The sequence below is a fragment of the Sphingomonas sp. OTU376 genome, assembly GCF_038440415.1.
Lineage (GTDB): Bacteria > Pseudomonadota > Alphaproteobacteria > Sphingomonadales > Sphingomonadaceae > Sphingomonas > Sphingomonas kyeonggiensis_A.
Map to the genome: position 1 here is coordinate 1 of NZ_JASATQ010000029.1, position 53,551 is coordinate 53,551.

The window sequence follows — 53,551 nt, forward strand, 5'->3', positions numbered from 1 at the left end:
CTCTGCTGGCGCCTCCGGCCGTTCAGCCTGAGCCCCCCGCGATCGGGGGCCTTCCTTCCGCGCCTCGGTCTGCATTTCGGTCCAACGAGCCACCTCACCTGGCCTGGCAAAATCGCCAGCATCGCCCTTCAGCCAGAAACCGAACCATGCGAGGTTCCGCCGGTAAATTGCCAGCCGGTGCGCCGGTTGCCACTTCATGTGGTGCTCATTGGGAAATACCACCACCTCGACCGGTTTCCGCTTCTCACGCAGGGAGGTGTAGGTCTCCAGCGTGACGAGATATTCATCGTCCGCGGATTGCATTAGCAAGGGAACCTTGAAGGTCTCGGCGTTGCGCGCGATCGAGTATTTGTCCCAGAAACCCGGCGGGTCGGCTGTGTAATCGGGATAAAAGACCTGCTTGAGGTCCTCGCGTCCGTAATTGCCCATCAGCGGAAACAGGGTCTTGGGATCCTCGCAACAGGCCGAAAGCGAGGCGGCTGCGAAAAGATCACTGTTTACCAGCGCGAACTGTGCCGACGAAGTGCCGTCGCTCATGCCGGTGATCCCTACGCGGCTGCGATCGACAATCCCCCGTTTGGCCAGCAGGTCGATCCCGGTCGCATAGGACGACATCACACTCTTGCGATCCGCCCAATTCTCGTAATTGAGTCGATTCCGTTCGGCCTGACTGAGTGGTGAGACCGATGCGCTGACGAACCGCGCCCGTTCGATGCTGAGAACCGCGAAACCCCGTGCCGCGAAGGCAAAGATAGGGAACTCATCATTCGTCCCGCCCCGCAGGAAACCGCGAGAATGGTATTGAACGATAATCAGCGGGAGCGGTGCGGAGCCCGGGTGCCAGGAAGGCGGTAGAACCAGATCGCCATGGATCTCGGTGCCGAGATTGTTGCGCCACTCGAGCCGCTCGACCTTTCCTATCTTCAGATTCGAGAAGTCCGGATTGGGGTCGAAGATCCTTTCGATCCGTCCGCTCTCGGCGTCGAGGCTGACGATTTGCCTGGGGTGCGCCGACTCTTCATAAACGCAGATCAGCTTGCGCCCTGCGGGCAGACAGCCGCCCAGCCAGTCGCGCGTCACCGAAATACGCGCCGGCGCCGTTGCGCCATGCCGCCAGTTATAGAGGGCGATCTGACTCTCGTTCCAGCCTTCGCGCCGGAAGAACCAGAGGTCGCGACCATCGGCACTCCACCAGATCCCGTTGAAATTGCCGCGGCACATGGGGAGGGTGCAGGCGCGCGATGGCTCACCATGACGGCTTGTCCAGAGGTCCTGCTGGAGATTCCCCGGCGTCGTCGTCAGCCAGGCGACCGAAGCGCCGGAACGGGCTGTGCGCGACACGTTCGCCGGGGCAGAGGCAGTCGAGGCGAGGTCGAAGAGCTGGCGTTCCGCGGACTGCGCGGGCCGCACTTCGCCTCCCGGGCCTACCACTTCGAAGGTTGCCGCCTTGGTATCACGTGGCCAGGGGTGATTGCTGGCGACAGGCGACCAGCGGTCGTCATACAAATATCCCGTCAGACCTTCGCGCGCGATGTTGCGCCGTTGTTCTTCAAGGTCGGGCTTCGTCTTTATCACGATATCCCGGCCGTTCGGCGCCCAGCGAAAGTCTTCTACGTCGACGCCGGCATTCGATACGCGCCAGGAATGCGACCCATCCGCGCTCGCCAGCCACACCTGGACCGGGCCGCCATCCTGCTTCAGGAAGGCGATGGTCCTCCCATCCGGCGACCATCGTGGCGTGATCAGCTTCGACGAGCCGGCGTAGTAATCCGCCAGCGGGCCTCGCGAGAAACGCGACCGTATGAGATTGCCGCCCCTGTCGACTATGAGCGGTTTACGGGACGCGCCGACAAGCGGAACGACGACCATCGACAAGCAATAGCCATTGTCGTCGGGGTCGGCCTGGCGCAGCTGGAAGGCGATCCGCTGGCCATCGGGCGATAGTCCGATCGGGCTATCGGCGAGCAGAAAGCTCAAGCTGACGGGGCCGATGTCGCGGAGCCGTACCAGGTCGTCCGGGTCCAAGTCGCGCGCCGCCATTTTCCCTGGTGGACTGTCCGGCAGGTCGCTTTGACAGCGAGCCGCAGCCTCGGTTGACAGGAAAATGGCGATGATGCTCGTGACTGCGCGGGCGCCGCGAGAGTGAACGGCCCTTACCATTGCTTGCGCACCGTCAGGCTGAGATAGCGACCGATCGGATTTGCGTTGGTGGAATCATAGACGGGTTCGGTCGCCGTTCCCTGGCGAATGCGACCGGGGGCCGTATTGAGGATGTTGTTCGCCGCCAGGCCCAATTCGAGCCCGTCGAGATACGAACCGGGGACTGCGAATTTGTAGGTGATTGCGGCGTCCCAGGTCGTGAATGAAGGGACTGAGCGTTCCGGAGAAATCCGACGATCACGATTGGCTGCGGAGTAATTTACATAGGTGCTCGCCGCGAGCCTGGTATTTTCCCATTGCAAGCCGCCGCGCGCGCGCCACGAGGCGGGGTTGTAGATCAATCCGGCGAGCTGGACGCTGGGTTGGCCGGCGAGCAGACTCTGGCGGGTATCGAGATAGGCGAAGTTCCCGGCAAGCTGGACGTCGCCATCGCCCAGTCGGAAGCCGTACCGGGCGTTCATATCGATGCCCTGGATATGCTGGCTGGAGGAGTTTCGATACCGATTGTCGACAATCGCCACGACCCGCGCGGGATCATAGGGGCCGCCGGAAAGAATGGTGAGACCGCCGGGCGCATTGGCCAGTGCCGCGGCGATCTGCGTACTCGCCGGGGTCAGGGTGATGACGGGGGCGTAATAGGGATTCGAGAAAAGGCCCAAGCTCGAGGTGATCGGGGTGATCACCCGGTCACGGTAACGGACGCGGTAATAGCTGAGCTGGAACTGGGCGTCGGGAAGGAACGCCGGTCGCACGGTTGTCGCGATCGTCAGGTTCTCGGCGCGTTCGGGGCGTAGGGACTCGGAATTGCCGCCCGAAAGGAGAAGCACCGTCGAGCCTGCGGGGAACTGGGTCGCGCCATAGGCCGCGATCGACCGCAGGGCGACGCTTTTGCTCAGATATTGTTGGTAGAAGGTGGGGGCCTTGAACGAGCGCCCCCAGGACAGGGTGAATTCCAGGCCATCGACGGGAGCGTAGAGGAACCCTGCCTTGGGTGTGACGATTTCGCCGAAATCGGCATAGCTTTCATACCGGATTGCCGCCGTCACCACGAGCTTGCGGACGAGCGGGACATTATTATCCGCGGCGACGAGCGGAGCGTTCAGTTCGGCATAGCCGAACCAGCTGTCCTGCCCCTTGGTAAACGCGAAGCTGGTCTGCTGTGCTGTCGCGGTGATGCTGCGCGAGAGGGCGTCGAGGACGTTCGATCGATACCCTCCGCCTGCCGCGAGCTTGAGCGGGCCGCCGGGCAGGGAGAACAATGTTCCGCTCAGGCCTGTCTCGACCGTCTTCAACGTGTTGACATAATCAACTGGAATCGAGGTGGTGACTGCATTGTTGGAGAAGACCTTGGTGAAGAGATGCGCTGCGCTCTTCGCGTAGGTGCCCATGAGATAGCCCGCCCAGCCGGGTGCCAGGTCGGCCCTCAGAGTAGGGGAGAGCGAGAACGTCTCCACGTCGAACGCCGAAAGAGCGCCGCTCCGCAGATAGTTCGCCGCGGGCGAGAACGGGGTCTGGATGCGCGATTTCCGACGATTGTAGGTTCCATCCATCTCGAGCCGTAGCCCGGCGCCAAGCTCCTGATGGCCGGATGCCAGCGCGCTATATTGCTTGAGCCAGGGCACGAGGGTCTGTTCCGCCTGCATGGCGGATGCATAGTCACGGTCTCCGGCGAGGATCTCGGTTTGGCGGCTGAAATCCACCGCCGCCATGATCCCGCCAGATCTCCACGCGCTTCCCATCACTGCGCCAGTGCGAAGCTGCTGGTTTCCGCCATCCATCGACCCACCCACATTCGCATAGGATTGCAGGCCATCGAAACTTCGCTTCAGGATGACGTTCGCAACCCCGGCAACAGCGTCTGATCCGTAGATGGCGGAAGCCCCATCGGTCACCACTTCGATACGTTCGACCGCGCTTAGAGGAATCGATGCAATGTCGACGCCCTGGAAAACGCCGTCATAGGGCATGCGGTGGCCGTTCAGCAGGGTCAGGGTAGCGTCGGGGCCGAGACCGCGGAGGTTGAAGGTCGATGAGGATGTGGTGTTCTGGTTGGCGGCGCCCTGGTTGCCGCCGCCGGCAACCGTCGGGTTCTGGCCGCCGGCGAAGTTCTCGGGGATTGTCCTCAGCACATCGCTCAGGTTGGTGAAGCCGGCATTCTTCAACTCGCGCTGGGTGAGCGTGATTACCGGCGACGTCGGGCTGCCTCCGCCGATGCGGGAGCCGGTGACCTCGATGTTGGGCTCGGCGGTCTTGCCTTCGCCGACTTGGCCGGGCGCCGTGTCTCGCCCCCGCACGGTGATCCCGGAAGCGTCGATATCTGCGCGAAGATCGGTGCCTGCGAGCAGGGCATGTACGGCTTCATCGACCGTGTATTTGCCTTTGAGAGAGGGCGACCGCTTGCCTGCGACGGCCGCCGCGTCGAAAAGGATTTCCTTGCCGGTCTGGCGGCTCAGGGACCGAAGGGCGTCGCCAAGATCCTGTTCCGCGATGCTGTATTCATGCCGCGTCACGTTCTGGGCGTGTGCCGGTGCGGCAACCATCACCGCCACAACGCTCACGCCCGCGAGCAAACAAGCTTCGATCATTCGTCCAGCCATGCAAGCCATCCCTGTCCTGGCGCTCATTTTCGAGCGCTTATGGAAGGGATGGACGCAGTGGCTGCACGACTACGGGGTCGGGACCCGAATAAATTCTGACTGGCTCACTTCCGGGTCAGGATGATCTCATGAGATGCCTGCTCGACCCGCAGATCGAAAACCGCCGCGATACGATTGGCGAGGCTGGCCGTGTCCCCGATCCGGAACCTCCCCGATACACGCAGTGCGCCGAGCTCGGGTTCAGCCAGCTTTATCGTAATCGCAGCGATCCGATTGGCCTCCCTGACCACCTCCGTTAACGGCGCCGCATCATAGTCCTTCAGGCCTTGCGCCCGCGAGGCTTCCGCGGCGGGAGGCAAGTCGGACACTATGGCTGCCGTGCTCTCGCCTTGCACCTCGATCGATTGGCCCGCTGACAAGGATCTTCGAACAGGGGCCCGACCGGGCTTGGCTGGAAAAGCCACTTCGATGCGGCCCTCGATGAGCCGGACCTTCACCTTGGCACCCGCGCCAATGGCAACGTCGAACACCGTGCCATGTGCGGTAACGCGCGTCTCCAATGCCGCCACGACGAAAGGGCGCTGGCCCTTCGCCACTTCGAACCGTGCTCGACCGCGCCGGAGCGTCAACAGCCGCTCAGCCTCGCCCAGCTGCACGGACAGGAGCGAATCCGGCCCGAGCGTCACTGTGGAACCGTCCGCCAGCTGCTCCACACGGCCTTGGCCTGGGAGGGTCCGCAGCATTTGCGCCGTCGGCGCCCGAGGCGCCGCTATTCGCGAAGTATCGGACTCATGCTGGCCGGTGTTCGACCTGAGGCTCAACAGACCGACCGGTACGGCACAGGCCAGCGCGATCGCGCCGACCAACAAGCCGCGGCGCGCCGACGTGCTTCCTGGAGAGCTTCGATCGTGGTCCGGCAAGGTTTCCTCGGCCAGGAACTTGCCGAAACTGAATATCTCTGCGGCGTGATTATAGGCCGCCCGGTGAAGGGCACCGCGTGCCAGCCATGCTTCGAAATCGGGTCGATGCCCGGCCGCCTCGGGGCCGCGCATCCGCGCGAACCACAAGGTTGCCTCGTCAAGGAGCTGGTTCGATCCAGCCTGTTCTGGCGGTAGCTCGTTCATTCGCGTTCAAGCTCCCTGGCAATCCTGCCGATCGCCTCGGACAGATGCCACTCGACGGTGCGCGTGCTGATCTCGAGTTGCGCGGCGATGTCCTTCACGCTCACTTCTTGCGCCCGGTGTAGGAGGAAGACTTGCCGCGTCCTAGGCGGAAGCAGGTCCACAATGGCACGGTAGCGCTGCTGCATCTGCATCACCTCCAAGCGGTCGCCTTGATCCGCACGAACAGGCAGGGCCTCTTCGTCGACATCGACCAGCTGCGGCTTGACGCGGAGGCGTCGCTTCCTATCGATAAGGAAGTTGCGCAAGATGCGCTTGAGATACGCTTCCGGGTTGTCCAGTTCACGAAGTGATCGCCCGCCGGCAAGCTTTGTGAAAACGTCCTGGACCATATCGTCACAATCTTCGGCACCCTTGAACCGCGAGCGGAGGTATCGCGAGATTCGTGGGGCCTGTTCACGATAGATTACCTCGAGGCGAAGGCGATCCTCTTCTGAATCGCGGGGGCCGATACGATCGAGCATCGGCTTACCGGCACGCTGATTGTGGCGCGGCAAGGCGCGCACTGCTTTGCTGAAGACATGAGTTCACGGGCGGCGCATCCAGAGATGCCGGTCAAGTGCCGATGCTCGCGTAGAACCCCGTTGGTTCCGCGCCCGTTATGCCAGGCTGGTAATTCAATAGCGCCGGTGCCGGCTAGCCCGCGCGTCAACATCATGGATGACTTTCGGCCGAGCTGCAAGCAGGTGGCTGACAGCCCGCAAAGTGAATGCGGAGTTCAGCCCTTGTTTTGGGGCTGTTGCTCGCCACTGTCCGATAAAATTCCTGATGCCTTGATAGCTGGGGGTCGATCATCCCGGCGAGAACATCAAAATTGCGGCGCCGCGGACCGGTCTCTTGCCATGATATCGGGGCGAATTCGGCCAATCTGCGGTTCTGGGCCGAGTATCTCTCATTGCAACCCGGCAGTGCCGCTGTCGACACCACCGGGCGGCGTCCGGAGCAAACTATTTCGACGGCGTTTCGATCTTTACGTCCGCGTCGATCTTCTTGGTTCCGCCGTTCAACAAATTGGTGCCGAACAGTACGTAGAGAACCGCCAGGATCGCGACCACGCCCACGATCACCAACACCGCGGTCCCGCCACCGCCACCGTCTTTCACGACCGTCACTTTCTCGTCCGCCATCGCAACCTCCTCTGTTCCTGTCCTGCGAAACGGTCCACACGAGAGACCTGTTCCAAGGGTTGGGCCCGTGAAAAGGGGCCGAGGGAATGAACCCGACAGGCTGGCGCCGCGCGTCATGCTAGCCGCGGAACACCTGCCTTTGTCAGCGGTTCATCTGGCAAAACTCAAAGACTGGAAGTCCATGAACCGAATTGATTCGAGCGAAGCACGCCTCGCAACCCTCTCCGATGCAGAGTTCAAGGACAGGTTGGCCGGGGCGATCACGCATCTTCGGGCTTTCGGGCGAAGCCTCAGCGGAAATCGCGATATAGCCGACGATCTCGTGCAGGAGACCATGCTCAAGGCGTGGGCCGCAAGAGGTCGCTTTGAGGCTGGCACAAACTTCAAGGCGTGGACCACGACGATCCTTCGGAATGTTTACTTCAGTCAGACGCGGCGCAATCGCTTCGCGGGCGAGTGGAGCGACTTGGTCGCGGACCGCGTCCTCGCCGCTCCGGCGAGTCAGGATAAGTCGGTCGAGCTGCGTGACCTCATGCGGGCCCTCCAGCAAATCTCTCCCGATCAGCGCGAAGCCCTCATCCTGGTGGTTGCTGCCGGGATGGCCTACGAAGAGGTGGCAGAAATCACGGGCGTCGCCGTGGGTACGGTCAAGAGCCGCGTATCGCGAGCGCGTCTTGCGCTCGAGGAGCTTATCAACGGCGGTGTCCTCCAGACCAAGCGTCAGGACTTCGGGAGTGCAGAGGCGGCCGTAACCAGCTTGTTCGCCTATCTGGATACGGTCCAGGCGCGCTACGGGCGCCAAGCCGACCGCGACGAAGCTGGGATGCTCCAAATCGCGGCCTGATCCAAGGCGCCGGCGGGCTCAGGACGAGAGAGGTGCCGGGCAGAATCTGCCAATGGAACTCTCTCAGGCGATTTGCTCCTTAAATCGCAACAAGTGACGGCCGTCTGTTTCCCCGCGGCGTTGTTCGGAGCAGAGGCGGTGGCGCGGCGTTGTGCGGTAACGGACAGTCAGGCAGCGCAGCTACGGGTAGTGTGCGAGGCTGCTCTGCAGCTTCTTCAACCCGCCGGCTCGGCGCGCTTGGCTCACATCACCTGAGACGAGACGGTCGATGCGTTCGACGAGGCCAAATCTGTGATGGACATCAATCTGATCCGGAACTGAATGGGACCGGGTTACCAACGATTCGAGCGAGCAGTTGTCGACCAGCGCTGCAATTGTGAGCTCCAGAGGATCGAACGCCTTTGGCGAGCGTCTATCCACAAGGGGCCCGTAAGTCGTTGCCCGGAGAGCATAACCATGAAGGTGCAGAAATTCGCCGCGTCTGACGCCTCGTTCGAACGATCGCCCGGCCAGACCGCCGATGTGTTCGCGGGCAATCTTGTCGACCAGCGGCACGGCGGCCCCGTCACCGTCGGATATGGCCGCTACGGCCCGAATCAGTCGATCGACGAGGAGATCGCGGTTGATGACATCATGATCGTGCTGGAGGGGCGCGTGTCGGTGACAAGTGACGGCCATACGGTGAGCGCCGGGCCCGGCGAGATCATCTACATGCCCAAGGGTAATGTTGTGACCATCAAGTCGCATGGCGAGGGTGCCTTGACCGCCTATGTGACCTATCCCCACTGGCAGGAGCCGGGTGACGGCGGCAATGCGGACTGGTCAGCGGCGGGCTGAGACCTTTGAGGCCGGCGCAAGTCCCACGGATGGCTTGTTCCCAGCCATAGCATAGGCTCAGCTTGACCGGCCCGGGTCTGTCATCGGTTCCATTTCCCTCGGGTCGGGATTGCGCGTGACGGGAAGGGAGCTGGTCTGGCGCTCGATACGCCTGTGGACCACTGCTTCGGTGCCCGGAATCCATAGCGCGTGAAGCGCTTCGCTGTTGGCTGCGTCCGCATGCGTACGCCGCTCATTGTGGCGAACATAGTCTAGCCAAGTCGCGAAATCGAACCGTTCCACCCATAATGTCGCATCCGACAGGTCGCGGGTCAGCGCCCAGTCGCGAGCGCCATCGCGCCGGCGGATGCGGCGGCGTTCGTGCATGACCGTCAGGAAGGCCGCGATGTCCCGCTCGGCGATGCGATGCTCGACCGTGATGACAATCGGGCCGCTGCGCGCTTCGATCTGCACTTCGGTGTGCGGCTCGACCCAGACGTCGCGCGGGGTGAGATTCAGCTGACTGATTGCGGGAAGCTTGAAGACGAGACCGGCGACGATGCTGAGCAATTGCACCAGCGCGGCGGCGAGGAGCGCATTGCGCACCCCATGCCCGCTGGCGATCGAGCCGAAAAGCCAACTGCCTGCTGCCATTCCACCGAATGCGGCCATCTGGTACAGCGCAATGGCACGAGCGACCACCCAGCGAGGCGAGGCCATCTGCACGCTCACATTGAAGGTCGAGAGCGCCAGCACCCAGCCGGCGCCGGCCGCTGCGAGTCCGAAAAGCGCGATCGGCAGGATGCCGGTCGCGGTAACGGCGGCGCCCGCGGCGAGTCCCGCCGAGGCCACTCGCACGATCCCTTCGGTAGAGAGGCGTTCCCGAAGCTGACGGCCGAGCACGGCGCCGCCCACCGCTCCCAGCCCGAAGGCGCCGAGCAGCAGGCCGTAGATCAGGGGGCCGCCCCGGATGAGATCGCGCGCTACCAGTGGCATCAGCGCCTGGAGGGCGCTTGCCGACAGGCCGAACAAGGCGGCACGGGCCAGCACCACGCGGATATGGGGAGATAGCCGGACGTAGCGGACGCCGGCGGCCATGGCGAGGCCGAGCCGCTCGCGCGGCAATTTGCGCCGCGGCAGGTCGGGCTGCCATCTTTTGAGGACGAAGATCAGGCCGATATAGCTTACCGCATTGGCGAGGAAGGCCGTGGCGGCGCCGGCGGTTGCAACGATCACGCCTCCGATGGCGGGACCCAGGCTGCGCGCGATGTTGAAGCCCATCGAGTTGTAGGCGACGGCGCTCGAAAGGAGCGGGCGGGGTACCATATCGCCGACCGATGCCTGCCAGGCAGGCCCGTTGATCGCCGTGCCGCAGCCGATCAGGAAGGTGAAGACGAGCAGCAGCCAGGGCGTGACCAGCCCGAGCCAGGTTCCGATCGCGAGAAGCGCCGAGACCAACAGCATGAAGCTCTGGGCGGCAAGCAAGACCCGCCTTCGGTCGAGATTGTCGGCGACCGCCCCGGCCCACAGCGAGAGGAGCATGATCGGGAGGCTGGTCGAGGCCTGGACCAGCGCGATCATCTGCGGGGATGCACCCAGGCTGGTCATCATCCAGGATGCGCCGACCGCCTGGATCAGGCCGCCGAAATTGGAGCAAAGGCTCGCGATCCAGATTGCGCGGAACAGTGGCAGGCGGAAGGGGGAGGTTGGCTCGGCACTCATAGCTTGGAAATGCCCGACGGTGGCCGGCCGATCCAGTGCAACGCCCCGAATGGGAGGGAAGCTGCCGGGAAGGATTGGTTCGAGCGCAGGTTCCCCGTGGCTTAGTTGCCTTCTGCCAACGGCAGCGTGAAGGAAAGGAGCGCGCCGCCCTCTGGATGATTTTCGGCACGCAGAGCGCCGCCATGGGCTTCTATAATCGTCCTGGAGATAGAAAGGCCGAGGCCAAGGCCATTTTCCTTCGAGGTGAGAAAAGGCTGAGACAAGCGTTGCAGCAGTCCGGGGGCAAAGCCCGGACCATGGTCGCGGACCCCGACGCGAACCATTTCCTCCTCAAGGGTGACAGATATGGTCGGCGGTCCAGCGTCCACCCCTTTCTGCGCCTCGCACGCATTTCGGACCAGATTCAGGATAACCTGCTGAATCTGCACGGCGTCGCAGTATACCTCGATGTCGACCTCGGGCTGCACCCGGGCAATTGAGTCATCGCAGATCCGCAGTATCCGGACGGTCTCCAGCGCTTCTTCCAGCAGCACATCGATCGCCACCACATTGCGCTCGCTGGATCCGCGCGCGACCAGTGAACGCATCCTCTGGATGATGTCGCCGGCGCGCTTGATCTGCGCCCCGGCATCGGCGAGGCGTTCGGCGATCGGTACTCCCATCGCATCGGGCAGGCGGTCTGCCAGGAACCTGCCCGTGCTCAGATAATTGCTTGCCGCCGCCAGGGGCTGCGTAAGCTCGTGGGACAAGGTTGCGGTCAAGGAATTCATCGCACCCACGCGCGCGAAATGGGCCAGTTCGGCCTGGAGCGAATCGTGCCGCCGTGCCTCGGTGACATCCTGTGTGGTGCCGTGGAAGCCGATCACCGAACCGTCTGAACCCAGCGTAGGGACACCGGAGACCCGGTATATGCGGTCGCCGGCTTTCGGAAGACGGACCTCGAGTTCCCAGGAGATTGGCCGCCGATCGCGGATCAGCCGATCGCGGGCCTCCTTGTTGGCCCTGATCGAGTTCTCGCTGAGAATCGTCGCGATTTCCTTGCCCATCGGGCCAAGCGCTGGATCGCGCTCGTACATTTCGTACAGGTTGGGGGACCAAGTCACGGTCTCGTCGCCCGTGCGATACGACCAGTCTCCCATGCGCGCGATGCGCTGCGCCTCCTCAAGCCTTTCCCGCGCGGCTGCTGCGTCAAGAGCCCGCTTTTCGCGCGCGCTCACCCCTCGCATCAATAGCGAGGCGAGAAGAATGATGGCCGCGGATAGCGCAATACCACCGGCCGCATGGAGTCGCGCCCGCGCGCGCGCATCGCGAAGTGCTTCGTCCTCCAGGATGCTGTAGCTGACGAACAAGGGCTGCCCAGGGATGCGCCGGTGGCTGACCAGCCGCATCTGCCCGTCAAGGGCACCCGGCCCAGCGAAGCGGCCGCTCTCGGCCTCGCGCTGCTTGCGGAACACGACGCCCTTGCTCACGTCCTGGCCCGATGTCGTGACGCCGCCGATTGTCCTCGAGCGAATGATCCCGTCGAGCCCGACTACCCAGGCAGATTCGGAGGGCTTAACAGCCGCGGCGCCGAAAATCTCCGTCAGTTTGGCCGGATCGATTGCCACAATCGTGGTGCGATCGGACGCGCGTACGCCTTCGAAGTGCTTTGACAATAGAAGAATGTTGCGGTGAAGCCTTGGAGAGAACACCGGCGGGCTCACGATCAGCCCTGGTGCTGTAGCCCCCTTGCCGAGTCTCGCTCTGATAAGCGTCGCGGCCTCGCTTTGGCCCTCGATGCTGCGCTCCGTGGTGGCAATGAGGTGCCCGGTTGCATCCGCGACGTGGATCGCCAGGAAGTCTCCATCGGTGGCAACCGGGTCGGCGAGGATGCGTGGCAACTTGCCGGAGGAGCCGTCAGCTCCCGAAGGGGTCTCCACCACTTCGATGTGGAGCGCCGCCATGTTGGCGTGATCAAGCGTGCGCGAGACATATTGCTGGAGCATCAATGCGCGATCGTCATTCTGCCCGAAGGCGAGTCGTTCAGCTTCACGCTGGTCGAACGCAACCTGCCGACCGATCAGCGCCCACAATACCAGCAAGATCGCCGCGGCGATCCCGGCCACGAGCAAAAGGGCGGGCAATGCGTTCGGTCTGCTTTCGCCGTTCGCCATTCGGCATTGCTCCCTGTGCAGTCAGGTAAAGAATTGCGCATCGCGGCGGCGCTTCCTAGAGCCACCGTGCGAGTTCAAGCTGTCGTATCAGAAACACTTGATCTCGGCGGGCGATCCGCAAGGGAAGAAGCGCGGTCCTGCTGGTTGAAGTCCGCGGCTGCTCGGCCTTGGAACCCGCGACAAATGCTTAGCCAGGTGACCGGGTTGCTCCCATCAGGACATCGCGCGGGCCGCATAACCTGCGGGCAAAGCACGATAAAAATTCTCGCACAACCCTCTTGAAACCCCGTCCGGAGATTCCAAATCTTCGCCGCCGGACGCGATTTCTCGGTCCGGCAGGACCTGGGGGCACCGGCTCTCGATCCGGTGCGCCTCGTGCTCAGATTGCTCATTGGAGGATTTGGATATGAGGACCGATTTCGATTTTGCGCCCTATCGCCGTTCGACCATCGGGTTCGACCGGCTGTTCGATCTGCTCGAAGCAAGCATGCGCAGCGACAACGGCAGCAGCCCACCGTTCAACATCGAGCGCCACGGCGACGATCGTTACAGCATCACGCTTGCGGTCGCCGGTTTCCGGCCCGATGAGGTCGAGATTGTTGCGCAGAACAACCTGCTGAGCGTCACCGGTCGAAAGGCCGAGGATGATGGCGCGACCCAATATCTCCATCGGGGCATCCCGGCGGGTGCGTTCGACCGCCAGTTCCAACTCGCGGACTTCGTGGTCGTCGAAGGCGCGAGCTTCGAGGATGGCTTGCTGCGCATCCAGCTCAAGCGCGAAGTCCCAGAGGCGATGAAGCCACGGCGTATCGAGATCAATGGCAGGACGGGTCAACCGGCGAACGATCTTCTCGAAGGACCCGCACACGAGGCTGCGAGCGACGCCGCCTGATCCAGGCCTGCCTCGGACCATGCGGGGCGGCATCCTCACTGAAATTGAACTCAGAACGACCTTCGAAAGGAGAGAGCGAATGTCGGTTCATTATTTTCAGCGGCTACAAGATCCGCGAGAGCTGGCGGGCCATCCGCAGATCGAGCCAGAGGTGAAGCGCGCGATCCTGGCATCCTGGGCGTCCGATGCCTTCGCAGTGCGGTCGAAGCCGGGCCTGCGAAAGCTTCGGGAGGTGCCTGGATCGGCACCGGCCGGCGACGGGCGCGACGCCCTGAGCGGCATGGACTCGGCGCGCTGACGGACGAGCCGGTTATGCGTACCCTTTCCACGATTCCGCAGGAGGTCATCGAGTGCATCGCCGACGGCCGGGAGCCCAGCGTCCAGGAGCTTGGACGCGTAGCCCGGGACATCTGGCGCGACATCTGCGGCGATGACTCTCAAGCCATCCCACCAGCAATGCATGCAAAGGCGCGTCATCTCAGCTTTCGGGCCGCCCTAGCGGCGCTTGCAGGCGCGGATTGAGCCGTTGGCGGCAGGGTGGTCACTCGTGCCTGTTTTCTTGGACAGGGGCTGCTCCCGGAAGACCCTGTCCATAGTGGACGGGCGATCAGCGGTAAAAGGCGGCCGCTATCCCTGGCACAGCATCGTTCTGAACGGGTTGTCGACCCGACATGAGGTTTCGTCGATCAAAAGGCGCGATATCCGGCGCCTTACTGAGAGCCTTCGGCGCTGTCGTCCCGCGGCACGACAGAAAAGGCGCCTTGTTTCCTCACGGTCCGTTGCAGGGATCAGCCGGCCGCCAACAGCAGACGGTAGAGTTTGCGAAGCTCGTCAGCGCGATTCTCCGGCGCCCATTGCTCCAGCCCCTCGTCTAACTTGCTCGCCAGGTCGCCGAGCTCGGGCTGGCCGAACATGCCGGCTATCCCGGCGAGCTGGTGCGCCAGCTGCTGGATTTCGTCGCGCGCCGCGTCGCTGACCTCGCCTTGATCGAGAACGATCGCGATCTTGGTCAAGGTGGCGACCTTGCGTGCGAGATAGCGCGCTTCGAGCGATGGCTTGGGCGAGGGCGCAGGCGTTTCGGCGCCCAGGATTTCTTCGCAGACGTCCTCGTCAGCGGAGGCGAGGAACCGTGAGAGCACGCGTTCCAGCTGCCGCTCATCTAGCGGCTTGGTCAGCTGGTCGTCCATACCGGCGCGGGCGCAGCGGTCGAGATGCGTGGCTTGCGCGCTCGCGGTGAGGGCGACGATCGGGGTCGCACGTTGCGGCGTTTCCAGTCCGCGGATCGCATGAGTCGCAGCAAAGCCGTCCATTACCGGCATCTGGCAATCCATCAGGACCAGATCATAGCTTCCGTTGCGGACCGCATCGACCGCCTCGGCGCCGTTGGTGGCGAGCGACACCTCAAGGCCATAGCGGGATAGTGTGGCGAGCATGAGCTCCCGGTTGAGATCGACATCGTCGACCACAAGGATGCGCTTTCCGGAGAAGTCGAGCAACGGAAGCCGCTCCGCCTTTCCACGCCCCGCGGAAGGGGGCGCCTCACATAGGGGAATCTCGAACCAGAAGGTCGATCCCTGGCCCACTTCGCTCGCGAGGCCCATCTCGCCCTTCATAAGTTCGATGAGCTGGCGGCTGATCGCCAGGCCAAGGCCCGTGCCGCCATAGTGCGAGCCCACCGCAGGCCCGGCCTGGACGAACCGATTGAACAGGGTCGCAGCCTTTTCCGGAGGGATGCCGGCCCCGGTGTCCCGAACTTCGACGCGCAAGCGATGATCGCCCCGCTTTCCGCTCGTCCAGGCCGTCAGCGTAACTGATCCTTCCTCGGTGAACTTGACCGCGTTCGACAAGAGGTTGAGCACTACCTGGCGTAGCCTTGCATCGTCGCCCTCCATCCAGGCTGGAACATCGGACCCGATCAGGGCGCGTATCTCGATGTCACGCGCCGCTGCCTGCGGCTCCATCAACGCGACGGTCTGTCGAATGAAGTCGTGCAGGTCGAACGATGCGGAATTCAGCTCCAGCGCTTCGGCCTCGAGCTTGGAGAAATCGAGTACATTGTCGATCACGCCCCGCAGGGCCTGCCCGGCATTGTGGACGAGCCGCACGCGTTGCCGCGTCGTATCGCTGAGCTCCGGCGCCTCGTCCAGGAGACGGGAGAAGCCGATGATGCTGTTGAGCGGTGTGCGCAGTTCATGGCTGACATTGGCAACGAAGTCGGATTTGGACTTCACCGCCTGTTCGGCCTTGAGCGTCGCGGCGGCAAGCGCATCCTCCCGCCGCTTGCGGTCGGTGATGTCGCGCACCACGTCGATGAAGCCGGTCATGGCCTCGTCATGAGCATCGTGCAGGATGCCGATGCTCGATTCCAGCCAGATCCATTCGCCATCCGTGCGCTGCGAGCGCCAGCGCACCCTCTCGGCACTGCCCGTGCGCAGAAGCGTCGCATATTCGCGGCGCAGCGCCGGCAGGTCTTCGCCGTGCACAAAGTCAAAGGCCTGCCGCCCCAGCACATCGACGGGGTTCAGACCCATGATCTTCTCGCACGACGGCGAGATGAACGTGACGCGCCCGTCGAGATCGGTCGTCGTGATCATGTCCGTCGAATTGCGCGCCATCAGGCGATAGCGGTTTTCCGCTTCGCGCTCGCTGGTGAGGTCCTCGACTTGCGCGATGAAGTGCGGCGGATTGCCGTCCTCTGCCTCGATCATCGATACGGAGAGCCGGACCCACACTTCGCGGCCGGTCTGGTGCAGATAGCGCTTGTCGATCTTGTAGCTGCCGATCTTGCCCGCTATCAGCTCGGAGAGCTGGGCAAGATCCGCCTCCAGGTCATTGGGGTGGGCGATCGTCTGGAAGTCCAGCGTGGCGATCTCATCGGGCGAATAGCCGACGATCCGCACAAACGCTTCGTTCACCCGGAGGAACGCGCCGTCGAGAGAGACGATCGCCATGCCGATCGGCGCGTGATTGAATGCGTTCTCGAACTGCTCCGTCCTTTTCAGCCGCTCCGAGATGTCGTGAAGGAGCGCAGTGAATTCCCAGCCCCCGGGCGTTGCCGCTGCGTTGATTGCGAGTTCGACCGGGATGAGCTTGCCACTGCGGTGCAGCGCCTGGACCTCGATGCGGCTACCGATAAGCGTCCCTTCACCCGTGGCCAGGAAACGCGACATCGCGGCGCGGTGGCGGTCGCGCAGGTCGGCCGGGACGATCAGGTCCGCCAGGTCCCGGCCGACCGCCTCCTGTTGCGGCCATCCAAAGGTTAGCTCTGCCTGACGGTTCCAGCAGGTGATGACGCCGGCGCTCGTCATGGTGACGATCGCCTGATGCGCGTTGCCGATAATGCCGGAGAGGCGCTGCTCGTTCGCCCGTAGCGAGGCCTCCAGGGCCGCCCGCTCTCCGACTTCGCGTGAAAGCGCCTCGACCGCACGCGTTCTTTCCTCGAGGTTGCGCTCCGTCTCGACGATGCGCAGTTGCTTGCGCATCTCCGCGGAAAGCATCGCGGTTACCAGGCGTGCCGCCTGGACGTCGTCCTCACCAAACCTGCCGGGCGTAGGAGCGCATATCTTGACAACGCCGCGCACTGACTCCGTGCCCAGCAATGGAGCGCAGATCATGGCGCGCACGCCGGTGCGCGCGCAGGCTTCGCGATCGACCCTGTCGTCCTTGGACGTATCGTTGCTTATGAGCAGTTCGCCGGTGGACGCGCAGCGCCCCGACAGGCTGCCCGTGCTGTTCACGCGCAGCCCCAGAAACTCCCGCATCGTGTGGCTGGTCGCTCTGTAGACGAGGGCGTCTCCGTCGAGCAGCTCAATCACTACGCCGGCGCCTTCTATCAGCACGCCAAGCTCATCGACGACGGCCTGCATGAAGCGATCAAGGTCGAGATCCGTTTCCGCCAGCCGCGCTTGGGCGCAGGCCAGCGCCTCCAGCCGCCGCACCCGCTCCGGGGCCGGCGTGGCGCGGGTCTCATGACAGTCCGCCGAATCCGGGCTGAGCGCATGATGAAGCATGGAAATCCTGTAAATTCAGGCAGATGAACGGAATGATAAGACGTTCTTCGGTGCAACTACGGATAGCAATTGCCGCAACCAGCTTTGGTATTCAGGGCTTGCGACGCGCTGCCCAGACAAGACCGGCAACTGCCGTGACGAGCGACGCCAAGCCAAGCAGAAAGCCATCGCTGAGGATAAGCATATCGGTACTCCTATTTAATGGAGTCGATACATGTTCACTTAATGTTCCAACATTGCAAGTGATGTTCTCATCCGGTTTCGACCACTCGTGGAAGGGGCGCGGCGTGGCCAGAAACGAAGAGCCAGCAAGGGCTCCGCGTGATGGACACATCGGTTGGCAGGGTTCGGAGATGCCAAGGGCGGCATGCCCGGCAGAGTCGCGCGGTAATATAGATTGCATCTGCGATACACCGGACGCGTGACGACGGAGTCCGAGCGCGGGCCAAGTTCGCAACTGCGGTCTTGCGGAATCCGCTTCCGACTATCGGAGCTGTTGGTCCAACCAGCGCTGCAGCTCGCGCTATGTCCAAGCGCGCGCCTGGCGGGAGGCAGGCTATATCGCCGATCCGGACCTCGTGAACCAGTTGGTGCAGTTCCGTAGGGGCTTACTCCCGGTAGGCTCGCACCATGCTAGCCGCTCGAGCAGAGTTTGTCTTCAATTTGGAATCGAAGAAACCAGACCGCGCCACGTGGGGGGGAAGAGGCGCGAGTCTGGCTTCGGAGACTACAACTGCAACGAAAACAGAGAGTTCCCCTGATAATCAAATAGACTCGTATTTCGGCGTCCCCGGCGGCTTGAACCGGTGATGCTCAATTGCGCAGCGTCCTGAGCGCGTCGAAGCAGTCGTCCAGAATCCTGACCGCCGTATCTGATAGCCGTACCAGGATGCGGCGCCCATCATTCGGGTCGGGCGAGCGAATGAGCAGGCCCTGGTCGACCAGGCGCGTGATGACACTCAAACTGGTGCGCGAGGGTGTGCTGGCGGCGCCGCTGAGGCCGGTAAGCGACATGGGTATCTCGGGATCGCCGACATAGAGATCGACGAGCATGTCCCAGGCGGGTGTCGAGATGAGGCTTGGCCCTGCGCGTTCCGCCAGGAGGCGCGAAACCCGGATCGCCAGCTTGGCGACTTCAAGGCGCGCCTCGGATCTCCTAACTGCCATGGCCCTTGAGTATGTTGTCAAATGCGCCGGCATAGAATTGCCCGATTAGCGCCTCGTGGTCGGGATGAAGGGTGTCGATCGCGCCAAGCTCTGGTATCTCGCTGTCAAGTAACCGGGAGGCGCAACCACCTTCGAAAGTGCCGAGGTTCGGGCGGTGCGAACGATAGCCTGCGAGCTCGGCGAGGGCCCTGGGGAAACGTCTTGCGGTCTCCGGCGGATAGGCGAGCCAAGGTAGCTCATAAGGCTTGAGCCAACCCAGACTATAGCTGACAATCACGCCGCGACGCGAAACGCTGGTCCGGTTGGCGCCACCGGCATGTAGCGTCGATCCCAGGAATAGCAGGGCGTCTCCCGGTTGCATCTCCGCGGCAATCGCGTCCGCGAGCGGAAAAGCGATCTCGTCCTGCCGGCGGTGGCTCCCGGTCCAGAGAAGCGTCGCGCCGTTGTCCCGGGTGTAAGGGCCCAGCGGCCACATGACATTGACCAGATATTCAAGGCCAGGCTGGCGCACCGGCCACATGTCCTGGTCGCGATGTGGCGGTTGAATCTTGCCGCCAGGCAGGATCTCGATTGCCTGGGTGAGGTTAAGCTGCACGGTGTCGCAACCCGGCGAGAGGACCTGTTCGACGATTGGCAGGATCCGCTCGCTACGCACAAAGCTGTCCATATGCGACGAGCGGATGAGCAGGCGATGAAATCGCTTTGTCCACTTGCCGTAAAATGGGCCCTGCGCATGCGGTGATTCTTCGAAATCCCGCGCCAGATCGTCTGCAAGCGCGGCGACGATATTCGGGTCGATCGCGCCCCGCATAATACACCATCCGTCGCGAAGCAGTCGGGCGAGGTCCAGATCGGCGCCGGTATCGGTTTTCAGCTGTGTTGCCATGACAGACTCACGCCGCCAGCGCGGTATGGCTGTCGCCGAAGCCCAGTACGGGTTCGATCCAGGTTCCCGCCTGTTTGAGCTGGGATATCGTGTCGGCATTGATCGGAATCCGGATCGCGCCGGTGGACACACCCTCGATCATCTTGGGCGTGCCGAGCAGTTCGCAGGTCCAGCCCATCGAGAGAAGCTGGGTCAGCCACCCCGAGTCCGCCACGCCGGTGAACCAGGTATACCCATTGGCCAGGGCGAACCGCATCGCTGCGCTGATCAGGCTGTTGCGAACCCGAAGCCTTTCCGCAGCGCGTAGGGATGGTGACAGGCAGCCGCGGGTGATCTCGGCCACATCAGGCCCTGCCGGCACCGGACCGTCGCAAAGCTCGGTGAAGAGCTCGCCCATCAGGTGAGGCTGTTCGGTAGGAAGCAGCCGGAAGGAGCCCTGATGCGCGCCGTCCGGGCCGGCGCTCACAAGATAGATCGCATGGCGCGTATCGAACTGGTCCCTCTCGAACTCTTCTGCGACTACAGGCACATTCCAGCGCCGCATGTCGACGAAAACCCGCTTCCGGTCGCGGTGCATATTGTCGAGGATCGGATTGGAACCCATAGGCTGGCAGCCGACAAAAACCTGAATCATACTCTACTCCCGCACAGATGCGGGACCTCAGCTCTACCAGGTGCCGACTGCCTGCCACCCGCTATTCAGGGGGTTGTCTAGGGGCGGAAGATTTCTCCGAAACTGATCTGGCCGTCGAACAGCGCGCGGGCGATCAGAAACGGTCGCTGGGCATTGCCATAGGCCCGCCGCACATTCTCGACATGCTCATGTGCCGTGGAGGACGCGATGCCGAGGACTTCCCCAATTTCGGGGTCGGCCTTGCCCTTGGCCACCAGCACGAGCGCATCGCGCTGCCTGTCGGTCAGCGGCGGCACCGAGCCGCCCGGGCCCGGGTTCGCGCGGCGAAGAATGCGACGCCCGGCTTCGAATGCATAGGCCCCGATCATGGTGGCGATCGGTAATGCGGCTTGGGTGACGAAATCCAGCCTCGGTCCGCCGAAGGAGCAAGTTCCGCGATATTCGCCAGGGACATGCACCGGAACGGTAAAGCCCTCGGTGAGTCCGTGATGGCTCGCCGCGTCGAGAATGTGCATGTCGCGAGGGGAAAGCTGGATCAGCCTGCCTGCGTCTGACCAACGGAACCCCGTCGCAGTGTGGATGCTGGCACGATGGATCGGGTCATGCACGAAATAGCGTTCGGAGAGTGCCCGGACTGCCCAGCTCGTCGGATAATTCGAAAGGCCTAGTGCATCCACAGGAGGCCCTGACAAATTTACATGATGGCCAATGGCGAAGTATCTGAAGCCCAGGTCGCGTGTAATCGCCTCCAGTGCCTCACGAAGCTCGCCCATTTCCTTCGCTTTAAGAAGCCGGCCGATCATTTGCGCTAGCATCATATTCACTAAATAGTCTCCTTGTTCCGGGTTGAAATCCAACCTGGCACCAGCGAGCCTATCGATCCGCATTCCTTGTCCGTCAGAATATATTGGTCCTATTGACAGAGGTCTTTGAACCGATTTGGAGGAAAGGGAAGGGAGCGTCGGAGCTTGTTGGAGCTCTGCGATGCGACCCAGTAATGTCTCCGAACCTCTCGAAGCCGCTGCTGCCGCCATCGTCGAGGCTCAGGGTGGGATCTGGCGAAAGGGAGGCGCCCTTTGCCGATGCCCGGCGCATCAGGACAAGACGCCCAGCCTGTCTGTCCGGGTGGGTGATACTAGCATCCTGTTCAAATGCTTCGCTGGCTGCACCGCGCGGGAGGTAATCCAGGCGCTTCGGCGTGCAAGCATGACGATCCCTGCCGAAATCGCTCGGCAGCGCCTCGGCAATTCGAGCCCGGGCCTCGACCATGGACCGAAAGCGCGTTTCCTTTGGGATCAGGCGTACGTCATCGATGTGGGGCGCGGTGTGGAATACCTGCGTGGCAGGGGAATCGGCGCGGGCGGGCCGTCATCGCGCTTTCACCCCGCCGTGCCGCTCGGGCGCGGTCGGCGGCTTCGTTTCCGTCCTGCCCTGCTCGCGGCGGTAGTCGAACGGGACAGGCTCATCGCGGTTCAACGGATCTTTCTCGACACGCGGCTGCAAGCGCTTGCGCCCGATCTGGACGAACCCCGCCTGTTGCTCGGGCGCCCACGCAAGGGCGCCGTGCGGCTCGAGGAACCTGGCGCGGTGCTGGGCCTGGCTGAGGGCGTCGAGACAGCCCTTTCGGCCTCGCTCCTGCTGCGCATCCCTGTCTGGGCGACGCTTGGTAGCGAGCGGCTCGCGGCAATCGACATCCCTTCCTGTGTCCGCCGGCTCGTCCTGTTGCCCGACGCCGACCACGCCGGCGTCCGCGCCGAGCGCAGGGCGCGATCCGCCTACCGGGCGCTGGGACTGCAGACCGAGACCCGATGGCCCTGGTTCGGCCTCAAGGACTGGAACGACGTCCTGCGAAAGGAGGGAAGGGGGATGTGAAGCCGGTGCGGCTGGCCGTCTGATGGGCAGGGGGCGCCGCGATCGGAGAAAACAAATGTCTCAGCCTGTCGTTGAATATGTCCGGGCCCTCGATTGCTTCAAGTCGCCCGACAACGTCCGAACCCATAGCGATGCTGCGGCGGATGCCGAACTCGAGGCCAACATCGCCTCAACCGGTCACCTGCTTCAAAACCTGATCGGGGTACGCGCGCCGCGTAGCTCCAAGCTCGGCAAATACGCCGTATATGGCGGCGGCCGCCGGCTCGAGCGGGTGCTCGCGCACATCGCCAATGGCGTATTCGGCGAGGACTTCATGGTGCCGATCCTCCTTGCCAAGTCTGCCCGACATGCGATCGAGATGAGCCTGGCCGAGAATTATTACCAGCTGCCGATGAACCCGGCCGATGAATGCTGCGGCTTCAAGGCGATCATCGAGCGGGAAAACAAGTCCCCGGCCGATGTCGCCAAGCGCTTCGGGCTCACCGAGAAGTATGTGCTGGGCCGGCTGCGCCTCGCAAATCTGGCCGAACCTGTCTTCATGGCATTGCGATCGGGCGAGATCGGCATAGAGGTCGCGAAGGCGTATGGCAGCACAGCGGATACCAGCCGGCAGGCAAGTGTGTTCGAATTGCTTCAGGCGAGCCCCCATCTGGCCCGCAACCTCAACGAGATCCGCCGGCAACTCGCGAGCGGAGCCTATCGCGGTTCGGATCCCAAGGCGTTGTTGGTGGGGCGCGACGCCTATCTTGCGGCCGGCGGTCGCATCGACAGCGATCTGTTTTCCGACTGCAGTAACGAGTCCTGGCTCGATGGCGAACTGGTCGAGCGCCTCGCAGAGGAGGCGCTGGCGACCGCTGCGGATGCGATCCGACAGCGTGAGGGCTTTGCGGAAGTCCGCGTCCTGTCGGCAAGTTATCTGCCCTGGAGTGTGACCAGCCAGCTTAGCGAAATCGAGCCCGAGCCCCTGGATTCCGGCGAGGAAGTTGCCGTCCGGCAGTCCGAGATCCGGGCGGAACTGGATACGATCGAGGCCGATGCCGGCGACGACGAATACAGCGAGGAACAGGTCGGTCGGATCGAGGCGTTGAACACGGAACTCGAGGCGCTGGAACCGCAATTGGGGTACACGCCTGCCCAGAAGGCAGGGGCGATCGCTTATGTGCTGATCGGTGAAGACGGCAATGCCAAGCTTCATGACAGCTTCTTCCACGCCGAACCGGAGAATTCCGGAGAAGATGATGTCGATGCGGAAGTCGACATCGATGGCGTGGAGCACGGTACTGCTTCGGACGATGATGGCCCAGATGACGACGAGGTGAAGAGCGACCATGGGACCAGCGGCAGATCGTTCAGCGGCCGCCTGCGCGACGAGCTCGCCATGATGAAGACCGAATTGCTCGCGGTGCATGTCGCCAGTGATCCGCAATTCGCGCTCGACCTGGGTGTGTTCATCATGGTGGACGCCGCTCCCGGCTTCGGCTGGAGCGGCATGCCGAGCGAGCTTCGCGCAAAGCCTGCCACGCCGCGGGTTCAAGGTTTCGAAAGCGATACGCCGGCGGCGCAAAGCTGGATCGAGTTCGAGAAGGGGCTCGACGCAACCTGGCGCGAGCACGAGTCGATCGAGGATCGCTATGACGCATTCTGTGATCTGGACGATGCTGGCCGCGCCGCTTGGCTCGGCTACGCGGTCGCGCGAACCATCCATGCGGTGCCGGATGGCCAGACCGGTAGCAGCTTTCTCAATCGTCTTGGCGCGAAGCTGGAAATCGATGTCGCCCGGTGGTGGAGACCGACGGCGCGAAACTTCTTCGACCGGCTCAACAAGTCGACGACGCTGGACCTCCTGCAGGAGGTGTGCGGCCCTGATTTCAAAGCGCGTTACGCGAACGCGCGGAAGTTCGACCTTGCAGCGTCGGCCGAGCGGTTGTTCGCAGGCGATGTGATCGCCGACGACAAAGTCAAGGAACGGGCTATCGCATGGGTGCCGTCCGAGATGCGGTTTTCGCAGCCTGACGCGGTGAGCGTGCATCCGAACGGCGTCGAGACGCTCAGCCCAGATGACGAGGCCTTCGAACAGGTCGATATCTTATCGGATGCCCCGGACCGCGTGTCCGACCTGGACGGGGGCACGGGCGATCCCCATTCGGATCTCGAACTTTCGAAAGCCGCCTGAACGTACCATCGGGGCCGGCCTTTCCGGCCCCGATGGCTGATACCCCTGCAGCCTTCGGTGCCAAGTTCGCGTCCCGCTCGACTGGCGACGCTCAAATTGCTCGGCGGCCTTACTGAGATCGTTCAATACAAAATCCGCCTGATGGTACCGGTAGCGGGGGCGGCCCAGACGCTCCACCCTATTGAGCGCCATTATCCGGCAGTGGTCCGCCGACCGGCCTGAAGCTCGGACCGGTAAAGTGCGCCCGAAGGGAAGGGGGAAAGGGGAGGGCGAGGTCCCGCTAGCGGATCTCCCAAACTCTCAGGAGACCTTTCCATGAACATTATCGCAGCCAACCCTGGGCAGGCGGGTGCCGGCTATAAGGTGGATATCACTCGCGGACGAAATATCGGGCGCGTTTCGTCCGAATGGTTCAACCGTCCCGCAGATCAGCGCTTCCTGTCACTGGATTTGCTTTACGACCGGGTCCGGGCTCGGGCAGACAAAGCCAGGACCCGGATCGTCGAAAGCCGCGACATTCGCGTCCTTGCCAGGAGCGACGATCCCGAAAGGCTGGAACTCCTTACCACGGGCGCCGACAGCCCGGCGATGCCGACCCATTGGTCGTTCGGCCAGCTCTGCAGCCTCATCGGCGCGCCCGCGGGCTATATGCGTGACCTGCCAGCGGCCCTCGCGGGAATCAACCTTCAGCACGGACTGGTGGCGCATCGTGGCGAACAGCTGAAATTGCTTGAGACCGGCGACGGCAGGACCGAGCTACGCGCGGCGACCGGCCCCGACTATGGCCGTATCTGGGACCACGAGCTTGTCGAGGCGGTCATGCGCTTCGCCGGCAACGGGACGGGCGACACGCGGTGGAAAGTACCCGGCGTCCTCGACTGGGGGACGATGATCTACAATCCGCAAGTGGATATTAGCGCGGAGACGACCACGCTTTACGCTTCTGATCGAGACGTCTTCCTCTTCCTGGTCGACGATATGAATCCGATCGAGGCCGGCAAGCTCTCCGACGGTTCACCCGACCTGTATTTTCGGGGCTTCTATGCCTGGAACTCAGAGGTGGGGGCCAAAACGCTCGGTGTCGCGACCTTCTATCTGCGGGCTGTCTGCATGAACCGAAATCTCTGGGGCGTCGAGAATTTCGAAGAGATCAGCATCCGGCATTCGAAGTTCGCGGCGGGGCGTTTCGCACAACAGGCGGCGCCGGCGCTGAGCCGTTTTGCGGACTCCTCGCCGACATCTTTCGTTCGTGGCATCCAGTCTGCCCGCGAGCAGATAGTGGCCCGGAAGGAAGAAGACCGCGAGGACTTCCTGCGTAAGCAGGGTTTCTCAAAGGCGGACAGCGCGCGGATCATTGACGCAGTGCTTGTCGAAGAAGGCCGTCCGCCGTCGTCGATATTCGATTTCGTCCAGGGCATCACTGCCATCGCACGCTCCAAGCCGTATCAGGATGGCAGGCTCGAACTCGAGGGCAAGGCCCGGCGTCTTCTTCGCCTGGCCAACTGACCGGCGTCCGGCCTCCGGTGCCAGCCGTCGGGCAAGTCAGTGTCCGATCAGATACCGACATAATTGAGGAGACTTGCGATGACCTGGTTATCGCAGCCGACCACGCGGGTGTACCGCGTGGCGATCGAGTTCCAGAGCTGCAAAGAGAGTTACGCGTTCGAAATCTATTGCGTCCGGGCGACGGACGCGTTCGATGCAGAGAGGCTCGCGCGGGCACGTGCGGAAGCCAGCACCTATCACAATGCGCAAGTGCCCGGGCTCGCCCTCCTCGTCCATATCGCCCCTGTCGAGACGCCCAATCCTGACAACGACTCTCCACCGACCGCGCCGGCGACATCGGGTTTGGCAGGCGCAGTCGTGGAGTATCTTGTTTCGGTCACACCACCGGACGGAATCCTGGATCCAAGGAAGAATGAAGACCTGACCGGCTTTTCAGGAGTCTGGCCGAGGAGGGCGGGGTATGGCGAGCCTCCGGCGCTCGCCTCGGCTCCAGGATATCCAGACACCGGGCCGCGCGTTTCATTCGACTACGCGGCGTATCGCGCGGTCGTCGATGCTCTGCCTTACCTGCAGCGCCGGGCGTTCCGTCTTCATCGCGCCCAGGGCTTGGATTATGAAGCGATTGCCAGGAAACTGGAAATATCGACCCGCGACGTCGAGCAACTGATCGCGAGCGCTCTTCTAACGTTAATCAAGTTGCTGCCTTTTCCGGACCCGGACGAGACCTGAAGCTGCCGGTAGGTTGACGAGCCGGTGCGAAACAGGCTCGCGGTCGAGAGGAAAGTCGCGACGCCAACCCGGTAGTTCGTCCTATCGCCGCGTCCATATGGTCGAAGCGCCAATGGGGAGCGGCAGATGGATGACAGGTTCGAGCGCGACACGGTACTTCTTCTTCTTCGAAGAGCGATTGCGCTTTGCGACCATCTGGGCCTTGCGGGCGCAGCAATTCATCTCGAATGGGGCGCGGAACTGCTCGCCGGTGCCACAATGGGTGAGGGGAGCGCCTGCGCGATGCTAATGGCGGGCAGGCGCTGCTCGGTGTGTGATCAAAGATCGGCATTCCCGCATAGCCTTAACTAAGCTGGCTTTTGGAATGGTTGGCGTTGCTCGTTCTCATGCCCCCAATTCGAAGGGCGCGGTGCCGGGGCGTAAGGCCAGCACGGGTCGGGGCAGTATACCAAGCTGGCCCCGAAGCCGCCCGGCCGCCCTCGCTGCGTGTTCCTGGTCGTCAAGGACCACTCGGGCCCGCTCCCACGCGCGGCGCCAACGGTCCGGAGGAGAGGGGGGAGAAGGAGGGCGTGTCGTCGGTTTTGGGCAGCATTCCGATTCCGGATCGGGTGTGGTCCATGCCGGATCTGGTGAAAAGCTGCAGCAGGGCGCGCCCAAACGGGAAGTAAGGCGTATCCTACCATCCGTCGCCGCGCAGCTTGCGCGGCCACCCCGGCTTCCGCCGGCGACACAATTCATTTCAATATCGCCGCGGCAGCCCTGCACTGATGTCCGTTGCCGGTCGAAAGCGGCGCAGAAGCGGGCTGATTAGCAGGAGATGCGGGGCTCCGGCCACCGTCGCGCGGGCACACTGAAAAGTCCCCGGTCCCAAAAGCGTCTTCTCACGAACGTGCGGCCGAGGCCGCGACTGGGGCCAGACTGTGTAGCAGGGGTGATCGCGGGGTGCGAGTCTGCTGCTGACGCTTCTTGGTCTCTGCCGCCGCAGCCGACGCGCCAGGCCGGTCGGCTCCTGCTGCACCTTTGTGATGATAGCCGGCACCCTCTCCAGAACGTTCAGTGTGTCGGCTTCCGCCATGTTAGCTCCCTCAGGGCGTCCGATTCGGATCGGATGCGGCAATCGGGGAGGGGTGGGACGCGGGAGCAATTCGCTGGCGGCGGGCATGCCGCGCGGGGCGGGCAGCAGAGGAGAGAGGGACTTTGACTAGTGTCGCTTCGGGTTGGCCGAGGTGGCGAACGTCAAGGAGAAGTGTGATGAATATTGGTGAATTCGCTGTCGGGAACGGCCGTCTGCTGGGATGGATCGCGACCCGCACCATCGACTTGCCGCGGCTGGGCCTGCGCAAGGTCGAGAGCAGCAACGAGCGGGCGCCGCTTTACGAGATCCTCGCGCTCAACGTCGGCAATCGCTGGGTCCAGATCGGCGCGCTGTGGGAAGCGGTCGCCAAGAACAGCACTGGCGAAGTGTTCCTCCAAGGCACGATCGACGATCCCAGCCTTGCCGAACCGCTGCCGATCGCACTGTTCGGCAGCGAGACGGAGGGCTTCCGGGTTGCTTGGCGTCGCCCGCAGCCGCGCGATGCGTTCGCGCCGGTAAGCAGGGGAACGGGCGCGCGTCAGGAAGGACGCGGTGCCGGCGACGGCTTTGGCGAGAGCACCGCGGATGCTGGTGGAAGGCTGGCAGATGCGAATCGCGACCTCGAGGACGAGATCCCGTTCGCCTGACTCACAGCCCGGGGGGAGCCAGCACTTCCTCCGGGCTTCTTTCATGGACTTCAGGAGCATCGCTCATGACCCAGTTGCACAGCGTACATCGCTTCGCCGATCTCGGCCGGCTCTATGCCGAGATGACTACTACCCCCGAATTCCAGGCCGTGTTCGGGGAACCGCTCGGGCTTACGATCAGTCAGGTCGGAGAGGCGCCTGCTGAGCTCGACATGCCCGAGCCGCTTGCCGTGCAGGCCGATTGCGGCGGCGTCATCGCATGCCTGTTCGACCTGCTTGCCGATACCAGGCTCGAGCATCTTTCCGCCGAGCTGGCCTGGGGCTTCGTCAATTCCTTCCATTTCGTCGCGGGGCGGCTCGAACGGAGCGAGGATAGCCTTGCCCGGGAGCTGGGTGAGCTCGCCCGGGTCCCGGAGCCGAGCGAGGTCTATGCGCGTGAGCTGGAAGAAAAGCAGCTGCTTTGCCAGTCGGTCGCCGAGCAACGGGCCGCTGTCGAGACGATGCGCGACTTCGCCGCAGAGACCTATCGTGCGCTGTCGGGATGGCCCTGGTCGCCGTCGCGCGGTAGCCGGACGTCGCCAAGCAGCGCGAGCCAGGTCGATGCGCTCGATTTCCTGCGGGCACGCCAGTTGGCGGCACGGGAACGGCATCTGCCGGCGGGGCCGATCGTGATCTTTTCCGGGCCTGCGGTCTGGCACGACTTCCAACAGATCTGGGACCGGCTTGATGCGATCCTTGAGCGGATCCCGACCATGACCCTGGTCACTACCGGACAGCGCAAGGGCGCCGATGCAATCGCCGCCGCCTGGGCGGCGCGTCCCGGCCAGCGCGTGCCATTGGTCACCTATGGGCTATACGGAACAGGCAGGAAGACGGCTTTCACGCGCAATCGCAAGCTTGTCGATTTGAAGCCCGTCGAGGCGGTGCTGTGCGAGGGATCGGGGCTGCAGGCCAATCTCTACGGGCTGCTGCGCGAGGCGGGGGTGCCGATTCATGCCTTTCGTCGCGCGGACCAGGCCGACGATCCGCGGCCCATGCCACGCCACCGCGTACCGGGGAGACGGTGATGGCCATTCCGGACACGCATAGGTCGAATTTCGACACGCTGCTGAGGGCCGCTGCCGACGGCAACCAGGCGTTGTTGGAATGCCGGGACGCGGTCACCAAGGAGCCGCGCTACGTGCTGTGCGCGGTCGAGCGGGGAGCGCGCGACTATGCACTCATCCCCTTTGGACACCTCCAGGAGGGCAACCCCTTTGAGGCATACCTGCCGCCCGGCGAGTTAGGATAGAGGTCGTACGCGGCTTGCATATCGCCTGGCCATTATGGCTCCCGCCGGGCATCGAGCCCGGCAGGAACCAGCCTTTTCTCTTTTCTCAATTCGTCCAAGTCTCGCACGGGATCGCGACGGCCTCAAGGACGGCGGGGCCCCACCATTTTGCTGCGCAAAATCGTGACCCCCACCGCCGCTGGCGCGGTCGCTTCGCGATCCTTGACCCCGTCGCTCGGAGCCCGTGCAGTGAAGAGAGCCTCTTCAGAACTAGGAGGCTCTTATGACTAGACATATCCGCGCCGTCCGCAATTTCTCGGAGATCGCCGAGCTGATCATGGTCGAGACCGCGCAGCCGGGGGATGCCCTCGCACGCGCCTTCTCGGAGACGATCGACGGGTTCCGTATCGGGGCAGACGAGGACGTCACCGATGCGGGCATGCCTGATGCCCGCGAAGTCGAGCTTGCTACCGAGCTGGTGGTCCGAACCATCTTCGACGTGCTGCGCGACACGCGCCTCGAGCCGCTCGCCGACCGCATCGCCTGGGGCGTGGTGCACAGCCTTCACCGGGTGGCCGGGCAGCTCGACGGTGATGCCGACAAGGCGGCGATACGGGTCAGGTCACTTATCCGCGAAGCTGATGGCAGCGAGGTCGCGACGGCTGAACTCGAGGAAGCCCAGCGCGCCTGCCAGTCGCTGGACGAAGCGCGCGATGCGGTGGCCTGCATGCGGGACCATGCCGCCGAGACCTACCGCGCCGAGACGGGCCGGCCCTGGTCCGGTCCGCGCGGGTCGCTGGTGTCGAGCAAGCGCACCGCCTCGGTGGTCGCGGCTGGAGACTTCCTCGCCGCGCGGCGGCAACGTCGCGTCGAGGCTCACTCTCCGCAGGGACCGGTGGTGATCTTCTCTGGCGGGCAGCAATGGGAGGATCACGCCTGCCTAACCGCCCAGCTCGATGCGATTCGGGCGCGCGTGCCTTCGATGGTGCTGGCGACCACTGCCCAAAATAAGGGTTGTGACGCCGTCGCTGCATCCTGGGCAGCACGGACGGGCACCCCGTTGGTCGCCTTCACCCTAAATCGGGCTCTGGGACAGCGGGCGGGTTTCGCGCGCAACGAGCAGCTCCTCGCGCTCAACCCGGTCGAGGCCATCGTTTGCGAAGGGTCGGGTCTTCAGTCGCATCTGGCGCGGATGGTGCGCGCAGCGGGCGTCCCGGCGCACTTCTTCCGGCTCGCAGATCAGCGGCTTGGTGGGTAATGGCGTGGGGCCGGCCCGGTTCGTCCGGGTCGGCTCCTTTTCTTTTTGTCGGGGAATAATCGCCCGCGCTCAGGGACCCCTGGCGGCGCCCGTCGCGCGGGCGATGCGACACCGCTTGGCGGTGTCGGCCTCCTGCGCGCGGCTCCGCCGTGCTCGTCGCTGGGGCCACCCTTCGGGTGGGCGTGTTTGTCAGGATGGAGCAGTGGGCAGCGCCTTTAATGTCGCGAGCGAAGTGGCGCCGCCGGCGCGGATGGCCTGGGCGATGATCTCGCGGAAGTCTCGCTCGGACACGGTTTCCACGGCATAGTCCGCCAGCATCGCGCCATACCTTGCGCGGAGCGATTTGCGGACGTTTCCGGCTTCCTCGGCCAGCTGGCGCTGGCGCTTGTCCAGCTCGGCGAGCTTTTCGCGGTCGGTCAACTTGGGCATGTCGATCCTTTCACAGTCGGTCTGCCCGCCGCCCTCGAATTTCAGGGCAATCGGTGAAATCGTCAATGTCCCGCATGGGGCTAGGCGTTGGGTCAGATGCCGGCTTTCGCCGGCGTCTGTTTGCTCCCTACGGGAGGCCCCGCCCGTGCCCGGTCGAGGCGGGCTGCGATCAGGATCGCAGCATTTCAGCGACGCACGCCGCAGGGGCGTTTGTAATGCACCGTACGCACGGGTGCTGCGGCCCTGAAAACCGCGGGAATCCGCCCTTTTTGCGAGGTGCGAAACGTCCGCCAGCGCCGTGACATTTGTCCGCCATGTCCGACGCGTCGGACGGGCCCATTCCTAAGTGCCTGTTTCTGCTTGTCATATGCCTAGGACGGTGTCGGCGCTTCAAGATATTGAGATCATGGCGCTTCTTTGCTATTGGAAGAGCGCTTCATCACGTGCCGGCGCTGGACGGGGTCCATGCATGGCACGCTTTACACTTCGCCTCGACGACGCGCTTTTCGACTGGGCGCTCGACCAGTCGCGACGCGGCGGCATCACGCCGTCGGCCTTTATCCGGGACGTTCTCCAGCGTGCTCAGGGCGCCGACCCGGGCGAGTTTCACGATCGTCTCGACGAGATCCACGCCACCGGCATCCAGACGCTGGCGATCCTCGCCACCTCGATCGGCAAGCGGACGCCCGAGACGCTCGAGGAGGGGCTGCGCGAGGCGCGGCGCCTGCTCCGCGAAAGGGGGCTGCTCGATCCCGAGCAGGACCAGGCATGAGCATCTTCCGGCACGACACGCTGGGCAGCTGGACGCGGGGCGGCCAGGCCATCGTCCATAATGTCCGGATGACCACCCAGGTCCTCTACCAGACCACGGTCGCGGGCCTGGTCCTGTGGCTGGGCGGGATCGTCTGGTACACGCTCGAGAAATCGAGCGTCTATGAGCGCTATGTCGCGACCAAGCTCGCGCAGGCGGTCCTGATGGGGGACGCAGTCCCGGGCAATGCGACGCCGATCCAGTTCCGCGGGCCGGACGGTCATCTGGTCTGGACAACGCCCCGGATCCTGCTCGAATCCCAAGTCGCGCAGGTCACGCTCCATGCCTTCGAGCGCTACCTGATCCAGGGGGCCTTGCTGTCGGGCGTCTTCGCCCTTGGCGTGCTGTTCTGGGCCTGGTTCTATTTCACGCGGACGGGGCGCGGGCTGGGGTCGAACCAGTTCCTCCGCGGCGCGCGGTTCGGCACGGTGCGGCAGGTCCGGCGGGCGCTGCGGCGCCAGCCCAGGGGCAGCTTCTCGATCGGCGGCGTGCGCATGCCGGCGGCCTTCGAGCCCGAGCATGTGCTGATCTGCGGGGCTCCGGGAACCGGCAAGACCAATATCATCGTCAAGATGCTGGCGGGGATGCGCAAGGCGGGCCGGCGCGCGATCGTCTATGACACCGCCGGGACCTTCGTCGAGAAATTCTATCGGCCGGGCATCGACGTGCTGCTCAACCCGCTCGATCGCCGGTCGGACCTGTGGTCCCCTTGGGTCGATGTGCCGCGCGACTATCATTACGACCAGATCGCGGAGTCCACGATCCCGGACAAGTCGGGCGATCCCTTCTGGGCCAAGGCGGCACGCGGAACACTCGTCGCGGTGCTGCGCAAGCTGGCGCGCCAGGAACGCACCCTGGTCTCGATCCTGCTCGACACGCTGTTGCGGTCCCGGCTGAAGGACCTGGCCGCCTTTGCGAGCGGCACCGACGCCGCGGCCTTCATCTCGACCGAGGGGGAGCGTACCAGCGCCGGCATCCAGGCCGAGCTGGCCTCGGTGATGCGCAGCTTCTCCTATCTCGACGATACCGAGGACGGGCTGTCGATCCGCGACTGGGTCGCCCATGAGAAGGACGACAGCTGGCTGTTCATCACCGTCAAGGCGGACCAGCTGCCCTCGCTGCGCCCCCTGATCACGGTGTGGCTCGACATCGCGATCAGTGCGATCATGAGCCTGTCGCCGGACCGGGGCCGCCGTCTCTATGTGGTGATCGATGAGCTGCCCACGCTGCAGAAACTGCCATCGCTTTCAGACTTCCTCGCCCGTGCCCGCAAATATGGCGGCTGTGGCATTCTCGGCTTCCAGTCCTATCCGCAGCTCGAGGCGACCTATGGCATCCAGGACGCCGCCGCGGTCACCGGCTATTGCTCGACCTGGGTGGCACTCCGCGCCAACGACACCCCGACAGCGAAGCACGTCAGCGAAAATCTCGGCCAGGTCGAGCAGGTCGAGGCCAATGAAGGCATGTCCTATGGTGTGAACGACATGCGCGACGGCGTGAACCTGTCCCGCATGCAAGTGACCCGTCCGCTGGTCCTGCACACTGAAGTGACCAACCTGCCGAACCTCACCGGCTATCTCCGGTTTGGGCGCGATCTTCCGGTGGTACGCTTCGAAGACCGGTACAACGACATTCCATCGGTCGCGGCGGGGTTCGAGGAGCGCCTCGACGCCCCGCGCAAACTCGCCGTTAGGCCAGGGGATGGAGATCGGGAGGTGGATCCGCCGGCGGGAGATGGTCAGGCGCCGTGCCGCGCGCCGCTAAATCCGATGCCTGATCTGCCCTTGCAAGACTCCGGCCCCGACGGCCCGGAGTCTGTCGAGGGCAGTCGGGGGAGCGCGGCGCAACCTCCCGCGCGTCCAGCCCCGGAAATAGTCCTTTACGGAAAGCCGGCAGGCTTCCGGCTGCGCCAGCATGGCCGCGCGGCTGGAACGCGAGATGCGGCGAGGCCGGCATGATTCATCCCCGCCGTCTAAAGGGCACGTCCGCCAACATCGCTCGCTACTATGCGGTTGGTGATTACTACACCAAGGGCGGACACGAACACTCCGAATGGGGCGGCAGGATAGCGGCCGAGCTGGGGCTGGAGGGCGAGCGCGTCGATGCTCGCCAGTTCCAAGCGTTACTCGAAGGCAAGGTCGGGGACGTTCAGCTAGGCCGCCGGCGAAGGGAAGGGCAGATCGTGCACCATCCCGGCTGGGACTTCGCGGTCAACGCGCCCAAATCGGTCTCGGTCATGGCACTGGTCTTGGGAGACGAGCGCATTCTGGCCATGCATGAAAGGGCCGTGGGGGTGGCGCTCTCCTATCTGGAGGAGCACGCCACGCTCCGGCACCGGGTTGATGGCGAGATCGCACACGAAACCACCGGTCGGCTGATCTTCGCGCGCTTCACCGAACATGCTTCGCGCGAGCTCGACCCGCATCTTCACACGCATGTCGTGGTGATGAACATGACCAACCGGGCCGACGGGGAGCGCATGTCGAGCCTCGAGGCCCGAGCGATGTTCGCCGAGCAGATGGTCGCCGGCCAGATCTATCGCAGCGAGCTCGCTCATGGCCTGAAGGAGATCGGCTACGACATCGCCTTCGACCCTCGCTCGGGGATGTTCGAGATCGCCGGCGTCCCCAAGGGTCTGCTGGCCGCCATGTCGCGGCGTGCCGAGCAGATCGACGCCCATGCCCGCGAGCATGGCCTGACCGGTCAGGCGGCGCGGCGGATTTCCTTCTACGAGACCCGCGGGGCCAAGGAGAAGGTCTCGCTCGAGGCGTTGCAGGCGCGCTGGTCCGCGCGGCTCGGCGACCACAGGCAAGCGGTGGAAGACGTACGGCTCGCAGCGGAGCGAACCGGGGAACGAGCGATCCTTCCGGGGCCCGGCCAGGCCGCGCGGGCGATGCTGTTCGGAATCCGGCAGGAGGAGGGAAGGGAAGCCGTCAACAATCTCGGGCGGCTGCTGGCGCGGGGGCTCGCCACGGATGTCGGGACCGTCCGCCTCACGGATATCCGTCCCCTCGCCGAAGCCCATTCGGCGCAGCGAAAGCTGCTGGAGACCAGGCACCACACCGGCGACGAGATCCAGACCCGGGGCAGGACTACCCGGCGCACCGCGCGCCTGGAACTAGCGCTTTCGGATCATCTCGCCTTGGCCCTTGGCGATGCGGTGCCGGTCGCAAGCGCCGAGCGTCTCCAGGTGGTAGGCATCGCATCGGGCCTCACGCCGGCCCAGCTTGCGGCCCTGCTCCATATCGGCGCCGGCACCGACCGGGTGGTAGGCGTGCCCGGCGTCGCGGGTGCCGGCAAGTCGACTCTGATCCGGTCGCTGGGGGAAGCCGCGCCCGCGGAAATGACCCTGATCGCGCTGGCGCCGACCTCGTCCGCGGCCGCCAATCTTGGCAAGTCCGCCGGGATAGAATCTCGGACCGTCGCCAACCTCGTCGCCAGCGGCGGTAGGGGGGTGGACGCAAGCCATGTGCTGGTCGTCGACGAGGCCGGGCAGCTCGGCAACCGGCAGGCGCTGCGGGTGCTGGAGATCAGCCGGATCAGCGGGGCAAGGGTGATTTTCCTGGGTGACCATCGCCAGACCGGCGCGATCGAGCAGGGAAAGGCTTTCTGGCTGATGCAGCGCCTCGGCTTGCCCGTCGCCGAGCTGACCGAGTCCGTCCGGCAGGAAACGAGGATGATGAAGGCCGCAGTGACCCACGCGCGGCTGAAAAACTATGCCGAATCGTTGGCCAACCTGGACCGTGTCACTTCGGGCGAGCCGGCCGATAAGCTCGCTGAGCGAATGGTCGGCGAATGGTCGAGGCTGAAGCCCGAGAGTCGCGACAGTACCAACATTCTCGTGCTCGAGAACGCGACCCGCCTCATCGTCAATGCCAAGGTGCGCGAGGCGCTCAAGACGGAGGGCGCGGTCGCTGCCGAAGAGGCGCGCCTGGAAGTGCTGGCGCCGGCCGGCATGACAGCTCAGGAAAAGCAGATCGCGCGCTTCTATTCCGGTGGGCAGGTCGTGACATTTTCGCGCGACAACCCCGATCTTGGGATCGCACGAGGGACCGAGTACCGCGTTCTCGGCACGACCGTCGGCGCCCGTGGCCGGCAGGTTGTGCGGCTGGTTGACGAGCAGGGTCGCAGTATAGAGTGGGATCCTAGGCTGCAGCGAGCGAGCCAGGTCAACGTGTTCCGAAGCGAGCGACGCGATCTCGCCGCCGGCGACCGCATTCAATGGCGCCTCGTCGATCATGCGCTCGGTATTCGCAACGCAGACCGAGGGACCGTGGAGCGGCTTTCAGGAACGGAGGCGACGATCCGGTGGGATCGGGACGGCCGCGTCCAGCAACTAGATCTCTCTAGGCACAAGAACTGGGACCATGGCTATGCCGAGACCGTCTACTCGGCCCAGTCCAAGACTTATGATCGGGTCTATGTTCTGGCGCCGGTGAACTCGCCGCTGGTGACGGGACAGAATTATTACACCGCGATCACCCGGGCCCGCTTCGGGGTGAAGCTTTGGACGGAGGACCAGAAACGGCTGGTCGACCGGCTGGAACGGCGGTCCGGTGAGAAAACCTCTGCGTTGGAGGGACTGGGCCGACTGGACCGTGATGGCGTGAAGGCGCGCCTGCAACGGCAGGGGGATCGGCTCGACCGCCTCCGCGCGCAACAGCTTGCTGACAGAGCCGATCGAGCGGTTTGGTCTGATCGGGAGCGCGAGCACCAGGCCCGCGGGTTGCCGGCAGCAATTGCGGGGCGCGCTCAATCGGTCGCCCACATGCTGGATCGCTGGATGCACTCTCTGGTCCAGGGCGGCCGCACTGAATGCGGGCGGGTTGAGGGGCCCCGACACGAGCCGGATCGCCCGGGACAAATTCCATCCGAAAGAGGAGGCGGCCGTGGTCGTTGACCCTGTCCGCCGCGTGACGGCACTCCTCGGGCTCGCCGCTCTGCTGTTGAGTCCGCCGGCGCTCGCTCTGAACAGTCTGCACGGTGAGGTCGTCGGGACATGCATCTCTCGCTCCGCTGGAGGTCATGCCTGGTTGGAGAAGACGTTATGGGCGCTCCATGATCAGGAGCGCGGATGGGTCGGCGCCGAGGTCCGGAACTCCGACGGCAGTCACGACCTTGGCCCCATGCAGATCAACAGTTGGTGGGTGAACCGCATCGCGAAGCTGATCGCGCGACCTGACTGGCAGGTGCGGCATTGGTTGATCAGCGACCCCTGCTTCAATGTCGATGCCGCGCGTTGGATCTTCCTTTCGGGGCTGGCCAGCTCACGAAACTACTGGAAAGCGGTCGGCACCTATCATAGCCCCACCGAGCGCAGGCAGCGTGCCTATGCTGCATCGGTCGCGAGGCGAATGATCCAGCGGTACGGCGCTGAGGTGTTCCGCGAGGCCCCTTAGCTGCTGAACGAGGCCCGGGACTTGGTGGTAGGCTGCCGTGCCGAGCACCGCGAAGCCAACCAGTCCGGATGGTCCCATTATCGGCTCGAACAAGCGATCCAGAGCCTATTCGCACTCTTGGCTATTTGCGCGATTGGAGGCGTCGTCGAACTCCGAAGGCGAGGCCATCCAACGAAGTATCGCGGACAATCGCCACCCGACCGCCCTTACTCCAATGCGCTCCTGAAGAGGGAAGCGACCTTCAGCCATCATTCTGTAGATCGCTGCGCGGGAGCGGCCGGTTTTATCGATCACCGCTTTGATCCGCAGGAACTTGTCGTCAGCGTCATTCATGCAAACCGATCCAGTCGGCCTGCCCGCAGTCGCAATGATGCATACCGGCGGCTTTCTTGGCAAGCCGCTCGGTCGCCAAAAGGAGTCGGAGCAGGGGGCTTTGAGCGCAGGAAAAGGGGTCGATTCGGCCTGCATCGCTTGTTAAAAATGGTGCCGCTTGGTATTTCTCTAGGTCAGGAATTCCATGCTTCGAGAGATGGTGGTCCCTTGTTGGGTACCGCCGAAAAATGGAGCCCGAATATGCCTTATTATCAAGGTGTTAAGGGCGTGATTTGGCGGACTCCCTCTCCGCCACCTACCACCAGTTTTTTGCGGAATTGCGCCCGCGAATCGCTCCATGGGGCAACCCGGCGTTTACCGCTTGCCCCTAGATCCCCGGCTCTCCCTCGCCATCCGGGCCGCTCGTGACAAACTTCGCCTTCTTCCTGCCGGTCATGTTCAGCACCTTCGCGCTGCTGTTCCTCGCCATTTCGCGCCTCGGTCCCGCCGCGGCCCCTTTATGGGCAGCGGGTTTCGGCTGTGCGGCGCTGGGATTCTGGGCTCCGGCGATCGACCAGCTATTGCCGTCCCCGGCCTGGCCGCTCCTCGCCGATACCCTCTTCGCCTGTGCATTCCTCGCCTATAGCGAAGCTCTCCTGGTGCGTTGGCGCGCCCGCTGGCTCCTGCGTTTGCGCCTGTTCATCGCCGTCGGGGCGGTCCTGGGTTGTGGCGTCGCCATATTGCTGCAGGTGCCACTGCTGGAGCTTGCGGTTTCGGACGCGGCCTCCTTCGTCCTGATTGCGCTGCCGCTCGTGGCGGCGCTCCCGCATCTTCGCAATCGCCTGGACCAAGCGCTCGCCCTGGCCGCGCTGCTCGTCGCGTTCGACGGCCTCAGCCGTCTCGCCACCTTGCTGGTCACGCGAGGCTCCGGTGCCTTTCTCGACAGCGTCTATTTCTTCCTGATGCAGGCGTTCGCGAGTGTATTCGGGCTATTCCTGGGCCTCGCCGCGCTTGCCGGCTGCATGTCCGAACTCATCTCCCGCTATCGTCGCGAAGCCGAACTCGATCCGCTCACCCAATCGCTCAACCGGCGCGGTTTCGATCGGGCGAGCGTCGGCGCCCATGATCGCAAGGGTGCGGTGATCAGTTGTGACATCGACCGGTTCAAGGCGGTCAACGACCGTTTCGGACATCAAAGCGGCGACCAGGTGATCAGCGCATTCGCCCGTGTCATCATGGCGCATATGCCCGAGGAGGCGCGGGTCGCCAGGTTTGGCGGAGAAGAGTTTGTCATCTATCTCCCGGGCGCGGACCTGGCGAAGGCGATCGGCTGCGCGGAGACGATCCGCCAGGCGTTTGCCGCCACCGGTGCCGAGGCCGCGAGGATCGACCACGCCCTGACCGCAAGCTTCGGCGCTTCGGCGATCCTGGCCGACGATGGGAGCATTTATGATGCCCTGAACCGTGCGGATCGCGCGCTGTACGATGCCAAGAACAAGGGGCGTAACCAAGTCTGTGCGGCAAGTTTCCTCCGCCCGATCGCCGCTCGTCCGGTCGGCGATGGCCTGGCGCGTGGGATCGGCTGAGGAATAGCGGCCGCTCTTCGGCGCAGCGTCAATCCGGGCGGATCTTCAGCGTCATGTCCTGCTGCCGCCCGGTACCGTGCAGCTCCACGCGATCCTTGAAGAAGTCGAGCCGGGCATAGCTGGTCTCGGGCGTGTCGAGCATCGCCTTCATGTTCACATAATGTATGCCGGCGCGCTCGCCGTAATTGCCGTCGTGATTGTGCCCGTCGAGCCAGACCTTGGCCGAGGGATGCCGCTCCAGCAGCGCGATCACCGCGGGCGCGTTCCACAGATTGTGCTTGTTCTCGGGGTAGACCGGAAAATGGCTGAAGATCATCACCTTCAGGTGGCGCTTGTCGGCACGGCCGAGCTCGGCGTCCATCCAGGCCATCTGCTCGCCGCCGATCGCGCCGTCCCATAGCGGCTTGTCGGCATAGAGCGCCGTATGCGCGGCCATGCTGCGCTTGTGCTCGGGGCTCCCGGCCGGCCAGGCATAGCTGCTCAGATCGTTGCCGTCGGTGACGAGGAACAGCCAGCCCTGGCGCTCGAAGCTGTAATAGCGCTTCTTCATGCCCAGCTTGGCCGGCACCTGCAGCTTGTACGCGTCGTCGACCGAGAACTCGTGGTTGCCCAGCACATAATGGACCGGGTGGCGCAACTTGGCGGCCACCGGCAGTAGCGCGTCATAGCTCGCCCAGTCCTTGTCGATGAAGTCGCCGAGATGGACAACGAAGGCGAGCTTCTGGCGGTTGAAATCCCCCATCGCAGCGGCAAGCTTGCCCGGAGAGGTGTGATACATGCGCTGGCCGCTGTCGGGCGCGTCGGCATATTGCGCGTCGGCGATAGCGCCGATGCTGAACGCCGGCGTCTCTTCGCGCGGCGCAGGACCCGCGCCAATTGCCGCCAGCGCCAGCAGGATCGTCCACCGCATCACATTTTCCTTTCGTCCGATTCGCAGGGGCTTAGGCGCGACAGGTTGCAGTTTTAAGCAGCCGGGCCGGGGCGGTTGTCATGCGAGCTTCACGGAGCGTGCCTAGCGCTGAAGCAATGAGCGGGGCGATTCTCAGGCAGGGGAGAAGCGGCATGACGGCGCCGGCGCGGTCTTGCTTCAAGGGTGTGGCGCGGTGAACGAGTTCACTGCCATCGCCGCGCGCCGCCACGCCGCGGCCGAGGATGCCGCGCTGCGCGCCGCGCTCCACCGCTTCGTCCAGGGCCGCCTGCGCGACCGGGACGAGGGCGAGGACATCGTCCAGGAAACCTATGTCCGCCTCTACGACTATCGCCGCACCAGGGGCGTCGCCGATGTGGGCGCCTTCTGCTTCGCAGTGGCGCGCAACCTGGTGTTCGATCATTTCCGCCGCCGCCAGGCGATGCCCGCCAGCGCCGAGCTCGCAGAGGATATTGTTTGCCCGATGCCTCGCGCGGAGGAAGTGCTCGACTATCGCCAGCGCGTCGACATTCTCGTCGCGGCATTGAAGGTGATGCCGGTGCTCCGCCGCGAAGTGTTCCTCCGCCGCCGGCTCGACGGGATCGCCTGTGCGACAATCGCCCAGGATCTCGACATGAGCCTGGCCGCGGTCGAGAAGCATTGCACCCGCGCCGTCGCCGACCTGCGCGCCGCGCTCGAACGCCGCGGCCTGCCGGCGGGAGCTGCCCGGTGAGTCGCCGCGCCGCCCTGAAAGATGCCGCCCGCTGGGCGATGCGCGAGGATGACGCGGTCCTGCGCGAGGCGCCGCCGGCTGCTGCGCCCGATATCCAGGCTATGCTTGACGACCCGGCGCTTGCCGATGCCATGGGCCAGGTGCCCCGGCTGTCGGACGGCGACATCCTGGCGATGCGTGCCAATAGGCGCCGTGCGCTGGGGACGGGTGGGGCGCTTGTGCTGGTTGCGGCGATCGGCGTCGGCGGTTGGCAGGCGGGCTGGTACCGTCCGGCCGCCCCCGTGCCGCTCCACTATGAGACCGCGCGCGGCCAGCAGCTCGATGTCGAGCTGGCCGATGGCTCGAAGCTTCATCTGAACGGCGAGACCAGCCTAGACGTGACGCTGGGCGACAAGGCGCGCAGCGTCGCGATGCAGCGGGGCGAGGCTTATTTCGACATCGCTCACCGCCCCGACAAGCCCTTTACCGTGGTGGCGGACGGCTCGGCGACGCGCGTGCTCGGCACGGCCTTCGACATCGATATCGCGAGCGGCGGCGGCGTGCGCATCGCCGTCTATCGCGGCAAGGTCCGCTTCGGCGGCGCGGCGGCGGGCAAGGACGGCGCGGTGATCGTCGAGGCCGGCTGGCGCACCCGTTTCGCCGATGGCAAGGCGCGGGCGCCGACCCGCTTCGACGCGACGCAGCAGGATTGGCGTCAGGGCTGGCTCGATGTCGATAATATGAAGCTCGGCGAACTGGTCGATGCGCTCAACCGGCGGGGTGGTCCGCCGATCGCGCCTCCGCCGGGAGCGTTGGCATCGGTCGCAGTTGCCGGGCGTTTCCGCGTCGATAATCCGCATCAACTGCTCGACGCGATGGGCGCGGCTTACGGCTTCGACGTGGTCCGCAAGGGCGAGGAACTGCACCTCGTTCCCACCGCCGGAAGTGACACAAAAACGTCAGATCAATGACGCTGCACTGCAACAAAATTCTTTTGTCCGGAAGCTGATCCACCCCCGTCTTCCCCCCGAGGCGCGCATCGCGCCCGAGCGGAGGAACACATGGATCGTATCAGGGGAATCTCACTCATGGCTGTGGCTGTCACGCTCGCCATGCCGGCAATGGCCCAGGCCCGCGGCGCCGAAGCATCGATGAGCGCACAGATGCGCTTTGACATCGGTGCGTCGGACCTGCGCAGCGCCATCTCGCAATTCTCGCAGGCGACCGGCCTGCAGGTCGTGGTCGCGCCGAACGCGGTCGCCGGCCGCCGCACCGGGGGCGTGCGCGGTGCGCTGACCGTTCGCGCTGCGCTCGACCAACTGCTGCGCGGCACCAACCTGACCGCTTCGGTGCGTGGCGGCGTGGTCGTGCTCACCCCGTCGCGCGCAGCGCCGGCGCCGCGCCGCACCACCCGCGTTGCCGCCGCTGCCCCGGTTGCCCGCCCGCTGCGCCAGGCCGCCGCGCAGGAGCCCGAAGTTCAGGAAGAGTCGCAGATCGTCGTCTCGGGCTATCGTGAGAGTCTCAACGCCGCGCAGGACCTGAAGCGCAAGGCCGTCGGTGCCGAGGACGACATCGTCGCATCCGATATCGCTGCCTTTCCTGACCTGAACCTCGCCGAAGCGCTGCAGCGCGTGCCCGGCATCACCATCACCCGCGACAGCGGCGAAGGCCGCCAGATCGCGCTGCGCGGCCTGGGTGCGGACTTCACCCGCACCCAGCTCAACGGCATGGAAGTGATGGGCAACACGGCCTCGGGCATGGACAATCGCGGCGCGGTCAGCCGTTCGCGCTCGTTCGACTACAGCTTGTTCGCCTCGGAACTGTTCAACCGCGTCGCGGTGCAGAAGTCGTTCGCGGCCGAGCAGGACGAGGGCGGCATCGCCGGCACCGTGCAACTCTACAGCGCCAAGCCGTTCGATTATGCCGGCTCCAAGTTCGTCGTCTCGGCCAAGGGCCAGACGAACACCAACACCAGCGGCATCACCCCGCGCCTGGTCGGCCTCGCTTCGGTCCGTTCGGGTGATTTCGGCGCGCTGGTCTCGGTTGCCTACAGCCAGATCAAGAACAACGAATATGGCTATCGCAACTGGGGCTGGGGCCTGACCAAGTACGGCACCGCCAATATCGGCCCGGAAGTGGATGCCGCGACCCGCACCAAGCTGCTCGCCGGCGTCTACCAGCCGACCGCCCAGTCGCCCTCGACCTGGTATAATGACCGCCGTCGCCTCGGAATCACCTCGTCGGTCCAGTATCATCCGGGCGACAATTTCAAGCTGGACGTCGACTTCCTGTACGGCCGCCTGTGGGACTATCGCGACGATTATGCGCTGGCGACCGCGGGCAGCAATCCGCTGACCGGCTCGAGCGTCACTGGCACCCAGGTGATCCGCAGCGCGGTGATCGACGACAGTAACACGCTGCGCGCCGCCAGCTTCACCGGCATCGATCTCCGCTCGGAGCATCACATCGTCAAGAACCACACCGATTTCTATCAGGGCGTGGCGAACCTCAGCTGGAAGCTCGGCGATCGCCTGACCATCCATGCGCTCGGCGGCTATGAGGAGTCGGACTTCGCCCAGCCGGTGTTCGACAAGGTGTTCATGGAGGCCAAGCAGACTGCCTTCAGCTACGACACCCGCCCGCGCATCCCGGTCAACAGCTATGGCATCGACCTGACCAACCCCGATCTCTGGACCGTCCAGCGCCTGGACGTGCAGGAGAACAAGATCGTCAACCGCTACACCAACGCCAAGCTGGATGCGGCATATGAGCTGAACGACGCGCTCACCTTCAAGGCCGGTGGCGCCTACAAGCACTTCACCAACAGCGGCTACACCTGGGTGAACAAGGTGTTCCACAACGTGCCGGCGAACATCGTCGTGCCGAACAGCGTGAAGCAGCTCGTCGGGCCGGACACGCTGCTCCAGTACATCGTCGGCAATGTCGACGGCGTCTATGCCGCGGTCGGCGACAAGCGTGACCTGACCGCCGCCAATCTCCAGGCGGGCAGCGACTTCGATGTCGACGAGAAGAGCTATAACGGCTTCGCCCAGTTCGATCTCGATACCCATCTCGGCGACATGCGCCTGCGCGCCAATGCCGGCGTGCGCTACTACTCGACCGACCTGACCTCGTCCGGGCACCTTGCCACCGGCGCAGGCTTCGTGCCGGTCGTCATCGAGACCAACAGCAAGGGCTGGCTGCCCTCGGCCAATGTCGCGCTCGACGTGACTCGCAACCTAGTGGTGCGCGTCAGTGCCAGCCGCAACGTCAATCGTCCGGGCCTGGGCGACCTGGCGGCGGCGGGATCGATCACCACGCGTCCGAACGGCGGCAGCCTCAGCCTCGGTAACCCGTTCCTCAAGCCCTACAAGGCAACTTCGGTCGAGGGCTCGATCGAATGGTATATGGACCGCTCGGGCTTCGCCTCGGTCGGCTTCTTCTACAAGAACATGGATAGCTTCATCTCGCCGTCGACGGTGACGATGCCCTATGGCCAGACCGGCCTGCCGCTGTCGCTGCTGATCCAGGGCCAGGATGCCAACACCCCCTATGACGTGAGCCAGCCGATCAACGGCCCGGGCGCGGACATCAAGGGTATCGAAGTCGCGTTCCAGCACGACTTCACCTTCCTGCCGGGCCCGCTCAAGCATCTCGGCGTGACGGCCAACGGCACCTGGTTCGACGGTCACCAGCAGGGCAAGGTCGGCAACACCTTCGTGCGCTTGCCGCTGTTCCAGCTCTCCAAATGGGCGGCGAACGCGACGCTCTATTATGAGGACAAGGACTTCGGCATCCGCGTGTCGGACGCCTATCGCAGCAAATACTACACCGGCCTCGGCACGGTCGGGAATGTCGGCGACTATATCGCCGCCACCCATAACATCGACTTCCAGGCCCATGTGAACCTGACCAAGGGCATCCGCCTGATCGCCGAGGGCATCAACCTCACCAACGAGCCGATCGAGCAGTTCGCCGGCGGGGAGATCGCGCGCCGCGTGGTCTACACCACTAGCGGGCGCACCTTCACCCTCGGCGTCAGCGCCGAGTTCTAAGCCGTTCCCCAAGCCTTCCGCCCCGGCGCAAGTCGGGGCGGATCTTTCTCGGCTCGTGTAAATCGCGTCAAAATGGTGACACCCGGTTTTCCATAACCAATGGTTATGTTGCAGCGCGGCTTTCCGACGTTGTGATATCGCCAGTTTCGGCAATCATGTGACTCGAACCACAGGTTGGGGTTTCCGATGATTGCCAGTCCCTATCTCCTGTACCTTGGCCACTCGGACGACGAAGTTGGCATCAAGACCTCGCGCGGCCTGGCGGTGTTCCGCCCGAACGACTGCGTGGGGGAATTCCGGTACGACGATTGCCCGCTGACGCTGGAACTGCCACGCATGGGCTTTGCCGAGGCGGTTGCCGCCGGAGCGAAGACCCTGGTGCTCGGCATCGCCAATGCCGGCGGCCGGATGGGCGCCGATCTGGTGGCCGATGCGATCGCCGCGATCGAGGCGGGGCTCGACGTCGCCTCGGGCCTTCATCACAGGCTGCGCGACGAACCTTCGATCGTCGCGGCAGCGGCGAAGCATGGCCGCAAGCTCCACGATGTCCGCGATCCCAAGCCTGGCATTCCGGTCGGCAACGGCAGGAAGCGCGCAGGCAAGCGCCTGCTCACCGTCGGCACCGATTGCTCGGTCGGCAAGATGTACGCCACGCTCTGCCTTGAGCAGGGCATGCGCGCCCGCGGCATGACCGCCGATTTCCGTGCCACCGGCCAGACCGGCATTCTCATCGCCGGCAGCGGCGTGCCGCTCGACGCGGTGATCGCGGACTTCATCTCAGGCGCGATCGAAGAGATTTCCCCGGCGCGCGACGATGACGGCTGGGACCTGATCGAGGGGCAGGGCTCACTCTTCCACCCGAGCTTCGCCGGGGTCTCGACCGGGTTGCTCCACGGCGCCCAGCCCGCGGCCCTCGTGCTCTGCCACGATCCGGTGCGCCCGCACATGCGCGGCCTGCCGCACTATCCGGTGCCGGGTCTCAAGGAGACGCTGGAGGCCAATCTCGCGGTCGCCCGGCTCACCAGCCCCGATGTCCAGGCAGTCGGCGTCGCGCTCAACACGTCCAAGCTCTCCCGCGCCGAAGCCGGGCGGCTCTGCGCCGAGACGGCCGATGCGCTCGGCCTGCCCTGTACCGACCCCTTCGCCATGGGTGTGGATCCCATCATCGACAGGATCAATGCATGCTTCGAACCCTCGCCGCGCGTAGCGACGCTTTCGCTCTAGCCACCCCGTTCCGCATCTCGCGGGGGGTGAAGACGGTCGCCGATGTGGTGACCGTCTCGGTATCGGCCGAGGGTGTTACCGGGCGCGGGGAGGGGGTTCCCTATCCGCGCTACGGGGAGTCGATCGAAGGCGCGCTGGCGGAGATCGAGGCCGTGCGCGGCGCGATCGAGGCGGGCATTTCGCGCGAGGAGCTGCTGGTCGCGATGCCGGCCGGTGCCGCGCGCAACGCCGTCGATTGCGCCCTCTGGGACCTTGAGGCCAAGCTCGCCGGGCGCAGCGTCACCGAACTGCTCGGCCTGCCGCCGCTTGGCCCCACGCCCACCGCGATGACCGTCAGCCTCGACACGCCCGATGCCATGGCGGTCGCCGCACAGGCGCTGGCGGCGGTGCCGCTCATCAAGATCAAGGTCGATCGCAGCGACCCCGAGGCGCAGATCCGCCGGGTGCGCGAGATGGCGCCGGCGCCGCGCGTGATCGTCGATCCCAATGAAAGCTGGACGATTGCCGAGATCGAGCGCCTGCAGCCGATGCTGGTCGATCTGCGCATCGATCTGCTCGAACAGCCTTTGCCGGCGGGCGAGGACGATGCGCTCGAAGGCTTCAACCCGCTGATCCCGATCGCTGCCGACGAGTCCGCGCACATCGCCGACGATGCCGCCGCGCTCGCCAGCAAATATCAGGTCATCAACATCAAGCTCGACAAGACCGGCGGCCTCACCGGCGCGCTGGCGCTTGCGGACGCGGCGGCAGCGGCGGGGCTGGGTGTGATGACCGGCAGCATGATCTCGACCTCGCTGTCGATCGCGCCGGCATTGGTGATCGCCGCGCGCTCGAGCTTCGTCGATCTCGATGGACCGTTATGGCTGGCGGAAGACCGGCCGGGCGGGGTGCTTGGCGAACGCGGCGTGCTCTCGCCGCCCTCGCCGGGCTTCTGGGGAGCGCCATAACCGAAAGCCATAACCAAACAGGGAGTCGCGGCACATGGTTCGGGGACATAGACTGAAGATTGGAATGGCGGCGGGCATCACGCTGGTCGCCGCCGCCGGCGTCGCTCTCGCGCAGGGAGGTAGCCCGGAACCCGCCGCCGACCTGATCCTGCGCGGCGGCACCGTCTATCCGGGCAATGCCGCGCCGTTCAAAGGCGATGTCGCGATCCGCGGCGATCGCATCGTCTATGTCGGGCCCAAGGCACCGGGCACGGCGACGAAGATCATCGACGCCACCGGCATGATCGTTGCCCCCGGCTTCATCGACACGCATACCCATGTGAATGGCGCGCTCGCCTCGGGCGATCCCGCCGCGCGGCTCGTGATGCCGTTCCTCACCCAGGGCGTGACCACCGCGTTCATCGGCGTGGACGGCGGCGGCGATCCCGATGTCGCCCGCACCTTCGGGCGCGACAGCGGCGCAAAGGGCGGCGAGGGCGAAGCGGCGCTCGGCCAGTCGAGTCGCGATTATGGCATCAACTTCGCCACCTATGTCGGGCTGGGCGCCGTCCGGCTGAAGGTGATCGGCCCGGACGATCGCGCGCCGACGCCGGAAGAACTGGCGAAGATGCAGGGCCTCGTCTCCAGCGCGATGTGCCAAGGCGCGCTCGGCCTCTCCACCGGCCTGTTCTATGCGCCGCAGAGCTTCGCCAAGCGCGACGAGGTGGTCGCGCTGGCAAAGGCGGCGGCGGAGAAGGGTGGCATCTATGACAGCCATCTGCGCGACGAATCCTCCTACACGATCGGCCTCAAGGGCGCGGTTGCCGAGGCGATCGAGATCGGCCGCGAGGCGGGCATCCCGGTCCATATCGCGCACATCAAGGCGCTTGGCGTCGATGTGCAGGGCCAGGCTCAGGCGATCATCGACCAGATCGAGGCGGCGCAGAAGGCCGGGCAGGTCATTCATGCCGACCAATATCCCTGGTCGGCATCGGGCACCGGACTTTCCGCCGCGCTCATCCCGCGCTGGGCGCAGAATGGTGGTCGGCGGGCGTTGCTGGAGCGATTCGAAAACCCCTCCGTGATGGCGAAGATGCGGCCCGAAATCGCCGACAACCTGCGCCGCCGCGGCGGCCCCGCATCGCTGCTCATCACTTCCGGCCCCGCAGACGCCGAAGGCAAGACGCTCGAGCAGATCGCCAAGGCCCGGGGTATCGACCCGATCGACGCGGCCATCGCGATCCTCAAGCAGCGCGAAGCCGGCGTCGCCTCGTTCAACCAGAGCGAGGCGGACATCGCCGCCTTCATGAACCGGCCCTGGGTCGTCACCAGCTCGGACGCGTCGCAGGGACACCCGCGCTACTACGCCTCGTTCGCCCGCAAATATGCGAATTACGTCCGCGACAAACAAGTGATCGACCTGCGCGCGTTCATCGACCGCAGCACCGCCGTCACCGCCGACATGTTCAGCCTCGACGGCCGCGGGCACCTGAAAGCCGGCGCCTTTGCCGACGTGATCATGTTCGATCCCGCCCGCTTCGCGCCGCGCGCCGATTACATCCATCCCGCGCTGTTCTCCACCGGCATGCGCACGGTGGTCGTCAACGGCGTGATCGCAATCGAGAATGGCGAACCGACCGGCGCCGCCGGCGGCCGCCCGCTACCCCGCCAGCCGAAACCGGGGAGCTGTCGATAGGAGGCCAATAAGGACCGCAGGACGGGGCCGATGCGGTGCAGCCGGGGCAACCGGCGCACGGGAGGCATCAACGCTCCACCATATTGATCAAGGGGAAGAAACATGACCAGGTCACTGAGAGCCGCTTCGCTGCCCGCGCTGGCAGTCGCGCTGCTGTGGAACGCCGCGGCGTTCGCGCAGGACACCCAGACCCCGCCGGCACCGGCGCCCGAACCCGAAGCCCAATCGGCGGAGATCACCGTCACCGGCACGCGCATCCAGCGCGACGGCTACCAGGCCCCGACGCCGCTCACCGTGATCAATGCGGGCGACATCGAAGCGACCGCCCCGGCCAACGTCGCCGATTTCGTCAACGAGATCCCCTCGCTGGTCGGCAGCGTCACCCCGGCCAACTCGAACCTCAACATCTCGGCCGGCACCGCGGGCGTCAACGCGCTCAACCTGCGCTCGCTCGGCACCGCCCGCACGCTGGTGCTGCTCGACGGCCAGCGCTCGGTCGGCTCGACCGTCACCGGGCTGGTCGACGTCAACACCTTCCCGCAAGGCCTGATCAAGAGCGTCGAGATCGTCACCGGCGGCGCCTCCGCCGCCTATGGCTCGGACGCCGTCTCGGGCGTGGTCAACTTCATCCTCGACAAGGAATATTCGGGCCTGAAGGGCTCGGTCGAATACGGCATCTCGACCTATGGCGACGCGCCCAACTATCGCGCGACGCTGACCGCCGGCACCGGCTTCGCCGGCGGGCGCGGCCATATCCTGCTCAATGGCGAGATCGCGGTGAAGGAAGGCCTGCACGGCGTCCCGCGCGACTGGAACAACAAGGGCTGGTACATGATCAACAACCCCGCCTATGTGGCGGGGAACGGCCAGCCCGAGCGCCTGGTCGTGTCGGGCGCCGGCCTGAGCCAGGCGACGCGCGGCGGCGTCATCCTGAACACCGCGCTGCGCGGCACCCAGTTCGGGCTGGGCGGCGCGGTCAGCCAGTATAATTTCGGCACCAACCGCGATCCCTGGCAGATCGGCGGCGACTGGCAGGCGACCCAGGTCAACGGCTTCCAGTCGCTCGATCCGGAGGAGAACCGCAAGAGCCTGTTCGGCCGGGTCAGCTTCGAGGTCGCCGACTGGCTCAACGTCTTCGGCCAGGCATCCTATGCCAAGTCGGAAAATCTCGGCTGGCTGGGCGTGCAGCTCAACCAGAACAACGTGACGATCCGATCGGACAATGCCTATATCCCGGCTTCGGTCCGCAGCCAGCTCGGCGCGATCACCAGCTTCACGCTGGGCACCAGCAACGCCGACCTGCCGATCCGCAAGAACGACACCGAGCGCGAGCTGCAGCGCTATGTGATCGGCGCGAACGGCAGCTTCCCGCTGTTCGCCGGCACCGCGCGCTGGGACGTCTATTACCAGAAGGGCATCAGCCGCACGCGCGAGATGGCGCGCGACATTACCAACAATGCCCGGCTCGCGCTGGCGCAGGATGCGGTGTTCGCGCCCGCCGGCAACGCGATCGGCGTGCCCGCCGGCACGATCGTCTGCCGCTCGACGCTGACCGCGCCGACCAATGGCTGCGTGCCGCTCAACCGCCTGGGCATCGGCGTCGCCAGCCCCGAGGCGCTCGCCTATGTGCTGGGCAATCCCTATCGCAAGCAGAAGTTCGAGCAGGACGTGGTCGCCGCCAACCTGGCGTTCGATGCGTTCAACCTGCCGGCCGGCGCGGTCTCGGTCTCGATCGGCGGCGAGCATCGCCGCGAGAAGGTCAGCGGTTCGGTGCCCACCGAATTCCAGACCGGCTGGTTCGTCGGCAACTTCCTGCCCAGCTTCGGCAGCTACAGCGTGACCGAAGGCTATGTCGAGCTGGTGGTGCCGGTCATCAAGGGGCTCGACCTGAACGGCGCGGTGCGCGGCACCGACTATTCGACCTCGGGCTATGTCACCACCTGGAAGGCGGGCGTCACCTTCGAGCCGATCCCCGACATCCGCTTCCGCGCCAGCCGCTCGCGCGACATCCGCGCGCCCAATCTGGGCGAGCTGTTCACGGCCGGATCGACCCGCATCAACGTGCTGATCGATTCCTCGCAGAACAATGCATCGGTCACCTTCGCGGGCACCACTCGCGGCAACCCGCTGCTCCAGCCGGAAAAGGCCGACCAGTGGGGTGTCGGCGTGGTGCTGCAGCCGACCTTCGTGCCCGGCTTCGCGATGTCGGTCGATTACTACAACATCAAGATCAACGGCGCGATCGGATCGGTTGCCGCCCAGACGATCGTCGATCGCTGCAACGAAGGCATCCAGGCCTTCTGCACCGCCGTGGTGCGCGGGCCGAACTCGTTCGGCAACAGCCTGCAGGTGTATGAGAGCCCGTTCAACTTCGCGGTGCAGAAGGCGCAGGGCATCGACTTCGAAGCTTCGTACCGCACCCGGATCGGCGCCGGCAACTTCATGCTGCGCGGCATGGCGACGCGCTACATCAAGAACTATTTCGACAACGGCATCGATGCGCCGACCGACACGGTGGGCCAGAACGCCCCGGGCGGCACCCCGAAATGGCTCTACCGTGCCCAGGCCAGCTATGACGTCGATGATTTCAACCTCACGCTGATCGGGCGCGGGGTGAGCGACGGTGTGTACGACAACAGCTTCGTCGAATGCACCAGCGGCTGTCCGGCCTCGACGGTGACCAACCGCACGATCAACGACAACCGGATCAAGGGCGCCTTCTACATCGATGCCTCGCTGACCCAGGGCTTCAAGATGGGCGGCAAGGAAGTGCAGCTGTTCTTCAACGTCTCCAACCTGCTCGACAAGGATCCGCCGGTGGTGGCGCCGGGACCGGCCGGCAGCGCCTATGCGACGCCGGCGACCAACCAGTCGATCTACGACCTGCTCGGGCGGACCTTCCGCATCGGCGCCCGGTTCAAGATGTGAGAGGGAGGCGCAGCATGACATTCGGCACGCGCCGAGCACCCAGCTGTTCCCCGGCGGAGGCCGGGGCCCAGTTGCAACATAGTTCGGGAGGTTTGCCCCTCCTCGCCGGGTTCGCCGAAACTGGACCCCGGCCTTCGCCGGGGAACCGGAACTCTGGATATCGGTGGGGCCTGACCGCCCTCGCGCTCCTCGCCAGCACTTCCCCGGCGCTTGCGCAGGACTATGACGTGCTGATCCGGGGCGGCACCGTCTATGACGGCAGCGGCGCGCCGGGGCGGAGCGCCGATGTCGCGATCCAGGGGGACCGGATCGTCGCGGTGGGGACGATCCCCGCTTCGGCGACCGCGAAGACCACCGTCGATGCCCGGGGCAAGATCGTAGCCCCGGGGTTTATCGATCCGCATTCGCACGCGGCGCCCAATATCCAGACGCCCGAGCTCGCGCCGGCATTGCCGATGCTCTACCAGGGCATCACCACCTTGTTCGCCAATCCGGACGGCGGCGGCCCGGCCGACCTGGCGCCGCAGATCAGGGACCTTCGCACCAACACCCCCGGCGTCAATGTCGCGCTGATGATCGGGCACAATGCCGTGCGCGCCGCGGTGATGGGCAATGTCGATCGCCACGCCACGCCCGAAGAACAGGCGAAGATGGAGGGCCTGGTCACCGCCGCGATGAAGCTCGGCGCGTTCGGCCTGTCCGACGGGCCCTTCTATATCCCGGCCAAATATTCGAACACCGCCGAGATCGTCGGGCTGGCAAAGGCCGCCAGCGCCTTCCCGGACGCCTTTTACGAAAGCCATATCCGCGACGAGGGCAATTACGATATCGGCGTGGTCGCGGCGGTCGAGGAAGTCATCACCGTTGCGCGCGAGGCGAAGATCCCCGGCGTCGTCACCCATATCAAGGTGCTCGGCCCCCAGGTCTGGGGCAAGTCGGCCGAGGTGATCGCCCATATCGACAAGGCGCGTGCGGCCGGCGTCCAGGTCTGGGCCGATCAATATCCCTATACCGCCTCGGGCTCGAGCCTGATGGCCTCGCTCGTCCCCGGCTGGGCGCAGGAGGGTGGGGCGGATGCGCTGGCCAAAAGGCTGGAGGATCCGGCGATGCGCGCGAAAATCCGCGCCGAGATGGTGCCCAATCTGGAGCGCCGCGCCGGGCCGCACGCGATCCAGATCCGTGCCTACAAGGCCGATCCCTCGCTCGACGGCAAGCGGCTCGACGAAGTCGGTGCGATCATGAAGCTCGAGCCGCTCGATGCCGCGATCGAGATGCTCAAGAAGGGCGGGGCGCCCACCGTGTCGTTCAACATGAGCGACAAGGATGTCGAGGCGTTCATGCGGCAAGGCTGGACGATGACCTCCACCGATGGCGGGCTGCCGCCCTTCGGCAAGACCGCAGAGCATCCGCGTGCGTACGGCGCCTTCCCGCGCAAGCTGCGCAACTATGTGCTCGACAAGCCGGTGATCCCGATGGCCCAGGCCATCCACGCCGCCACCGGGCTGCCGGCCCAGGTGTTCGACGTGGTCGATCGCGGGGCGCTGCGGAAGGGCGCGTTCGCCGACGTGATCGTCTTCGATCCGAAGACGGTGCGCGACACCGCCACCTATGAGAAGCCGCACGCCTATGCCCAGGGCATGGACTATGTCTTCGTCAACGGCCGGGCGGCGCTGGTGAATGGCAAGCCGGTGGCGGCGCGGTTCGGGCGGGTGTTGTTGCGGGGGGAATAGGCAGCTGGATTCCGCTTTACTCCCCTCCCTGTAAGGGAGGGGTCGGGGGTGGGTTGCGGCCCCCGCGAAGGCCGGGGGAGCTCAGCCCGCCCGCGGAGGGAAAAAAAAAGCCAGGCA

General features: G+C 64.7%; 41 protein-coding genes. 26 read left to right on the plus strand and 15 right to left on the minus strand.

Annotated elements, in window-relative coordinates; all coding sequences use genetic code 11:
- From AAHM44_RS13495 to AAHM44_RS13515, 5 genes are all read right to left on the minus strand, one after another.
- Positions 1-2,040, minus strand: a 2,040-nt coding sequence (locus AAHM44_RS13495) for an Atxe2 family lasso peptide isopeptidase (RefSeq protein WP_342250286.1), incomplete at its 3' end; no start/stop codon positions are given.
- 113 nt (positions 2,041-2,153) lie between these two features.
- Positions 2,154-4,757 (minus strand): TonB-dependent receptor, encoded by a 2,604-nt coding sequence (locus tag AAHM44_RS13500; RefSeq protein WP_342250287.1) that lies wholly within the window; start codon positions 4,755-4,757, stop codon positions 2,154-2,156.
- 104 nt (positions 4,758-4,861) lie between these two features.
- Positions 4,862-5,881, minus strand: coding sequence for a FecR family protein (locus tag AAHM44_RS13505; RefSeq protein WP_342250288.1), 1,020 nt, complete (start codon positions 5,879-5,881; stop codon positions 4,862-4,864).
- Complete coding sequence (locus AAHM44_RS13510; RefSeq protein WP_342250289.1) at positions 5,878-6,444, minus strand: RNA polymerase sigma factor; 567 nt, start codon at positions 6,442-6,444, stop codon at positions 5,878-5,880. Before AAHM44_RS13510 ends, AAHM44_RS13505 begins: the two co-directional genes overlap by 4 nt.
- Positions 6,445-6,885: 441 nt before the next feature.
- Positions 6,886-7,065 carry a hypothetical protein gene (locus AAHM44_RS13515; protein WP_342250290.1) on the minus strand — a complete coding sequence of 60 codons (180 nt, stop codon included), beginning with the start codon at positions 7,063-7,065 and terminating at the stop codon, positions 6,886-6,888.
- 181 nt (positions 7,066-7,246) lie between these two features.
- On the opposite strand from AAHM44_RS13515, the gene AAHM44_RS13520 reads away from it, so the two are divergent.
- Both AAHM44_RS13520 and AAHM44_RS13525 read left to right on the plus strand, forming a co-directional pair.
- Positions 7,247-7,909: a sigma-70 family RNA polymerase sigma factor gene (locus tag AAHM44_RS13520; protein WP_342250323.1), complete on the plus strand. Its 663-nt coding sequence runs from the start codon at positions 7,247-7,249 to the stop codon at positions 7,907-7,909.
- Between the two features lie 456 nt (positions 7,910-8,365).
- Positions 8,366-8,746, plus strand: a complete 381-nt coding sequence (locus AAHM44_RS13525) for an AraC family ligand binding domain-containing protein (RefSeq protein WP_342250291.1) — start codon at positions 8,366-8,368, stop codon at positions 8,744-8,746.
- Between the two features lie 57 nt (positions 8,747-8,803).
- On the opposite strand, the gene AAHM44_RS13530 is transcribed toward AAHM44_RS13525, so the two are convergent.
- A complete protein-coding gene (locus AAHM44_RS13530; protein WP_342250292.1) occupies positions 8,804-10,447 on the minus strand; it encodes an MFS transporter in 1,644 nt (547 codons plus the stop codon).
- 101 nt (positions 10,448-10,548) lie between these two features.
- Entirely contained in the window at positions 10,549-12,600 is a 2,052-nt protein-coding gene (locus AAHM44_RS13535) for an ATP-binding protein (RefSeq protein ID WP_342250293.1), read from the minus strand.
- Between the two features lie 406 nt (positions 12,601-13,006).
- Between AAHM44_RS13535 and AAHM44_RS13540 the strand changes: the two genes are divergently transcribed.
- A complete protein-coding gene (locus AAHM44_RS13540) occupies positions 13,007-13,492 on the plus strand; it encodes an Hsp20 family protein (RefSeq protein ID WP_342250294.1) in 486 nt (161 codons plus the stop codon).
- Between the two features lie 19 nt (positions 13,493-13,511).
- Positions 13,512-13,790 (plus strand): hypothetical protein, encoded by a 279-nt coding sequence (locus tag AAHM44_RS13545; RefSeq protein ID WP_446745989.1) that lies wholly within the window; start codon positions 13,512-13,514, stop codon positions 13,788-13,790.
- A gap of 490 nt (positions 13,791-14,280) precedes the next feature.
- Here the strand turns inward: AAHM44_RS13545 and AAHM44_RS13550 are convergent, their stop codons facing one another.
- The 5 genes from AAHM44_RS13550 to AAHM44_RS13570 all read right to left on the minus strand — a co-directional run bounded on the left by AAHM44_RS13550 (position 14,281) and on the right by AAHM44_RS13570 (position 21,076).
- Positions 14,281-17,502: a PAS domain S-box protein gene (locus AAHM44_RS13550; RefSeq protein ID WP_342250295.1), complete on the minus strand. Its 3,222-nt coding sequence runs from the start codon at positions 17,500-17,502 to the stop codon at positions 14,281-14,283.
- A gap of 813 nt (positions 17,503-18,315) precedes the next feature.
- Positions 18,316-18,669 (minus strand): MarR family winged helix-turn-helix transcriptional regulator, encoded by a 354-nt coding sequence (locus tag AAHM44_RS13555; RefSeq protein WP_342250296.1) that lies wholly within the window; start codon positions 18,667-18,669, stop codon positions 18,316-18,318.
- Positions 18,659-19,555, minus strand: coding sequence for a phytanoyl-CoA dioxygenase family protein (locus tag AAHM44_RS13560; protein ID WP_342250297.1), 897 nt, complete (start codon positions 19,553-19,555; stop codon positions 18,659-18,661). Before AAHM44_RS13560 ends, AAHM44_RS13555 begins: the two co-directional genes overlap by 11 nt.
- Positions 19,556-19,562: 7 nt before the next feature.
- Positions 19,563-20,189, minus strand: coding sequence for an acyl-homoserine-lactone synthase (locus AAHM44_RS13565; protein WP_342250298.1), 627 nt, complete (start codon positions 20,187-20,189; stop codon positions 19,563-19,565).
- Between the two features lie 77 nt (positions 20,190-20,266).
- The gene (locus AAHM44_RS13570) at positions 20,267-21,076 is read right to left on the minus strand and encodes a LuxR family transcriptional regulator (protein ID WP_342250299.1); all 810 of its coding nucleotides are present in this window, start codon (positions 21,074-21,076) and stop codon (positions 20,267-20,269) included.
- A 319-nt stretch (positions 21,077-21,395) separates the two neighbouring features.
- Here AAHM44_RS13570 and AAHM44_RS13575 point away from each other — a divergent pair, with 319 nt between their 5' ends.
- The 9 genes from AAHM44_RS13575 to AAHM44_RS13615 all read left to right on the plus strand — a co-directional run bounded on the left by AAHM44_RS13575 (position 21,396) and on the right by AAHM44_RS13615 (position 30,719).
- Positions 21,396-22,061: a DUF7146 domain-containing protein gene (locus AAHM44_RS13575; protein WP_342250300.1), complete on the plus strand. Its 666-nt coding sequence runs from the start codon at positions 21,396-21,398 to the stop codon at positions 22,059-22,061.
- Positions 22,062-22,116: 55 nt separating this feature from the next.
- Positions 22,117-24,234: a ParB/RepB/Spo0J family partition protein gene (locus tag AAHM44_RS13580; protein ID WP_342250301.1), complete on the plus strand. Its 2,118-nt coding sequence runs from the start codon at positions 22,117-22,119 to the stop codon at positions 24,232-24,234.
- Between the two features lie 315 nt (positions 24,235-24,549).
- Positions 24,550-25,740, plus strand: a complete 1,191-nt coding sequence (locus tag AAHM44_RS13585; RefSeq protein ID WP_342250302.1) for a DUF932 domain-containing protein — start codon at positions 24,550-24,552, stop codon at positions 25,738-25,740.
- A gap of 78 nt (positions 25,741-25,818) precedes the next feature.
- Positions 25,819-26,469: an RNA polymerase sigma factor gene (locus AAHM44_RS13590; RefSeq protein WP_342250303.1), complete on the plus strand. Its 651-nt coding sequence runs from the start codon at positions 25,819-25,821 to the stop codon at positions 26,467-26,469.
- A gap of 126 nt (positions 26,470-26,595) precedes the next feature.
- On the plus strand, positions 26,596-26,820 hold the full coding sequence (locus AAHM44_RS13595; RefSeq protein WP_342250304.1) for a hypothetical protein: 225 nt from the start codon (positions 26,596-26,598) through the stop codon (positions 26,818-26,820).
- Positions 26,821-27,720: 900 nt separating this feature from the next.
- Positions 27,721-28,191, plus strand: coding sequence for a DUF736 domain-containing protein (locus AAHM44_RS13600; protein ID WP_342250305.1), 471 nt, complete (start codon positions 27,721-27,723; stop codon positions 28,189-28,191).
- A 65-nt stretch (positions 28,192-28,256) separates the two neighbouring features.
- Positions 28,257-29,258 (plus strand): SLOG family protein, encoded by a 1,002-nt coding sequence (locus tag AAHM44_RS13605; RefSeq protein ID WP_342250306.1) that lies wholly within the window; start codon positions 28,257-28,259, stop codon positions 29,256-29,258.
- Positions 29,258-29,482 (plus strand): DUF6117 family protein, encoded by a 225-nt coding sequence (locus AAHM44_RS13610; RefSeq protein ID WP_342250307.1) that lies wholly within the window; start codon positions 29,258-29,260, stop codon positions 29,480-29,482. Before AAHM44_RS13605 ends, AAHM44_RS13610 begins: the two co-directional genes overlap by 1 nt.
- 262 nt (positions 29,483-29,744) lie before the next feature.
- Positions 29,745-30,719: a DUF2493 domain-containing protein gene (locus AAHM44_RS13615; RefSeq protein ID WP_342250308.1), complete on the plus strand. Its 975-nt coding sequence runs from the start codon at positions 29,745-29,747 to the stop codon at positions 30,717-30,719.
- A gap of 189 nt (positions 30,720-30,908) precedes the next feature.
- Here the strand turns inward: AAHM44_RS13615 and AAHM44_RS13620 are convergent, their stop codons facing one another.
- Entirely contained in the window at positions 30,909-31,148 is a 240-nt protein-coding gene (locus AAHM44_RS13620) for a hypothetical protein (RefSeq protein WP_342250309.1), read from the minus strand.
- A 469-nt stretch (positions 31,149-31,617) separates the two neighbouring features.
- On the opposite strand from AAHM44_RS13620, the gene AAHM44_RS13625 reads away from it, so the two are divergent.
- From AAHM44_RS13625 to AAHM44_RS13640, 4 genes are read left to right on the plus strand one after another with little or no spacing between them, the layout of a single operon-like run.
- Positions 31,618-31,920 carry a hypothetical protein gene (locus tag AAHM44_RS13625; protein WP_269575692.1) on the plus strand — a complete coding sequence of 101 codons (303 nt, stop codon included), beginning with the start codon at positions 31,618-31,620 and terminating at the stop codon, positions 31,918-31,920.
- On the plus strand, positions 31,917-33,917 hold the full coding sequence (locus tag AAHM44_RS13630; protein ID WP_342250310.1) for a type IV secretion system DNA-binding domain-containing protein: 2,001 nt from the start codon (positions 31,917-31,919) through the stop codon (positions 33,915-33,917). The genes AAHM44_RS13625 and AAHM44_RS13630 overlap by 4 nt, the downstream gene beginning before the upstream one ends.
- On the plus strand, positions 33,914-36,859 hold the full coding sequence (gene mobF / locus AAHM44_RS13635) for a MobF family relaxase (RefSeq protein ID WP_342250311.1): 2,946 nt from the start codon (positions 33,914-33,916) through the stop codon (positions 36,857-36,859). Before AAHM44_RS13630 ends, mobF begins: the two co-directional genes overlap by 4 nt.
- 13 nt (positions 36,860-36,872) lie before the next feature.
- Entirely contained in the window at positions 36,873-37,358 is a 486-nt protein-coding gene (locus tag AAHM44_RS13640; protein WP_342250312.1) for a lytic transglycosylase domain-containing protein, read from the plus strand.
- Positions 37,359-37,463: 105 nt separating this feature from the next.
- On the opposite strand, the gene AAHM44_RS13645 is transcribed toward AAHM44_RS13640, so the two are convergent.
- Positions 37,464-37,691: a helix-turn-helix transcriptional regulator gene (locus AAHM44_RS13645; protein WP_342250313.1), complete on the minus strand. Its 228-nt coding sequence runs from the start codon at positions 37,689-37,691 to the stop codon at positions 37,464-37,466.
- 404 nt (positions 37,692-38,095) lie between these two features.
- Here AAHM44_RS13645 and AAHM44_RS13650 point away from each other — a divergent pair, with 404 nt between their 5' ends.
- Entirely contained in the window at positions 38,096-39,256 is a 1,161-nt protein-coding gene (locus tag AAHM44_RS13650) for a GGDEF domain-containing protein (protein WP_342250314.1), read from the plus strand.
- Positions 39,257-39,284: 28 nt separating this feature from the next.
- Here the strand turns inward: AAHM44_RS13650 and AAHM44_RS13655 are convergent, their stop codons facing one another.
- Positions 39,285-40,166 (minus strand): metallophosphoesterase, encoded by an 882-nt coding sequence (locus tag AAHM44_RS13655; protein WP_342250315.1) that lies wholly within the window; start codon positions 40,164-40,166, stop codon positions 39,285-39,287.
- Positions 40,167-40,359: 193 nt separating this feature from the next.
- Here AAHM44_RS13655 and AAHM44_RS13660 point away from each other — a divergent pair, with 193 nt between their 5' ends.
- From AAHM44_RS13660 to AAHM44_RS13695, 8 genes are all read left to right on the plus strand, one after another.
- On the plus strand, positions 40,360-40,896 hold the full coding sequence (locus AAHM44_RS13660; RefSeq protein ID WP_269575678.1) for an RNA polymerase sigma factor: 537 nt from the start codon (positions 40,360-40,362) through the stop codon (positions 40,894-40,896).
- A complete protein-coding gene (locus AAHM44_RS13665; protein WP_342250316.1) occupies positions 40,893-41,846 on the plus strand; it encodes a FecR family protein in 954 nt (317 codons plus the stop codon). The genes AAHM44_RS13660 and AAHM44_RS13665 overlap by 4 nt, the downstream gene beginning before the upstream one ends.
- 117 nt (positions 41,847-41,963) lie before the next feature.
- Positions 41,964-44,930: a TonB-dependent receptor gene (locus tag AAHM44_RS13670; RefSeq protein ID WP_342250317.1), complete on the plus strand. Its 2,967-nt coding sequence runs from the start codon at positions 41,964-41,966 to the stop codon at positions 44,928-44,930.
- A gap of 186 nt (positions 44,931-45,116) precedes the next feature.
- A complete protein-coding gene (dgcN, locus tag AAHM44_RS13675; RefSeq protein ID WP_342250318.1) occupies positions 45,117-46,154 on the plus strand; it encodes an N-acetyltransferase DgcN in 1,038 nt (345 codons plus the stop codon).
- Positions 46,112-47,101, plus strand: a complete 990-nt coding sequence (dgcA, locus tag AAHM44_RS13680; protein WP_342250319.1) for an N-acetyl-D-Glu racemase DgcA — start codon at positions 46,112-46,114, stop codon at positions 47,099-47,101. Before dgcN ends, dgcA begins: the two co-directional genes overlap by 43 nt.
- Positions 47,102-47,165: 64 nt before the next feature.
- Positions 47,166-48,776 (plus strand): N-acyl-D-amino-acid deacylase family protein, encoded by a 1,611-nt coding sequence (locus AAHM44_RS13685; RefSeq protein WP_342250320.1) that lies wholly within the window; start codon positions 47,166-47,168, stop codon positions 48,774-48,776.
- A gap of 102 nt (positions 48,777-48,878) precedes the next feature.
- The gene (locus tag AAHM44_RS13690; protein ID WP_342250321.1) at positions 48,879-51,704 is read left to right on the plus strand and encodes a TonB-dependent receptor domain-containing protein; all 2,826 of its coding nucleotides are present in this window, start codon (positions 48,879-48,881) and stop codon (positions 51,702-51,704) included.
- 227 nt (positions 51,705-51,931) lie between these two features.
- Positions 51,932-53,434 (plus strand): N-acyl-D-amino-acid deacylase family protein, encoded by a 1,503-nt coding sequence (locus AAHM44_RS13695; protein ID WP_342250322.1) that lies wholly within the window; start codon positions 51,932-51,934, stop codon positions 53,432-53,434.
- The last annotated feature ends 117 nt before the right edge of the window (positions 53,435-53,551 follow it).

Coding starts and splice junctions, on each gene's coding strand:
- AAHM44_RS13690 (WP_342250321.1), top strand. CDS start 48,879: ATGACCAGGTCACTGAGAGCCGCTTCGCTGCCCGCGCTGGCAGTCGCG.
- AAHM44_RS13630 (WP_342250310.1), top strand. CDS start 31,917: ATGAGCATCTTCCGGCACGACACGCTGGGCAGCTGGACGCGGGGCGGC.
- AAHM44_RS13555 (WP_342250296.1), bottom strand. CDS start 18,669: ATGGCAGTTAGGAGATCCGAGGCGCGCCTTGAAGTCGCCAAGCTGGCG.
- AAHM44_RS13530 (WP_342250292.1), bottom strand. CDS start 10,447: ATGAGTGCCGAGCCAACCTCCCCCTTCCGCCTGCCACTGTTCCGCGCA.
- AAHM44_RS13505 (WP_342250288.1), bottom strand. CDS start 5,881: ATGAACGAGCTACCGCCAGAACAGGCTGGATCGAACCAGCTCCTTGAC.
- AAHM44_RS13500 (WP_342250287.1), bottom strand. CDS start 4,757: ATGGCTGGACGAATGATCGAAGCTTGTTTGCTCGCGGGCGTGAGCGTT.
- AAHM44_RS13670 (WP_342250317.1), top strand. CDS start 41,964: ATGGCTGTGGCTGTCACGCTCGCCATGCCGGCAATGGCCCAGGCCCGC.
- AAHM44_RS13560 (WP_342250297.1), bottom strand. CDS start 19,555: ATGGCAACACAGCTGAAAACCGATACCGGCGCCGATCTGGACCTCGCC.
- dgcN (WP_342250318.1), top strand. CDS start 45,117: ATGATTGCCAGTCCCTATCTCCTGTACCTTGGCCACTCGGACGACGAA.
- AAHM44_RS13685 (WP_342250320.1), top strand. CDS start 47,166: ATGGCGGCGGGCATCACGCTGGTCGCCGCCGCCGGCGTCGCTCTCGCG.
- AAHM44_RS13615 (WP_342250308.1), top strand. CDS start 29,745: ATGACTAGACATATCCGCGCCGTCCGCAATTTCTCGGAGATCGCCGAG.
- AAHM44_RS13595 (WP_342250304.1), top strand. CDS start 26,596: ATGGATGACAGGTTCGAGCGCGACACGGTACTTCTTCTTCTTCGAAGA.
- AAHM44_RS13600 (WP_342250305.1), top strand. CDS start 27,721: ATGAATATTGGTGAATTCGCTGTCGGGAACGGCCGTCTGCTGGGATGG.
- AAHM44_RS13525 (WP_342250291.1), top strand. CDS start 8,366: ATGAAGGTGCAGAAATTCGCCGCGTCTGACGCCTCGTTCGAACGATCG.
- AAHM44_RS13545 (WP_446745989.1), top strand. CDS start 13,512: ATGCGGGGCGGCATCCTCACTGAAATTGAACTCAGAACGACCTTCGAA.
- AAHM44_RS13580 (WP_342250301.1), top strand. CDS start 22,117: ATGTCTCAGCCTGTCGTTGAATATGTCCGGGCCCTCGATTGCTTCAAG.
- AAHM44_RS13575 (WP_342250300.1), top strand. CDS start 21,396: ATGACGATCCCTGCCGAAATCGCTCGGCAGCGCCTCGGCAATTCGAGC.
- mobF (WP_342250311.1), top strand. CDS start 33,914: ATGATTCATCCCCGCCGTCTAAAGGGCACGTCCGCCAACATCGCTCGC.
- AAHM44_RS13610 (WP_342250307.1), top strand. CDS start 29,258: ATGGCCATTCCGGACACGCATAGGTCGAATTTCGACACGCTGCTGAGG.
- AAHM44_RS13625 (WP_269575692.1), top strand. CDS start 31,618: ATGGCACGCTTTACACTTCGCCTCGACGACGCGCTTTTCGACTGGGCG.
- dgcA (WP_342250319.1), top strand. CDS start 46,112: ATGCTTCGAACCCTCGCCGCGCGTAGCGACGCTTTCGCTCTAGCCACC.
- AAHM44_RS13570 (WP_342250299.1), bottom strand. CDS start 21,076: ATGCGGATCGATAGGCTCGCTGGTGCCAGGTTGGATTTCAACCCGGAA.
- AAHM44_RS13540 (WP_342250294.1), top strand. CDS start 13,007: ATGAGGACCGATTTCGATTTTGCGCCCTATCGCCGTTCGACCATCGGG.
- AAHM44_RS13645 (WP_342250313.1), bottom strand. CDS start 37,691: ATGAATGACGCTGACGACAAGTTCCTGCGGATCAAAGCGGTGATCGAT.
- AAHM44_RS13655 (WP_342250315.1), bottom strand. CDS start 40,166: ATGCGGTGGACGATCCTGCTGGCGCTGGCGGCAATTGGCGCGGGTCCT.
- AAHM44_RS13565 (WP_342250298.1), bottom strand. CDS start 20,189: ATGATTCAGGTTTTTGTCGGCTGCCAGCCTATGGGTTCCAATCCGATC.
- AAHM44_RS13605 (WP_342250306.1), top strand. CDS start 28,257: ATGACCCAGTTGCACAGCGTACATCGCTTCGCCGATCTCGGCCGGCTC.
- AAHM44_RS13590 (WP_342250303.1), top strand. CDS start 25,819: ATGACCTGGTTATCGCAGCCGACCACGCGGGTGTACCGCGTGGCGATC.
- AAHM44_RS13515 (WP_342250290.1), bottom strand. CDS start 7,065: ATGGCGGACGAGAAAGTGACGGTCGTGAAAGACGGTGGCGGTGGCGGG.
- AAHM44_RS13620 (WP_342250309.1), bottom strand. CDS start 31,148: ATGCCCAAGTTGACCGACCGCGAAAAGCTCGCCGAGCTGGACAAGCGC.
- AAHM44_RS13535 (WP_342250293.1), bottom strand. CDS start 12,600: ATGGCGAACGGCGAAAGCAGACCGAACGCATTGCCCGCCCTTTTGCTC.
- AAHM44_RS13585 (WP_342250302.1), top strand. CDS start 24,550: ATGAACATTATCGCAGCCAACCCTGGGCAGGCGGGTGCCGGCTATAAG.
- AAHM44_RS13520 (WP_342250323.1), top strand. CDS start 7,247: ATGAACCGAATTGATTCGAGCGAAGCACGCCTCGCAACCCTCTCCGAT.
- AAHM44_RS13550 (WP_342250295.1), bottom strand. CDS start 17,502: ATGCTTCATCATGCGCTCAGCCCGGATTCGGCGGACTGTCATGAGACC.